Annotated in this window: 49 protein-coding genes, 1 tRNA gene and 1 rRNA gene (1 of these 51 running past the window's edge); 16 read left to right on the top strand and 35 right to left on the bottom strand. The window is 63.8% G+C overall.

Going from position 1 to position 57380, the window contains the following annotated elements; translation table 11 throughout:
• From LJ655_RS16345 to LJ655_RS16330, 4 genes are all read right to left on the bottom strand, one after another.
• Nucleotides 1-2916, bottom strand: the 5' portion of a protein-coding gene (locus LJ655_RS16345) for a ribonucleoside-diphosphate reductase subunit alpha (protein WP_230562292.1). The gene continues 87 nt to the left of window position 1, outside the view; 2916 of the gene's 3003 nt are visible here — the first part of the coding sequence; its start codon is at nucleotides 2914-2916; the stop codon falls past the left edge of the window.
• Nucleotides 2917-3441: 525 nt separating this feature from the next.
• Nucleotides 3442-4038: a 1,6-anhydro-N-acetylmuramyl-L-alanine amidase AmpD gene (gene ampD, locus LJ655_RS16340; protein ID WP_230562291.1), complete on the bottom strand. Its 597-nt coding sequence runs from the start codon at nucleotides 4036-4038 to the stop codon at nucleotides 3442-3444.
• Nucleotides 4035-4334, bottom strand: a complete 300-nt coding sequence (locus LJ655_RS16335; protein WP_230562290.1) for a PP0621 family protein — start codon at nucleotides 4332-4334, stop codon at nucleotides 4035-4037. The genes ampD and LJ655_RS16335 overlap by 4 nt, the downstream gene beginning before the upstream one ends.
• Nucleotides 4335-4344: 10 nt before the next feature.
• Complete coding sequence (locus LJ655_RS16330) at nucleotides 4345-5265, bottom strand: cytochrome C assembly family protein (protein WP_230562289.1); 921 nt, start codon at nucleotides 5263-5265, stop codon at nucleotides 4345-4347.
• 81 nt (nucleotides 5266-5346) lie between these two features.
• On the opposite strand from LJ655_RS16330, the gene ffh reads away from it, so the two are divergent.
• Together ffh and LJ655_RS16320 are read left to right on the top strand one after the other, a co-directional pair.
• Nucleotides 5347-6714: a signal recognition particle protein gene (gene ffh, locus LJ655_RS16325; protein ID WP_230562288.1), complete on the top strand. Its 1368-nt coding sequence runs from the start codon at nucleotides 5347-5349 to the stop codon at nucleotides 6712-6714.
• A 134-nt stretch (nucleotides 6715-6848) separates the two neighbouring features.
• Nucleotides 6849-7400 (top strand): hypoxanthine-guanine phosphoribosyltransferase, encoded by a 552-nt coding sequence (locus tag LJ655_RS16320; RefSeq protein ID WP_230562287.1) that lies wholly within the window; start codon nucleotides 6849-6851, stop codon nucleotides 7398-7400.
• 98 nt (nucleotides 7401-7498) lie between these two features.
• Here LJ655_RS16320 and LJ655_RS16315 read toward each other — a convergent pair whose 3' ends face one another.
• Together LJ655_RS16315 and LJ655_RS16310 are read right to left on the bottom strand one after the other, a co-directional pair.
• Nucleotides 7499-8098: a MarC family protein gene (locus tag LJ655_RS16315; protein ID WP_230562286.1), complete on the bottom strand. Its 600-nt coding sequence runs from the start codon at nucleotides 8096-8098 to the stop codon at nucleotides 7499-7501.
• Between the two features lie 12 nt (nucleotides 8099-8110).
• Nucleotides 8111-9847, bottom strand: coding sequence for a proline--tRNA ligase (locus tag LJ655_RS16310; protein WP_230562285.1), 1737 nt, complete (start codon nucleotides 9845-9847; stop codon nucleotides 8111-8113).
• A 302-nt stretch (nucleotides 9848-10149) separates the two neighbouring features.
• Here LJ655_RS16310 and LJ655_RS16305 point away from each other — a divergent pair, with 302 nt between their 5' ends.
• Together LJ655_RS16305 and LJ655_RS16300 are read left to right on the top strand one after the other, a co-directional pair.
• Nucleotides 10150-10908: an RNA pyrophosphohydrolase gene (locus LJ655_RS16305; RefSeq protein WP_230562284.1), complete on the top strand. Its 759-nt coding sequence runs from the start codon at nucleotides 10150-10152 to the stop codon at nucleotides 10906-10908.
• A 76-nt stretch (nucleotides 10909-10984) separates the two neighbouring features.
• Nucleotides 10985-11542, top strand: coding sequence for a CNP1-like family protein (locus LJ655_RS16300; protein ID WP_230562283.1), 558 nt, complete (start codon nucleotides 10985-10987; stop codon nucleotides 11540-11542).
• Nucleotides 11543-11673: 131 nt separating this feature from the next.
• Here the strand turns inward: LJ655_RS16300 and proB are convergent, their stop codons facing one another.
• The 4 genes from proB to rplU all read right to left on the bottom strand — a co-directional run bounded on the left by proB (nucleotide 11674) and on the right by rplU (nucleotide 14815).
• Complete coding sequence (proB, locus tag LJ655_RS16295) at nucleotides 11674-12792, bottom strand: glutamate 5-kinase (RefSeq protein ID WP_230562282.1); 1119 nt, start codon at nucleotides 12790-12792, stop codon at nucleotides 11674-11676.
• Between the two features lie 67 nt (nucleotides 12793-12859).
• On the bottom strand, nucleotides 12860-13981 hold the full coding sequence (gene cgtA, locus LJ655_RS16290; protein WP_230562281.1) for an Obg family GTPase CgtA: 1122 nt from the start codon (nucleotides 13979-13981) through the stop codon (nucleotides 12860-12862).
• A 236-nt stretch (nucleotides 13982-14217) separates the two neighbouring features.
• The gene (gene rpmA, locus LJ655_RS16285; RefSeq protein ID WP_008923994.1) at nucleotides 14218-14478 is read right to left on the bottom strand and encodes a 50S ribosomal protein L27; all 261 of its coding nucleotides are present in this window, start codon (nucleotides 14476-14478) and stop codon (nucleotides 14218-14220) included.
• A 25-nt stretch (nucleotides 14479-14503) separates the two neighbouring features.
• On the bottom strand, nucleotides 14504-14815 hold the full coding sequence (gene rplU, locus LJ655_RS16280) for a 50S ribosomal protein L21 (protein ID WP_007180329.1): 312 nt from the start codon (nucleotides 14813-14815) through the stop codon (nucleotides 14504-14506).
• A 287-nt stretch (nucleotides 14816-15102) separates the two neighbouring features.
• On the opposite strand from rplU, the gene LJ655_RS16275 reads away from it, so the two are divergent.
• From LJ655_RS16275 to yacG, 9 genes are all read left to right on the top strand, one after another.
• Nucleotides 15103-16095 carry a polyprenyl synthetase family protein gene (locus tag LJ655_RS16275; RefSeq protein WP_230562280.1) on the top strand — a complete coding sequence of 331 codons (993 nt, stop codon included), beginning with the start codon at nucleotides 15103-15105 and terminating at the stop codon, nucleotides 16093-16095.
• Between the two features lie 49 nt (nucleotides 16096-16144).
• Nucleotides 16145-16221: transfer RNA gene (locus tag LJ655_RS16270), tRNA-Pro, on the top strand.
• Between the two features lie 240 nt (nucleotides 16222-16461).
• The gene (locus tag LJ655_RS16265; protein WP_230562279.1) at nucleotides 16462-17760 is read left to right on the top strand and encodes an HlyC/CorC family transporter; all 1299 of its coding nucleotides are present in this window, start codon (nucleotides 16462-16464) and stop codon (nucleotides 17758-17760) included.
• 147 nt (nucleotides 17761-17907) lie between these two features.
• Nucleotides 17908-19164, top strand: coding sequence for a GspE/PulE family protein (locus LJ655_RS16260; protein WP_230562278.1), 1257 nt, complete (start codon nucleotides 17908-17910; stop codon nucleotides 19162-19164).
• The gene (locus tag LJ655_RS16255) at nucleotides 19161-20399 is read left to right on the top strand and encodes a type II secretion system F family protein (protein ID WP_230562277.1); all 1239 of its coding nucleotides are present in this window, start codon (nucleotides 19161-19163) and stop codon (nucleotides 20397-20399) included. The genes LJ655_RS16260 and LJ655_RS16255 overlap by 4 nt, the downstream gene beginning before the upstream one ends.
• 27 nt (nucleotides 20400-20426) lie before the next feature.
• A complete protein-coding gene (locus LJ655_RS16250) occupies nucleotides 20427-21368 on the top strand; it encodes a prepilin peptidase (RefSeq protein ID WP_230562276.1) in 942 nt (313 codons plus the stop codon).
• 3 nt (nucleotides 21369-21371) lie between these two features.
• Nucleotides 21372-21986 (top strand): dephospho-CoA kinase, encoded by a 615-nt coding sequence (gene coaE / locus LJ655_RS16245; RefSeq protein ID WP_230562275.1) that lies wholly within the window; start codon nucleotides 21372-21374, stop codon nucleotides 21984-21986.
• 149 nt (nucleotides 21987-22135) lie between these two features.
• Nucleotides 22136-22891 (top strand): cell division protein ZapD, encoded by a 756-nt coding sequence (gene zapD, locus LJ655_RS16240; protein ID WP_008921182.1) that lies wholly within the window; start codon nucleotides 22136-22138, stop codon nucleotides 22889-22891.
• Between the two features lie 123 nt (nucleotides 22892-23014).
• Nucleotides 23015-23218, top strand: coding sequence for a DNA gyrase inhibitor YacG (gene yacG / locus LJ655_RS16235; RefSeq protein ID WP_230562274.1), 204 nt, complete (start codon nucleotides 23015-23017; stop codon nucleotides 23216-23218).
• Between the two features lie 112 nt (nucleotides 23219-23330).
• On the opposite strand, the gene LJ655_RS16230 is transcribed toward yacG, so the two are convergent.
• The 4 genes from LJ655_RS16230 to secA form a co-directional block, all read right to left on the bottom strand.
• Nucleotides 23331-23777, bottom strand: coding sequence for an NUDIX domain-containing protein (locus tag LJ655_RS16230; protein ID WP_230562273.1), 447 nt, complete (start codon nucleotides 23775-23777; stop codon nucleotides 23331-23333).
• Complete coding sequence (locus LJ655_RS16225; protein WP_230562272.1) at nucleotides 23774-24643, bottom strand: ATP-binding protein; 870 nt, start codon at nucleotides 24641-24643, stop codon at nucleotides 23774-23776. The genes LJ655_RS16230 and LJ655_RS16225 overlap by 4 nt, the downstream gene beginning before the upstream one ends.
• Before the next feature lie 39 nt (nucleotides 24644-24682).
• Nucleotides 24683-25924: a bifunctional glutamate N-acetyltransferase/amino-acid acetyltransferase ArgJ gene (gene argJ / locus LJ655_RS16220; protein WP_230562271.1), complete on the bottom strand. Its 1242-nt coding sequence runs from the start codon at nucleotides 25922-25924 to the stop codon at nucleotides 24683-24685.
• Nucleotides 25925-26077: 153 nt separating this feature from the next.
• Nucleotides 26078-28900: a preprotein translocase subunit SecA gene (gene secA / locus LJ655_RS16215; RefSeq protein WP_230562270.1), complete on the bottom strand. Its 2823-nt coding sequence runs from the start codon at nucleotides 28898-28900 to the stop codon at nucleotides 26078-26080.
• A 285-nt stretch (nucleotides 28901-29185) separates the two neighbouring features.
• Here secA and LJ655_RS16210 point away from each other — a divergent pair, with 285 nt between their 5' ends.
• Complete coding sequence (locus tag LJ655_RS16210; protein ID WP_230562269.1) at nucleotides 29186-29668, top strand: DciA family protein; 483 nt, start codon at nucleotides 29186-29188, stop codon at nucleotides 29666-29668.
• A gap of 64 nt (nucleotides 29669-29732) precedes the next feature.
• On the opposite strand, the gene lpxC is transcribed toward LJ655_RS16210, so the two are convergent.
• The 18 genes from lpxC to coq7 all read right to left on the bottom strand — a co-directional run bounded on the left by lpxC (nucleotide 29733) and on the right by coq7 (nucleotide 50174).
• The gene (gene lpxC / locus LJ655_RS16205) at nucleotides 29733-30650 is read right to left on the bottom strand and encodes a UDP-3-O-acyl-N-acetylglucosamine deacetylase (protein ID WP_230562268.1); all 918 of its coding nucleotides are present in this window, start codon (nucleotides 30648-30650) and stop codon (nucleotides 29733-29735) included.
• A 287-nt stretch (nucleotides 30651-30937) separates the two neighbouring features.
• A complete protein-coding gene (locus LJ655_RS16200; protein ID WP_230562267.1) occupies nucleotides 30938-31441 on the bottom strand; it encodes a peroxiredoxin in 504 nt (167 codons plus the stop codon).
• A gap of 263 nt (nucleotides 31442-31704) precedes the next feature.
• A complete protein-coding gene (ftsZ, locus tag LJ655_RS16195; protein ID WP_008921173.1) occupies nucleotides 31705-32907 on the bottom strand; it encodes a cell division protein FtsZ in 1203 nt (400 codons plus the stop codon).
• A 116-nt stretch (nucleotides 32908-33023) separates the two neighbouring features.
• Nucleotides 33024-34256 (bottom strand): cell division protein FtsA, encoded by a 1233-nt coding sequence (gene ftsA, locus LJ655_RS16190; RefSeq protein WP_008921172.1) that lies wholly within the window; start codon nucleotides 34254-34256, stop codon nucleotides 33024-33026.
• 27 nt (nucleotides 34257-34283) lie between these two features.
• Nucleotides 34284-35036, bottom strand: coding sequence for a cell division protein FtsQ/DivIB (locus LJ655_RS16185; RefSeq protein WP_230562266.1), 753 nt, complete (start codon nucleotides 35034-35036; stop codon nucleotides 34284-34286).
• 22 nt (nucleotides 35037-35058) lie between these two features.
• The gene (locus LJ655_RS16180; RefSeq protein WP_230562265.1) at nucleotides 35059-36000 is read right to left on the bottom strand and encodes a D-alanine--D-alanine ligase; all 942 of its coding nucleotides are present in this window, start codon (nucleotides 35998-36000) and stop codon (nucleotides 35059-35061) included.
• A gap of 1 nt (nucleotide 36001) precedes the next feature.
• Nucleotides 36002-37405: a UDP-N-acetylmuramate--L-alanine ligase gene (gene murC, locus LJ655_RS16175; RefSeq protein WP_230562264.1), complete on the bottom strand. Its 1404-nt coding sequence runs from the start codon at nucleotides 37403-37405 to the stop codon at nucleotides 36002-36004.
• Nucleotides 37402-38526: an undecaprenyldiphospho-muramoylpentapeptide beta-N-acetylglucosaminyltransferase gene (gene murG / locus LJ655_RS16170; protein WP_230562263.1), complete on the bottom strand. Its 1125-nt coding sequence runs from the start codon at nucleotides 38524-38526 to the stop codon at nucleotides 37402-37404. Before murG ends, murC begins: the two co-directional genes overlap by 4 nt.
• On the bottom strand, nucleotides 38523-39788 hold the full coding sequence (gene ftsW, locus LJ655_RS16165) for a putative lipid II flippase FtsW (protein ID WP_230562262.1): 1266 nt from the start codon (nucleotides 39786-39788) through the stop codon (nucleotides 38523-38525). The genes murG and ftsW overlap by 4 nt, the downstream gene beginning before the upstream one ends.
• Nucleotides 39785-41296 carry a UDP-N-acetylmuramoyl-L-alanine--D-glutamate ligase gene (murD, locus tag LJ655_RS16160; protein WP_230562261.1) on the bottom strand — a complete coding sequence of 504 codons (1512 nt, stop codon included), beginning with the start codon at nucleotides 41294-41296 and terminating at the stop codon, nucleotides 39785-39787. Before murD ends, ftsW begins: the two co-directional genes overlap by 4 nt.
• 25 nt (nucleotides 41297-41321) lie before the next feature.
• Nucleotides 41322-42491, bottom strand: coding sequence for a phospho-N-acetylmuramoyl-pentapeptide-transferase (gene mraY / locus LJ655_RS16155; protein ID WP_230562260.1), 1170 nt, complete (start codon nucleotides 42489-42491; stop codon nucleotides 41322-41324).
• Nucleotides 42492-42508: 17 nt separating this feature from the next.
• Nucleotides 42509-43921 (bottom strand): UDP-N-acetylmuramoyl-tripeptide--D-alanyl-D-alanine ligase, encoded by a 1413-nt coding sequence (locus LJ655_RS16150; protein WP_230562259.1) that lies wholly within the window; start codon nucleotides 43919-43921, stop codon nucleotides 42509-42511.
• Nucleotides 43918-45480 carry a UDP-N-acetylmuramoyl-L-alanyl-D-glutamate--2,6-diaminopimelate ligase gene (locus LJ655_RS16145; RefSeq protein ID WP_230562258.1) on the bottom strand — a complete coding sequence of 521 codons (1563 nt, stop codon included), beginning with the start codon at nucleotides 45478-45480 and terminating at the stop codon, nucleotides 43918-43920. Before LJ655_RS16145 ends, LJ655_RS16150 begins: the two co-directional genes overlap by 4 nt.
• Nucleotides 45477-47342 (bottom strand): peptidoglycan D,D-transpeptidase FtsI family protein, encoded by a 1866-nt coding sequence (locus LJ655_RS16140; protein WP_230562257.1) that lies wholly within the window; start codon nucleotides 47340-47342, stop codon nucleotides 45477-45479. Before LJ655_RS16140 ends, LJ655_RS16145 begins: the two co-directional genes overlap by 4 nt.
• Nucleotides 47339-47689 (bottom strand): cell division protein FtsL, encoded by a 351-nt coding sequence (gene ftsL / locus LJ655_RS16135; RefSeq protein WP_230562256.1) that lies wholly within the window; start codon nucleotides 47687-47689, stop codon nucleotides 47339-47341. Before ftsL ends, LJ655_RS16140 begins: the two co-directional genes overlap by 4 nt.
• Nucleotides 47686-48639 (bottom strand): 16S rRNA (cytosine(1402)-N(4))-methyltransferase RsmH, encoded by a 954-nt coding sequence (rsmH, locus tag LJ655_RS16130; protein ID WP_062124834.1) that lies wholly within the window; start codon nucleotides 48637-48639, stop codon nucleotides 47686-47688. Before rsmH ends, ftsL begins: the two co-directional genes overlap by 4 nt.
• Before the next feature lie 15 nt (nucleotides 48640-48654).
• Complete coding sequence (gene mraZ / locus LJ655_RS16125; RefSeq protein ID WP_062124835.1) at nucleotides 48655-49083, bottom strand: division/cell wall cluster transcriptional repressor MraZ; 429 nt, start codon at nucleotides 49081-49083, stop codon at nucleotides 48655-48657.
• Nucleotides 49084-49535: 452 nt separating this feature from the next.
• Nucleotides 49536-50174 carry a 2-polyprenyl-3-methyl-6-methoxy-1,4-benzoquinone monooxygenase gene (gene coq7, locus LJ655_RS16120; RefSeq protein ID WP_230562255.1) on the bottom strand — a complete coding sequence of 213 codons (639 nt, stop codon included), beginning with the start codon at nucleotides 50172-50174 and terminating at the stop codon, nucleotides 49536-49538.
• A gap of 305 nt (nucleotides 50175-50479) precedes the next feature.
• Between coq7 and LJ655_RS16115 the strand changes: the two genes are divergently transcribed.
• Nucleotides 50480-51676 (top strand): porin, encoded by a 1197-nt coding sequence (locus LJ655_RS16115; protein ID WP_230562254.1) that lies wholly within the window; start codon nucleotides 50480-50482, stop codon nucleotides 51674-51676.
• Between the two features lie 122 nt (nucleotides 51677-51798).
• Here the strand turns inward: LJ655_RS16115 and LJ655_RS16110 are convergent, their stop codons facing one another.
• Together LJ655_RS16110 and LJ655_RS16105 are read right to left on the bottom strand one after the other, a co-directional pair.
• The gene (locus tag LJ655_RS16110; protein WP_230562253.1) at nucleotides 51799-53472 is read right to left on the bottom strand and encodes a long-chain fatty acid--CoA ligase; all 1674 of its coding nucleotides are present in this window, start codon (nucleotides 53470-53472) and stop codon (nucleotides 51799-51801) included.
• Between the two features lie 146 nt (nucleotides 53473-53618).
• Nucleotides 53619-55697: a molybdopterin-containing oxidoreductase family protein gene (locus LJ655_RS16105; protein ID WP_230562252.1), complete on the bottom strand. Its 2079-nt coding sequence runs from the start codon at nucleotides 55695-55697 to the stop codon at nucleotides 53619-53621.
• Nucleotides 55698-55884: 187 nt separating this feature from the next.
• On the opposite strand from LJ655_RS16105, the gene LJ655_RS16100 reads away from it, so the two are divergent.
• Nucleotides 55885-57081: a M20 aminoacylase family protein gene (locus tag LJ655_RS16100; protein ID WP_230562251.1), complete on the top strand. Its 1197-nt coding sequence runs from the start codon at nucleotides 55885-55887 to the stop codon at nucleotides 57079-57081.
• 185 nt (nucleotides 57082-57266) lie between these two features.
• Here the strand turns inward: LJ655_RS16100 and rrf are convergent.
• Nucleotides 57267-57380: ribosomal RNA gene (gene rrf, locus LJ655_RS16095) — 5S ribosomal RNA — on the bottom strand.

Genomic DNA, 57380 nt, shown 5'->3' with positions numbered 1-57380 from the left:
TGCGATCGCGGCAGTCGCCGTTGCCGCTGCCGCAGCCTGGAAGCCGCCGCCCACGCCACCAGCCGCACCGCCGCTCACGCCGAACCCGCCCGCCGCGCCGCCCGAGCCGTCATGACCCGAGCTCACAGCGTTCAGCGCGCCGTGCGCGACCGTCGACTTCTCGACGTGCGTCGCCGCCATCGTGCGCAGGTAGTAGGTGGTCTTCAGACCGCGCAGCCATGCGAGCTTGTAGATCTCGTCGAGCTTCTTGCCCGATGCGCCCGCCATGTAGATGTTCAGCGACTGCGCCTGGTCGATCCACTTCTGACGACGCGACGCCGCTTCGACGAGCCACGTCGGATCGACTTCGAACGCGGTCGCGTAGATCGCGCGCAGGTCGGCCGGGATGCGGTCGATGCGCGACAGCGTGCCGTCGAAGTACTTCAGGTCGGCGACCATCACCTCGTCCCACAGACCGCGCGCCTTCAGGTCGCGCACCAGGTAGTCGTTGACCACCGTGAATTCGCCCGACAGGTTCGACTTCACGTACAGGTTCTGATAGGTCGGCTCGATGCACGCCGACACGCCGATGATGTTCGAGATCGTCGCGGTCGGCGCGATCGCCACGCAGTTCGAGTTGCGCATGCCGTAGGTCGCGATGCGCGAGCGCAGCTCGGCCCAGTTCATCGACTCGCTCGAATCCACTTCGACGTAGCCGCCACGCGCTTCGGCGAGCAGCTTGACCGTGTCTTGCGGGAGGATGCCGCGATCCCACAGCGAGCCGCGGTAGCTCGAGTAGCGGCCGCGCTCTTCGGCAAGCTCGGTCGATGCGTAGTAGGCGTAGTAGCAAACCGCTTCCATCGAGCGATCGGCGAACTCGACCGCTTCCTGCGACGCATACGGCGTGCGCAGCACGTGCAGGCAGTCCTGGAAGCCCATGATGCCGAGGCCGACCGGACGGTGCTTGAGGTTCGAGTTGCGCGCCTTGGCGACCGCGTAGTAGTTGATGTCGATCACGTTGTCGAGCATGCGCATCGCGACGCTGATTGTGCGCTTCAACTTGTCGTGGTCGAGCGCGACCGTGCCGTCGGCCTGTTCCTTCAGGTGCGCGACGAGGTTCACCGAGCCGAGGTTACAAACGGCGATCTCGGCGTCGCTCGTGTTCAGTGTGATTTCCGTGCACAGGTTCGACGAGTGGACAACGCCGACGTGCTGCTGCGGCGAGCGCACGTTGCACGGATCCTTGAACGTGATCCACGGATGGCCGGTTTCGAACAGCATGCCGAGCATCTTGCGCCACAGCTGCGCCGCCGGAATCTTCTTGAACAGCTTGATCTCGCCGCGCGCGACCTTGTCTTCGTAAGCCGTGTAAGCCGCTTCGAACTCGGCGCCGAACTTGTCGTGCAGATCCGGGCAGGTGGACGGCGAGAACAGCGTCCAGTCGCCGCCTTCCATCACGCGCTTCATGAACAGGTCGGGAATCCAGTTCGCCGTGTTCATGTCGTGCGTGCGACGACGGTCGTCGCCGGTGTTCTTGCGCAGCTCGAGGAACTCCTCGATGTCGAGGTGCCACGACTCGAGATACGCGCACACGGCGCCCTTGCGCTTGCCGCCCTGGTTCACGGCGACCGCGGTGTCGTTGACGACCTTCAGGAAGGGCACGACGCCCTGCGACTTGCCGTTGGTGCCCTTGATGTGCGAGCCGAGCGCGCGCACGCGCGTCCAGTCGTTGCCGAGACCGCCGGCGAACTTCGACAGCAGCGCGTTTTCCTTCAGCGCTTCGTAGATGCCGTCGAGGTCGTCGTCGACCGTGGTCAGGTAGCACGACGACAGCTGCGAGCGATGCGTGCCCGAGTTGAACAGCGTCGGCGTCGAGCTCATGAAGTCGAAGCTCGACAGGATGTTGTAGAACTCGATTGCACGCGCTTCGCGGTCGATCTCGTTCAGCGACAGGCCCATCGCGACACGCATAAAGAATGCCTGAGGCATTTCGATGCGCACGCCGTCGTGGTGCAGGAAGTAGCGGTCGTACAGCGTCTGCAGACCGAGGTAGCCGAACTGCAGGTCGCGGTTCGCGTCGAGCGCGGCGCCGAGACGCTTCAGGTCGAACTGCTGGAGCTTGTCGTCGAGCAGGCCGGCGCCGATGCCGCGCTTGATGAACTGCGGGAAGTACTCGGCGTAGCGCTCGCCCATTTCGGCTTGCGTGACTTCTTCTTCGAGGATCTCGCGGCGAATCGTGTGCAGCAGGATGCGCGAGGTCACCTGGCTGTAGGCCGGGTCCTTTTCGATCATCGTGCGGGCAGCAAGGATGGCCGAGTCGTACACCTGACTCATCGGCACGCCGTCGTAAAGGTTCTTCACCGTTTCCGCGACGATCGGCTCGGCGCTCACCGCGTCGCCGAGATTCGCGCACGCGGATTCGATGACGCCGCGCAGCGCGGCCATATCCAGCGGACGCGTGACACCATTGTCGGTCACGTTCAGGCCCGGCGTGCTTGCGCTTTCCGCATGCTCATCATGCGCGCGCGCCTGGTTGCGCTTCTCGCGGTACAGCACGTAAGCACGCGCGACGTTGTGTTCGCCGCCGCGCATCAGCGCGAGCTCGACCTGATCCTGAATGTCTTCGATATGGAACGTGCCGCCGTTCGGGCGGCTGCGCACCAGCGCGCGCACCACGTTCTGCGTGAGTTGCTCGACCAGTTCGCGCACACGCGCCGACGCCGCGCCCTGACCACCGTTGACGGCGAGGAATGCCTTCGTCACGGCGATCGCGATTTTCGACGGCTCGAAGGACACCACGCTACCGTTGCGGCGGATCACCTTGTAGTCGGCGTAGTTCGCTTGCGGCGCGAGCACCTCTACGCCTTGAGTCTGGCCAAAAGCCTGGCCAGTCGGTGAGCCCTCGTACCGGGTCGTCACGTTGTCGGTGGTTTGCATATGCAAAGCTCCTGGTCTTTGGAAATGGCGGCGAGTGCCGCGGACTAAATCGAACGCCGCGCCGCCGCGTGCGCGAGCGATGAGGTGCAGGAAGGCCGGCTACGCCGGCTGGCGGGATGCAACTGCGAGGAAGCCTGGTTCGATTTGACGTCGGTCTTCATCGGGTCGGTCGCGATCACTGGCTGGTCCTTTCCTGAATGCTTCTGGATGCGGCCGGAGATCCCCCTACCGGCCCTGCTCCAGGAATTTTTTTCGCTGCCTGGAATGCTTGCGGCGCCGTGCTCGGGGAGCGGGGCGCCGCAAACTTATTCACTCGGTTATGCACATGGTTATTCACAGCTCGACACAACATATAGTGCATAACTCAGCTTTCGGCACCAAGTATAGTGGAGATTCGAGACAGGTCAAACGGTTTTATTTGCTGCGGAAGTCTTGACTTTTGGCTTTCGCGGCGCGCAGAAGCCTCCCGGAAAAGCAGGCTGCGCCTGGTTCTCTGCGAATCACGCAAGGTTGTGCGAAGGGGGATTACCGCGTTTCGGAAAACTTGAGATAGGGGAAATACCGACCATCGAGCGACGTATCGCGTTGCAGCCGCGGCCACTCGAAATGTGGACCCGGATCGGTCTTGCGACCGGGGGCGATGTCGGCGTGACCGGCGAGCGCGTCGATCGGATAGCGCGCCTTCAGTGCGCTCACGAGCGCGGCGAGCGTGCGGTATTGCGCATCTTCAAAGGCGATGGTGTCGCTGCCTTCGAGCTCGATGCCGATCGAGAAATCATTGCAGCGCTCGCGGCCGAAGAAATTCGACGGCCCTGCGTGCCACGCCCGCTCGTTGCACGACACGAACTGCTCGAGTGCGCCGTCGCGATGAATCACGAAGTGCGCGGACACGCGCACGCCGCGTAGATGCGTGTGGTAGTACGGGTGAGCGTCGCAGTCGAGCGTGTTCTGGAACAGCTCGGCAATCGCGGTGCCGCCGAACTCGTTCGGCGGCAGGCTGATGTTGTGAACGACGATCAGCGTCGGCACCGCGCCGTGCGGCCGCGCTTCGAAATTCGGCGAGGTGAGCTTACGCGCGGCGCCAACCCAACCGTCGGCGTCGACGGTGTACGCGCCGCTCATCGCGCGTCGCGGCCTGCCGGACGCGCACTGTGGCGCTGCGCGTGCGCGGCGCAGCAGAACGTCTGCCCCGCGACGCTCACGGACTCGCTCTTCGGCGCATGCACGCCGCACTCGACGCAACGGATCATCGGCTCGGCAAGCTGCGGCTGTTCATTCGAGGAGCGCGCGCCGCCATTCGCGGTGCCGGCACCCTTGGCACCATGGGCACCGGTGCGTTGCGCCTCGTGGCGACGCAGCGCCTTCACGAGCCATTGACCGACGATGAACAGCACGATCAGCAAAAAGATTTGTCGCATGGAGACACGCTCACACTACAGGCCGGTGCAACAGCACCTCGAAAACAAAACGGCTGCCGACGTACGCAAGCAATAGCGCGACGAACGAGGCCAGCACCCAGCGCAATGCCGCACGGCCGCGCCAGCCGGACACCTTGCGCGCGGTCAGCAGCGCGCCGAACATCACCCAGGAAAGAATCGCGAACACGGTCTTGTGATCGAGCAGCAGCGCGCGGTCGATCAGCTGCTCGCTGAACAGGATGCCCGATACGAGCGTCAGCGTGAGCAACACGAAGCCGGCTCCGATCAGGCGGAACAGCAGCTTTTCGAGCGTGAGCAGCGGCGGCAGCGTGTCGAGCCAGCTCGACCACCAGCCGTTGCCCGCGGCGGCCGCGTGCCGCTGCGCGAGTCCGCCGCGCATTGCATGCAGACGCCGCTCGACCGCCAGCATCAGCACCGCGTGCAGTGCCGCGATCGCGAACAGACCATACGCGATGTTCGCAATCAGGAAGTGCAGCTTGAACATCGGCGCGGCGGCATACGGCAGCACGCGCACGCCGCCGAACGCGAGCGGCAGCAGCGACGCGACGCACGCGAGCGGCAACACCAGCAACCGCAAACCGTCGAGCGGGAAAAAGAAGCTCTCGATCCAGTAAATACCGGCGCCGAGCCAGAACATCGCCGACAGCGCGAACGCGAAGCCGAACACCATCGCGTTCTGCGGGAAGATCGTGGTATGCAGCAGCACGCCGTGGGCGAGCAACGCGACAAATAGCAGCGCGCGCCCGGGCGCGCTCATGCCGGTGGCCACCGAAGCGCTCGCGGCATGATCGGGTAGCGGCGGCACGCTCTCGAGCAGCGGACGCACGACCGCGTGCCGATGCGAGCGCCAGCCGGCCACGGCGAGGCCGCCGTAGAGAAGCGCGGTGAGGGCATACAGTACAATATCCATGTTCGAAGTTTACACTAGGCCCCTCCTCCGCGACGTCTTGCGCGTCGTGCGCTGCGCGGGCCCCACCGTTCATCGCTCCCCATGCTCGACAATCTGACTCAACGGATGGCGCGCGTCGTCAAGACGCTGCGCGGCGAAGCCCGGCTCACCGAGGCGAACACCCAGGAAATGCTGCGCGAGGTGCGTCTCGCACTGCTCGAGGCCGACGTGGCGCTGCCCGTCGTGCGCGAGTTCATCGCCAAGGTCAAGGAGAAGGCGCTCGGCGAAGAGGTACTCGCCAGCCTGTCGCCGGGCCAAGCGCTCGTCGGCGTCGTGCAGCGCGAGCTGACCGCGGTGATCGGCGGCGATTACGAAGGCAAGGCCTCCGAGCTCAATCTCGCGGTCACGCCGCCCGCGATCATCCTGATGGCGGGTCTGCAAGGCGCCGGTAAGACGACCACGGTCGGCAAGCTCGCGAAATTGCTGCGCGAGAAGTACAAGAAGAAGGTGCTGACCGTTTCGTGCGACGTCTATCGTCCCGCCGCAATCGCGCAGTTGAAAACGGTGACGGAGCAGGTCGGCGCGGACTTCTTCCCGTCCGAACCGAACCAGAAACCGGTCGACATCGCGCGCGCCGCGCTCGACTGGGCCAAGCGTCATTACCATGACGTGTTGCTCGTCGACACGGCCGGCCGCCTCGGTATCGACGAAGCGATGATGCAGGAAATCACGGCGCTGCACGCCGAGCTGAAGCCCGCGGAAACGCTGTTCGTCGTCGACGCGATGCTGGGCCAGGACGCGGTCAACACCGCGAAGGCGTTCAGCGACGCGCTGCCGCTCACCGGCGTCGTGCTCACCAAGCTCGACGGTGATTCCCGCGGTGGCGCGGCGCTGTCGGTGCGTCACGTGACCGGCAAGCCGGTCAAGTTCGTTGGTGTCGCCGAAAAGCTCGACGGCCTCGAAGTGTTCCACCCGGACCGCATGGCGAGCCGGATTCTCGGCATGGGCGACATTCTCGCGCTCGTCGAGGAAGCGCAGCGCGGCGTCGACGTGCAGGCCGCGCAAAAGCTCGCCGACAAGGTCAAGAAAGGCGGCGACTTCGACCTCAACGATTTCCGCGCGCAGCTCACGCAGATGAAGGGCATGGGCGGCCTGTCGTCGCTGATGGACAAGCTGCCCGCGCAGTTCCAGCAGGCCGCGGCCGGCGCCGACATGGGCCAGGCCGAGAAGCAGATGCGCCGCATGGAGGGCATCATCAACTCGATGACGCCGGCCGAGCGCGCCAAGCCCGAACTGATCAAGGCGACCCGCAAGCGCCGCATCGCCGCTGGCGCGGGCGTGCAGGTGCAGGAGGTCAACCGCATGCTGAACCAGTACGAACAGATGCGCACGATGATGAAGAAGCTCAAGGGCGGCAACCTGCAGAAGATGATGCGCGGCATGAAGGGCATGATGCCCGGCATGCGCTAAGCTTGATGAGAACGGCGCGCGACTGACTTCGGCGGCGTGCGGGTTTATTCTGTAGCGCATCGCGTCGTCCCTCGCGGGAACGCCCCTCGGGATGTTCCCACCTATATGTATACAGTTATCGTCCGTCAGACGTCATGAACCGCGAAGAAGCCCTCCATATTTTTCAACACTCCGAAGAGATCGTTTCGGCCTCGGACGTCAAGGCGTCGATCGTCCGCATGGCGGCCGCCATCCGCGACGAGATGAGCGAGGACTTCCCGCTTGTGCTGTCGGTGATGGGCGGCGCAGCGGTGTTTACGGGCATGCTGCTGCCGCACCTCGATTTTCCGCTCGAGTTCGACTACATCCATCTGACGCGCTACCGCAATACAACCAAGGGCAGCAACGAGATGCAATGGCGCGTCGCCCCTGCCGAGTCGGTGAAGGATCGCGTGGTGCTCGTGCTCGACGACATCCTCGACGAGGGAGAGACGATGGCCGCGATCCGCGACCGCATCCTCGCGATGGGCGCGAAGCGCTTCTTGTCCGCGGTGCTCTGCGAAAAGATCATTCCGAAGGCAAAGCCGCTGCACCCCGATTACTGCGGGTTCGAGGTGCCGGACCGCTATGTGTTCGGCTGCGGGATGGACGCGAAGGGGTATTGGCGCAACCTGCCGACCATTCGGGCGTTGACCGAGGGGGCGTGAACGGGGCATCCGCATACGGACGAAAAAAAAGCAGCCTGAATGGCTGCTTTTTTATGGCTGCGACGGCGGCTACTCGCACGCGGACTCCCGCTCCCGCTTCACAGCTTGTGCACGAATGAGCGAATGCCGCCGAGGATCATCTCGACCGAAATCGCGACGAGTACGAGCCCCATCAACCGCTCGAACGCCGTCATCACCCGTTCGCCGAGCCACCCCTGAATACGCTCGGCGAGCATCAGCACGATCGCGCAGATGATCATCGTGACGGTCAGCGCGCCGACCCACTCGTACATTTTGGCCGGCGCCTGCGACGTCAGCAGCATGACCGTCGCCAACGCCGACGGACCCGCCAGCGCCGGAATCGCGAGCGGCACGATCAACGGCTCGCCGCCGCTCGCATCGCCACCGAACGGGCCATCCGGATGCGGAAACACCATGCGCAGCGCGATCAGGAACAGCACGATGCCACCGCCGATCCGCAACGACTGGTCGCTCAGGCTCATCATGCGCAGAAAGCCCTGCCCGAGCACCATGAACACCAGCAGGATCGCAAATGCGATCGCGACCTCGCGCAGGATCACGACCGTGCGACGCTCTGCCGCCACACCCCGCAGACAGCTGATGAAGATCGGGATGTTGCCGAGCGGATCGGTGATCAGGATCAGCAGCACGGTCGCGGACAGGAAGGTGTACTCCACTGCCCGCTCCGCTTAGCTCGCGAGTGCCGCGCGCACTTTGTCGATTACGGTTTGCGCTGCATCTTCGACCGGCAGCAGCGTCGCCTCGGTGTCGCGACGACCCTGATACTCGATCTTGCCGTCCTTGAGACCGCGCTCGCCGATCACCAGTCGATGCGGCACGCCGATCAGCTCCCAGTCGGCAAACATCACGCCCGGACGCTCGCCGCGATCGTCGAGGATCACGTCGATGCCGGCCGCGACGAGTGCCGCATACAGCTTGTCGGCCTGCTCACGCACGGCGTCGCTGCGGTCGTAGCCCATCGGACACAGCACGACTTCGAACGGAGCGATCGACTCCGGCCAGATGATGCCCTTGCCGTCGAAATTCTGTTCGATCGCGGCGCCGAGAATACGCGTGACCCCGATACCGTAGCAGCCCATTTCCATCGGCCGCGGCTTGCCGGTTTCGTCGAGGCAGGTCGCGTTCATCGCTTCGGAGTACTTCGTGCCGAGCTGGAACACGTGGCCCACTTCGATCCCGCGGCAGATGTCGAGCACGCCCTTGCCGTCCGGCGACGGATCTCCCTTCTTCACGTTGCGGATGTCGGCAACGACCGGCTCGGGCAGGTCGCGGCCCCAGTTCACACCAGTGATGTGATAGTCGACCTCGTTCGCGCCGACCACGAAGTCGCTCATGTTCGCGACCGTGCTGTCCGCGATCACCTTGACCGGCTTCTTCGTGTTGATCGGACCGAGATAGCCCGGCGGCGTGCCGAAAGTCTCGATGATCTCGGCTTCGGTCGCCATGCGGAAGTCGGCGAGACCCGGCAGCTTGCCGACCTTGATCTCGTTCAGATCGTGGTCGCCGCGCAGCATCAGCAGCCAGATGGTCGGTTCGGCACCTTCGTTTTCGGTGGCGAGAACGACCGACTTGATCGTGCGCTCGAGCGGAATGTTAAGCAACTCGGCGACGGCCTCGCACTTCGCCTTGCCCGGCGTCGCGGTCTTCTTCATGTCCTCGGCGGCCGCGGCGCGTTGCGCGATCAGCGGCAAGGCGTCGGCGGCCTCGACGTTCGCGGCGAAATCGGAAGTCGGGCAATAGGCGATCGCGTCTTCGCCCGTGTCGGCGATCACGTGGAATTCATGCGAGCCGCTGCCGCCAATCGAACCGTTGTCCGCCGCCACCGCGCGAAACTCGAGGCCGAGGCGCGTGAAAATGCGCACGTACGCGTCGTACATCTTGCGATACGACTCGCGCAGACCTTCCACGTCCTTGTCGAACGAGTACGCGTCTTTCATGATGAATTCGCGGCCGCGCATCACGCCGAAACGCGGACGGATCTCGTCGCGGAACTTCGTCTGGATCTGATAGAAGTTGACCGGCAGCTGGCGATAGCTCTTGATCTGGTTGCGCGCGATGTCGGTGACGACTTCCTCGTGCGTCGGGCCCATCACGAAGTCGGCCTGCTTGCGGTCCTTGAAGCGCAGCAGCTCCGGACCATATTTCTCCCAGCGGCCCGATTCCTGCCATAGCTCGGCCGGCTGCACGGCCGGCATCAGCAGTTCGATCCCGCCTGCCCGGTTCATTTCCTCGCGCACGATCGCTTCCACCTTGCGGATCGAACGTAGGCCGATCGGCAGATAGTTATAGATACCGCCCGCGACGCGACGGATCATGCCCGCGCGCACCATGAGCTTGTGGCTGATGATTTCGGCGTCGGCGGGCGCTTCTTTGAGGGTGCCGATAAAGAAACGGGAGGCTTTCATTCAAGGTGTCCAAAAGCGGCGGCTTCCGGTGGGACCGCCAGAAAAGGTGAAAACATTGGGAAAATCGACACGGATCCGCGGCTAAGCCGACACGGTTCACCCGATTGGCGGCACGCAGCCCCTGCCCGGCGCCGAAACCGCCGCGCGAAGCCTCTCTCGAAGGAATAGGGCACGGAAAACCGACAGGCTACCGCAAACACCGGCCTGTTGCGGCGAATCGCTCCATTCTTATGCGATTCGGTGCGTAGGGTCCGTTATCTGTTTATAATCAAAGCAATTTTAAAGGATTCGAAGGTGGTTGTATGCTGGATCGTGAAGGCTTTCGCCCGAACGTCGGCATCATCCTCTTGAACGCGCACAACGAGGTGTTTTGGGGCAAACGGCTCCGTGAACATTCCTGGCAGTTTCCGCAAGGGGGCATCAAATATGGTGAAACCCCCGTGCAAGCGATGTATCGGGAGTTACACGAAGAGACCGGACTGCTTCCTGAGCACGTCAAGGTTATCGGTCGCACGCGCGACTGGTTGCGTTACGAGGTGCCTGACAAGTTCATCAAGCGCGAAGTACGCGGTCACTACCGCGGCCAGAAACAAATCTGGTTTTTGCTCCGGATGGTGGGACGCGACTGCGACATCTGTTTGCGCGCCACCGACCACCCTGAGTTCGATGCGTGGCGTTGGAACGAGTACTGGGTGCCGCTCGACTGTGTGATCGAGTTCAAGCGGGATGTGTATCAGTTGGCGCTGACGGAGTTGTCCCGTTTCATGCGTCGGCCTGCGCCGCGTGCGGATAGACCTGGCGGGCATCATGGGTCGCGTTATCCCCGGATAGCGTCGTCGATGCAAAGCCCGCCGGATTCCACGGTAAGCACGGTGGTTACGACCGTTACTACTGTTACTACCGTGAGTTCGGTCAGCGTCGAGACATCGGCGCACGTCCTGGTCGCGCCGGATTGCGGTCCCGGCTCATTGGATGCAACCATGCGACCGGGGCATGAGCGCGAAACAGCCGAAGCCGACGAGACCGTCGCCCCGTTAGTCCGGCGAGACATGGGCGATTAACCATTCAAGGCGGTGGCTCACGCCGTCTCTCTCTGGCGCGGCCTTCGGGCCGCGTCCGTCTTTCGAAGGAATCATATTGAAAGCATTTGCACTCGCCGTGGCATGTGTCGCCACCGGCGCCCTGCTGGCAGGCTGTTCGAGCGCCGGCAAACCGACCAACAAGGACGACAGCGCGTTCGTGTATCTGCTGGATCGCAAGAGCAACTGGGTTGAGAACAAGGTCGACACGCTGCCGCCGCTGCCCACCGATGCGAACCTGCTGCCGTTCGAGGTCTCCGGCAACACGCCGCTGCATTTCGCGATCGACCCCAAGTCAGTCAGCGTTGGCGACGACGGCGTCGTACGTTACACGGTAGTCGTCACGAGCCCGAGCGGCGCGCGCAACGTCAACTACGAGGGCATTCGCTGCGACACGTATGAGTGGCGTCAGTACGCGGCTCTGAACGCCGATCACGACGGATGGGACACGACGGTCGCCACCCAATTTTCGCGCATCGAAGACGGCGCGCTGAACGCGTACCAGGCCGCGCTGTATCAGGACTATATGTGTACAAGCAAGATCCCTACCGGCAGCGCGCAGCGCATCGTCGAGAACATCCGCTACAAGCGCACTCAGACGTCGCAGATTCACTGAAGCCGTTCGCGCAGTAGCGCGCCTGGTTCAGGCATGCTGCTCGTTCATGACGATAAGAAGCCGTTCCAGCCACCGCTGGAACGGCTTTTTATCGACCTGTTATGAGCGCAATGCGCGCGCCACCTGGTAGATCAAAGCAGCACGAGATTGTCGCGATGAATCAACTCGGGCTCGAGCATGTAGCCGAGCACCGACTCGATCTCGCCGCTGGGACGTCGCTGGATCAGCTTGGCTTCCGCGCTGCTGTAGTTCGTCAAACCACGCGCGACCTCACGCCCCGACGTGCTTAGGCAAGCGATCACCTCGCCGCGAGCAAACGCACCCTGCACGCCGACGATGCCAATTGGGAGCAGGCTCTTGCCGCCGGCGGTCAGCTTTTCGACCGCGCCGTCGTCGATCACGACGTGGCCACGCACCTGCAGGTGATCGGCCATCCATTGCTTGCGCGCCGCCATGCGCGCGGTGCGCGCGATCAGTTGCGTGCCAATCGCCTCGCCTGCCGCGAGCCGCAGGAGCACGTCCGCCTCGCGTCCGCTCGCGATCACTGTATCGGCGCCGCTATGAGCCGCGCGCTTCGCGGCGAGGATCTTTGTCAGCATGCCGCCGCGGCCGAGGCTCGAGCCCGCGCCACCGGCCATCGCCTCGAGTTCCGCCGCGCCGGCGTCGGCCTGCTGAACGAGCGTCGCGTTCCTGTCCTTGCGCGGATCGGCGGTAAAGAGGCCTTGCTGGTCGGTCAGAATGATCAGGGCGTCGCCCTCGATCAGATTCGCGACGAGCGCACCGAGCGTGTCGTTGTCGCCGAACTTGATTTCGTCGGTGACCACCGTGTCGTTCTCGTTGATGATCGGCACGACACCGAGCCGCAGCAGCGTGAGCATCGTGGAGCGCGCATTCAGATAGCGCTCACGGTCGGCGAGGTCGGCGTGCGTGAGCAGGATCTGAGCGGTCTGAATCGAATGCTCGGCGAAACGGCTTTCGTACACCTGCGCGAGGCCCATCTGACCAACCGCCGCGGCCGCCTGCAATTCATCGATTTCGCGCGGGCGCTTCGTCCAGCCGAGCCGCTGCATGCCCTCGGCGATCGCGCCCGAGCTCACCAGGACCACTTCCTTGCCGTGCGCGCGCAGCGCGGCAATCTGCGCGGCCCAGCGGCCGATCGCCGCATGATCGAGGCCGCGCCCGTCGTTCGTGACGAGGCTCGAACCGACTTTGACGACCAATCGCCGTGAATCTGCGATGACGGAACGCATTGTGCGCTGACTCCCAAGATGACGCGTGATGCATGCCGGCACGCCGCTGGCGCCGGTGCTCGAGTTGTTATTCCTGCGGATCGGTGCTGGCTCCGCCGGTCGCGGCCGATACCTGCGTACCCTCGCGAAAACGCACGTCGGAGGCAAGATCTTCGGCTTCGGCCGCACGCTGCGCGTCGGAATGCTCGGCGAGGTAGTCGAACACCGCGTAGCAAAGATTTTCACAACCCTGGCCGGTCAGCGCCGAGATCTCGAACACCGGACCGTCCCAGCCGAAACTTTCGAGGAACGCCGCCACGCGCGCTTCGCGATCGTCCTCGGGGACCATGTCCAATTTGTTCAGCACAAGCCAGCGCGGCTTCTGATAAAGCTGTTCGTCGTACTTGCGCAACTCGTTGACGATGGCCTTCGCTTCCGCAACCGGATCGATCGATTCGTCGAACGGTGCGATGTCGACGATGTGCAGCAGCAGGCCGGTGCGCTGCAGGTGACGAAGGAACTGATGGCCGAGGCCGGCGCCTTCCGCCGCGCCTTCGATCAGCCCCGGAATGTCAGCGATTACGAAGCTGCGGCTCGGCCCGACGCGCACCACGCCAAGATTCGGCGCGAGCGTCGTGAACGGGTAATCGGCGATTTTCGGCTTCGCGTTCGACACCGACGAGATAAACGTCGACTTGCCCGCATTCGGCATGCCGAGCAAACCCACGTCGGCCAGCACTTTCAGCTCGAGGCGCACCATGCGGCGCTCGCCTGGCTTGCCGTCGGTCTTCTGACGCGGCGCGCGGTTCGTGCTGGACTTGAAATGCAGGTTGCCAAGACCGCCGGCGCCGCCTTGGGCGATTTGCACGCTCTGGTTGTGCTCGGTCAGATCGGCGATCAGCTCGCCGGTTTCCATGTCCGTGATCGTGGTGCCGACTGGCATGCGCAGCGTAATGTCGTCGCCGCCTTTGCCGTAGCAGTCCGAGCCGCGGCCGTTTTCGCCGTTGCGCGCCTGATGTTTTTTCGCGTAGCGGTAGTCGATCAGCGTGTTGATATTGCGATCTGCGATTGCAATCACGCTGCCGCCCCGGCCGCCGTCGCCGCCATCCGGGCCGCCGAACGGAACGAATTTCTCGCGGCGCATCGACGCGCTGCCATCCCCTCCGTCGCCGGCGATGACTTCAATCCTCGCTTCGTCAATGAACTTCATGCGTTACTCCGTCCCGTGGTGCACTGCCCGATTCGATGCAGGGGTTGATACTGATTGGATTCTGCTATTTTGCCGCGCGCGCCGCGCGTTGATCAATCGACCGAACGGCATATTCGCCGATGAGGAGCGGTCGGCTGCGCGGCTTAGGCGCGATGCTAGAGATGCGCCGCAATAAAAAAGGCCCCGCGAACTTCGCGGGGCCTTTTTCCGGTCCTGAAGCCCGTGCCTGACTAAACTCAGGCCGCCGGGACGACGGAAACGGTGTGCTTCTTCGCCGCGCCCTTCGTCGAGAACTGGACGTGGCCGTCCTTCAGCGCGAACAGGGTGTGATCCTTACCCATGCCGACGTTCTCGCCTGCGTGCATGCGCGTACCGCGCTGACGCACGATGATGCCACCAGCGTTGATAGCCTGGCCGCCGTAAACCTTAACGCCGAGGCGCTTCGATTCGGAGTCGCGGCCGTTCCGGGACGATCCGCCTGCCTTTTTGTGTGCCATTTGATTTGCTCCTTAACCGGTGCGCTTACGCGTTGATCGCGTCGATGCGCAGTTCGGTATAGTTCTGGCGGTGGCCGCCATGCTTCTGGTAGTGCTTCCGGCGACGCATCTTGAAGATGGTCACTTTGGCGTGACGACCTTGCGACACGACGGTAGCCTTGACGGAAGCCCCACTGACCAGCGGCGTACCGAACTTAATCGATTCACCTTCGCCCACTGCGAGAACCTGGTCGAGCGTGATTTCAGCGTCAATGTCTGCCGGTATCTGTTCTACTTTAAGTTTTTCGCCGACGGCAACCTTGTACTGCTTGCCACCGGTTTTTATGACCGCGTACATTGAGAACCTCACTCTGTATTCATTTTTCCCACGCACCGCGCGCGGAAACTCTCGATTATACATAGAGTTAGCTGCTCGGTCAAAACTTGGGGCTGGCAAATCACTACCGCCCAGACTTCCCCTTCCTTTCACGGTCCCTCGCGGGCGGTAGTTAGCGCTCGGAGGCGGCGCGCGCACGGCCTTGGCCCGCAGCCCTAACACAATACGGAACGCATCCCTGCCGCTACCGACGACCCTGAAGCGCCTCGATCGCCTTATAATTCGCGGCACTACCCAATTCAGCCATCATGTCGTCGACCGCCACCACTTCCCCCAACGTCGCCAGCCTGCTTGCTCCGATCGCCGAAGACATGCAGCAGGTCAATCGCGTCATCCGGCAACGTCTCGCGTCGGACGTGATGCTGATCAACCAGATCTCCGAGTACATCATCAGTGCTGGCGGCAAGCGACTGCGACCCGCGCTGCTTTTGCTCGTAGCTGGCGCGCTGGGCGATACGACAGGGCATCGGCACGAGTTGGCCGCGGTCGTCGAATTCATCCACACTGCCACGCTGCTGCATGACGACGTGGTCGACGAGTCCGACCTGCGACGTGGCCGCCAGACCGCCAATGCCCTGTTCGGCAACGCCGCGAGCGTGCTGGTCGGCGATTTCCTTTACTCGCGCTCGTTTCAGATGATGGTCGGCGTGGGAAAAATGCGCGTGATGGAGATTCTTTCGGAAGCGACCAACATCATCTCCGAAGGTGAAGTGCTGCAGTTGCTGAACATGCACGATGCGGACGTCGACGAAGCCCGGTACATGCAAGTGATCCGCTACAAGACCGCCAAGCTGTTCGAGGCAGCCGCCCAGCTCGGCGCAGTGCTGGCTGGCGCAGACGCGAAAACGGAAGCCGCCGCCGCCGAATACGGCCGCCGCATCGGCACCGCGTTTCAGATCATGGACGACTGGCTCGACTACACCGGTACGGCCGAGTCGATGGGCAAGAACGCCGGTGACGATCTGCGCGAAGGCAAGCCGACGCTGCCGCTCATCTATCTGATCGAACGCGGCACGCCCCAGCAGTCCGCGCTGGCGCGCGAAGCGATCGAACAAGGCGGCACCGACCGTTTCGATACGATTTTCGAGGCGATCACGCGCTCCGGTGCACTCGATCACACGCTCGAGTGTGCGAAACAGGAGGCTCAGGCAGCCGCGGCAGCAATTTCTTCGTTTCCCCATTCCATTTTCAAAGAGAGCCTGCTAGAATTATGTTCTTACTCGACGGCGAGACAGTCTTGAACGAGACTGAAACGACCAATTAGTCTGAGTCGAGTCAGCAGTACCCAATCGGGGTGTAGCTTAGCCTGGTAGAGCGCTACGTTCGGGACGTAGAGGCCGGAGGTTCGAATCCTCTCACCCCGACCAGATTTCCCTTGTTAGATCAAGGTTCAAGAACCGCCGCAGCTTGCTCGGCGGTTTTTTGTTTTGCGCGGTGATTTTACGCTGCCCTCGAGCTTCGCTGCTCTTTTCCCGTCCCGGTCGTCCGGCAAGCGCGTAGGTTGCCGCGTTGTCGTCGTCGTTCTCGCGGCCGCCACCGTCCAGGGCGGAACGCGCAGCCCCCTCTGCTATATTCTCTCCATCCCTTTCCCCTTTTTTTCACGACGCGTGGAACAACTTCCCTTATGGGCGCAGATAGGCGCGGTCTTTCTGCTGCTCGTCTGCTCCGCTTTTTTTTCCATTTCCGAGACAGCGATGATGGCGCTCAACCGTCATCGCCTCAAACATCTCGCCAGCAAGAACACGCTCGGAGCGAAAACGACCCAGGGCCTGCTTGCGAAGACAGATCAGTTGCTGAGCGTGATCCTGATCGGCAATAACCTGTTCAACACGATCATTCCGGTAATGACCACGTCCGTCGCGTTGCATACGTTCGGCCGCAATAGCCTCGCGCTGTCGATTGCAACTGGAATCGTCGCGTTCCTGATCATCGTGTTCGCGGAAATCACGCCAAAGATCGTCGGCGCGACGTTTCCAGAAAAAATAGCGCTACCCGCGAGCCTCCTGATCGCACCGCTGATGCGCGTCGCGAGGCCGCTGATCTGGTTCGTCAACCTGTTCGCAACCGGCATCCTGCGCGTGCTGCACATCAATACGAAGGGCGCGCGCGAGCAACGGCTGTCCACCGAAGAATTGCGCACCATCGTGCTCGAGTCGGGAAGCTTCATGCCGACCAAGCACCGCAGCATCCTGCTGAACCTGTTCGACCTCGAAAACATCTCGGTCGACGACGTGATGATCCCGCGCCGCCGCATCGAGGCGCTCGACTTCGACGCACCGTTCGAGCAGATCCTGCATCAGCTGGAGACCTGCTATCACAACAAGCTTGTCGTCTACCAGGGCGACATCGATCGCGTACTCGGTGTGCTGCACGTGCGCAAGACGCTGTCGGCGCTGCACAATCAGGAACTCGAGCGCGATACCTTGCGCGATCTGCTCGCCGAGCCGTACTTCGTTCCGAGCGGCACGCCGGTATTCCAGCAGCTGCAGTACTTTCAGGAAAGCCGGCAGCGCATCGCGCTCGTCGTCGACGAATACGGCGAACTGCAGGGCCTCCTGACGCCCGAAGACATCATCGAGGAGCTGATCGGCGAATTCACCACATCGATTCCGCGTGGCGCCAGTTCGCGCGGCGGCTGGAACGAGGCGGGCGAATGCATCGTTGCGGGCAGCATGCCGTTGCGCGAGCTGAACCGTTGGCTGCAACTCGAGCTGCCGACCGACGGTCCCAAAACGCTCAACGGCCTGATTCTCGAAATCCTCGAAGATATCCCCGACGGCGACGTTTGCGTGCGCATCGGCGACATCAAGGTCGAGGTGATGCGCAGCGACGATCAGGCGATCCGCACCGTCAAGCTGTTCAAGCCGCCGTCACGCACGAAGGCCGGTAGAACGCGGTCCGGCTGAACTCTGCACCGTTGCTCGCCGGTTCAAGGTCAGCATCGCACAGGCGCGCAATGCGCGCCATTAGCCGAATGGCCGAGTGGCATTCGGACGCCCACAACCGGAAGATGAAGCCGTCATGTTCTACAGGCGGCTCATCACCGGTCTCTCATGCAAACTCCTTTTGCCCCCGCAGCGGCGTTGCCGCGTCCACTCGCAGCCGACGGCGAAACCAGCGCAACGAGTCTGAACGATCCCGACAACGCCCCGGCCGTGCGTCTGTTGACCGACACGTTGCACGAAGCGACGCGGCGCAATGCGTCGGACATTCACATCGAGCCGGCCGAGCATGGCTGGCGTGTGCGTCTGCGCATCGACGGCGTGCTGCATGAAACGCCGCAGCCGCCCGCGCATCTGCGCGACGCGTTCGTCACGCGCATCAAGGTGCTCGCGCGCATGGACATCGCCGAGCGACGTGTGCCGCAGGACGGCCGCCTACGCCTCGCAACATCGCCGGGACGGATCGAAGACTACCGCGTCAATTCGCTGCCGACGCTGTTCGGCGAAAAGCTCGTGCTACGCCGCCTCGATGCGCTGCCCGCGGATCTCTCGCTCGATTCGCTCGGCCTCGATCCGGCACAGCGCGAAACCGTCGACGCCGCGATCCGCGCACCTCATGGCCTGATGCTCGTCACCGGACCGACGGGTAGCGGCAAAACGCTGTCGCTGTACTGCTTCCTGAATCTGCTGAATGGCGAGTCGCGCAACCTCTGCTCGGTGGAAGACCCGGCGGAGATCCAGCTGGCCGGCATCAACCAGGTCAGCGTGCGCGAAAAGGCCGGGCTGACATTCGCGGTCGCGCTGCGGGCGTTCCTGCGTCAGGATCCGGACGTCATCATGGTCGGCGAAATCCGCGATAACGAAACCGCCGACGTCGCCGTAAAGGCCGCGCAAACCGGTCACCTCGTACTGTCCACGCTGCATACGAACGACGCGCCCGCGGCCATCGCGCGACTCATCGATATCGGTGTCGAGCCGTACAACCTGGCGGCCGCGCTGCGCATCGTGACCGCGCAGCGGCTCGTGCGGCGACTGTGCCTCGCATGCCGCGCGCCCGCGCCGCATTCGACGGCGGCGCTCGCGGCCGCAGGCTTCGGCGAGCATGAACTCGACGGCTGGCAACCGTATGCGGCGACCGGCTGTGCGGTTTGTCACGGCATCGGCTATCGGGGGCGCGTCGGCATCCATCAGGTGATGCCCGTCTCCGACGCGATGCGCGAGCTGATCGTCGCAGGCGCGGGCGTGCACGAGTTGGCCCGCCTCGCCCAGACCGAACGGGTTGCGACATTACGCGACGCAGCGCTGGCGCGTGTGCGCGATGGCACCACGAGCCTCGCCGAAGCGCTCGCCGCCACGGAGGTCGCATGAGGACCGCCACGCTGTCACCGCCGTTACCCGGCGCAGCCGACCTGCGCTTCAAATGGCGCGGCGTCGACGCGGACGGCACACGCCAGAGCGGGACGCTGATCGCACCCGACGCGAGCGCCGCGCGCACGCTGCTCAAGCGCGACAACCTCTTTGTCGTCGAACTCTCGACGCAAGGTCCGGCGCCACGCCCGAAGACTAGCGCGGCCGATGTCACGCTGTTCACGCGGCAACTGTCCAGTCTGCTGCGTGCAGGTTTGCCGCTCGCACCCGCGCTCGAATTACTCGCGCAGCCGCCGACGTCCGGCCAGCGGCAAGGTATGCCGCGTATCGTCGGCACTCTCGCGCGCGACATCACCGCGGGCCTGCGTTTTTCGGCGGCCTTGCAGCGGCACCCGGCGCAGTTCAATGCGCTGTACTGCCAGCTCGTCGAGGTTGGCGAAGCGGCGGGCGCGCTCGTCACCGTGCTCGCCCGCATCGCCGACGATCGCGAACGCGCCGCCGCGCAGCGCGCGAAAGTGCGGGCGGCGCTGACCTATCCGGTCGCGATCCTGCTGCTCGCCATCGCGATCACCGCAGCATTGCTGGTGTGGGTGGTGCCGACGTTCAAACAGATCTTCGATGGCTTCGGCGCGAAGCTGCCCGCACCGACTCAGTTCGTCCTGGCGCTCTCGGCGGGCGCCGCGCGCTGGAGCGTACCGCTGTTCGTGGTAATGGCCGCACTGAGCTCCGCGATCGCGTATGTCCTGCGCCGCTCGGCAAGCGCACGCATCCGCTTCGCGCGCGTATCGCTGAACCTGCCCGTGGCCGGCCCGTTGCTGCGTACGTTGTGCGCGGCGCGCTGGAGCCGCGCACTTGGCACGTTGCTGTCGGCCGGCACACCGCTCGCCGACGCGTTTGAGTCGCTCACGCAGGCGACCGGCAATGCCTTCTTCGATCGCGCGACGGCAGGCATCGCCGTGAGGCTGCGGCGCGGCGAGCGGCTCGCCGCGGCGATGCGCGCGGCGCACTGCTTTCCTCCCGAAGTCGTGCAGCCGGTTGCGGTCGCCGAGGAGTCCGGCGCGCTCGACAGCATGCTGCTCGATGTCGCGTCGCTTGCGGATCGCCAGGTCGACGACAGGATCGGCGCGCTATCGAGTCTGTGCGAACCGCTCGTCATTGTCGTGCTCGGCACGCTGGTCGGCGGCCTAGTGATCGCGATGTATCTCCCCATTATTCAACTCGGCAACGTGGTGTAGCATCGCAGCCGAATCCACTCCTTCACCATGCAGGCACCTCTTCCACTCGTGTCACAAACTTCCTCCAACCTGCTCGCGGGCTTACTGCCAGGCCGCTTTGCAAGCGATATCGGTCTCGGGTTCGCCAGCCTGCCCGCCGGTGTGCAGATCGCGTTCGCCATCGTGCTCGGCCTCGTGATCGGGAGCTTCCTCAACGTCGTCGTGCATCGGCTGCCGATCATGCTCGAGCGCGCGTGGCGCGTCGAAATCAGCGAGGCCACCGACGAGCCGCAACCGGACGACGGACTGCCGGGGCGCTACAACCTGTTGGTCCCGCGTAGCGCGTGCCCACATTGCGGCCACGTACTGAGCGCGTGGGAAAACCTGCCGGTTCTGAGCTACGTTCTATTGCGCGGCCGTTGTTCCGCTTGCGGCACGCCCATCAGCCCGCGTTACCCGCTGCTCGAAATTGCGAGCGCCGCTTTCGCGGCAGGCGCATTGATGGCGTTCGGCCCGAGCCTGATGGCATTCGCCGCGTTTGGCCTGTGTGCGACGCTGCTCGCGACGAGCGCGATCGACATCGACACGCATCTGCTGCCCGATTCCTTGACGCTACCGCTGTTGTGGGCCGGCCTGATCGTCAATTTCAACGGCATGTTCACGAACCTGCATGATGCGGTGCTCGGCGCTATCTTCGGATATCTGGTGTTGTGGGCTGTGCATTGGATATTCAAGCTCGTACGGGGCATCGAAGGCATGGGATATGGCGACTTCAAGCTGCTCGCCGCGCTCGGCGCGTGGCTCGGCTGGCCCGCGCTGCCGCAGATCGTGCTGATCGCCGCGGTAACCGGTGCCGTGATCGGCCTCGTGGCGACGTGGCGCGGCCGCATGCGCTTCGAGGAGCCGCTGCCCTTCGGGCCGTTTCTCGCCGCGGGCGGTGCGCTCACGCTGTTTGTCGGCACGCCGCTTTATCTGGCTCTGGGAGGTTGAAGCATGTTCGTTGTGGGACTCACCGGCGGCATCGGTAGCGGTAAATCGACGGTGGCCGATCTGTTCGCCGCGCGCGGTGTGCCGCTCGTCGACACGGACGTGATCGCGCATCGCATCACCGCGCCGCATGGCCTCGCCATGCCGCACATCGCCGCCGAATTTGGCACAGAGTTCGTCGCTGCCGATGGCTCGCTCGATCGCGCGCGCATGCGCACGCTCGTGTTCAGCGACGAGACCGCGCGCAAGCGTCTCGAAGGCATCACGCATCCGTTGATTCGCGCGGAAACCGAACGCGAAGCGCGCGAAGCGCAAGGGCCGTATGTGATCGTCGTGGTGCCCTTGCTGGTCGAGTCAGGAACATGGAAGAGTCGCGTGAATCGCGTGCTCACCGTCGATTGCAGCGTCGACACGCAGATCGCGCGCGTGATGAGCCGCAACGGCTTCAGCCGGCAGCAGGTGCTTGCGATCATCGCGCGCCAGGCCACGCGCGAAGCGCGCCTCGCCGCCGCCGACGACGTGATCGTCAACAACAATGTGCGGCTCGATGAACTCGAGGCGCAGGTGGACGCTCACCATCGCGTGTATCTGTCGCTTGCGCAAGGGCACGCCGAGTACTAGCACGCGCAGGAACCGAAGCGCCCAGAACATCGGGAACTCGCGAAAAAAGTTGCGAAAGCGCGGGGAAAAAGTGCGTGATTGCTTGGGTAGTCTCACGGCATTAGAATGTTTTGCATTCCTGTCACCGACCACGCCCGAGGCGAGCCCGCTTGATTCTTTACGAGTACCCCTTCAATGAGCGAATCCGGACGCTGTTGCGGCTCGAAGATCTGTTCGAGCGCTTCACGTTCTTTCTGACTCAGGAAGACGCGAGGGAACATCACGTCGCACTGACAACGCTGTTCGAAATCTCTGAAGTGGCGGGTCGCGCGGATCTGAAGTCGGATCTGATGAAAGAGCTCGAGCGGCAACGGCAAACGCTCGCGCCATTTCGCGGCAATCCCGGCATCGAGCAGAACGCGCTCGAAGCGGTGCTTGGCGAAATCGAACAGACCCTCGCGGGGCTCACGCAGATGCAAGGCAAGACCGGCCAGCATCTTGCAGACAACGAGTGGCTTGCGAGCATTCGCAGCCGCGCAATCATCCCCGGGGGTACCTGCAAATTCGATCTGCCCTCGTATTACGCGTGGCAACAGTTACATCCCGATCAGCGTCGCCAGGACATCGCCAAGTGGGTCACACCGCTTTTGCCGCTACGCGATGCGGCGACGATCGTGCTGCGACTCGCGCGCGAGTCGGGCCAGGCGTCGAAGGTCATGGCGATGCAAGGCAGCTATCAGCAAATGCTGTCGGGCCGCTCGTATCAATTGATGCAGGTTCGCGTGGCTCCCGAATTGCGCGTGATTCCCGAAGCGAGTGCCAACAAGTACATGCTGTGGGTGCGCTTCACGGTGCAGGACGGCGATCTGCGACCGCGCGCGGTCGACGTCGACGTGCCGTTTCAGCTTACGCTCTGCAGCCTGTAACAGCCCGCAGACCACCACCGTATCGAGCAGGCAAAACCGGATTTGAGCGAGCGCGCCTTTGAAGCGGCGCGAAATAGCCCTATATTCGTTACTTGTTCCGTTTGCGATTGACCGTCCGACCGTATGCCTACCGTCGTCAAATGTCCTACCTGCGGTAAAGATGTCCGCTGGGCTCCTGAGAGCCGCTTCCGTCCCTTCTGTTCCGACCGCTGCAAGCAGATCGACCTCGGCGCATGGGCCGCCGAAAAATACAAGATTGGCGGCAATGAACAGGAAGGGTCTTCGTCTGAAGAGGAAACGCCGCGCGGCGACTATAACCCGCACTGAGCCCGCACTGAGCGCACCAGTAGCGCACAACAAGTAATAGAGCCTCGCTGGCGGGCGCTGCCGAGACAGCGCCCGCTATCGCGTGCCCTGTTCAGTCACAGCCTTCAATCAATCACTTCTTCTCAGCCGCGAGCCACTCCAGCACCGGAATCGTCGCCGGCAGCAACGGCGAGACATCCGCAGGCAAGCTTTGCCACACGAAAGCCTGACCTTCACGCCCGTGTGGCTCGCCCGACCACTGCATCACCTTGCAGAAAAAGAGGCGCACATACGCGTGCGGATAATCGTGTTCGAGCGTGTGCCACAGATGGCTCGCCTGGACCTCGATTCCCAGCTCCTCGTGCAGCTCGCGCGCCAGCGCGGCCTCGACCGATTCGCCCGCTTCGAGCTTGCCACCCGGAAACTCCCAGTAGCCCTCGTACGGCTTGCCGGCCGGACGCTGTGCGAGCAGATAGCGCCCATCCGGCTGTACTAGCACGCCGACCGCGACTTCCGTGACCGGACGGCTCGCGCCGATTTCGCCTGCTTCTTTGCGGGCGTTCTCGCTTGCTTTGTTCATGCCGACGTCTTACGGCCAGACCAGTCACGCGCGAACTGCCACGCCACCCGCCCCGAGCGCGAGCCGCGCTCGAGCGCCCACACCAGCGCATCGCCGCGCGCCGTTTCGATCTCCGCGTCGTCGCAACCGAAGTGGCGCAGCCAGTGCGCGATGATCGTCAGGTAATCGTCCTGCTTGAACGGATAGAAGCTGACCCACAGCCCGAAACGCTCGGACAGAGAAATCTTCTCTTCGACCAGTTCGCCCGGATGAATCTCGCCGTCCGGCGTGTGCTTGTACGTCTCGTTGTCGCTCATGTACTCGGGCAGCAGATGGCGGCGGTTCGACGTCGCGTAGATCAGCACGTTGTCCGACTGCGCCGCGACCGAGCCGTCGAGCGCGACCTTCAGCGCCTTGTAGCCCGACTCGCCCTCTTCGAACGACAGGTCGTCGCAGAACACGACGAAGCGCTCGGGGCGCTTCGCGATCAGATCGACGATGTCCCCGAGGTCATGCAGATCGTCCTTGTCCACTTCGATCAGGCGCAAGCCGTCTTTCGCGTACGCGTTCAGACACGCCTTAATCAGCGACGATTTGCCGGTGCCGCGCGCGCCAGTCAGCAGCACGTTGTTGGCCGGCTGCTTGCGCACGAACTGGCGCGTGTTCTGTTCGATCAGCCCTTTCTGGCGATCGATGTTCTGCAGGTCGTCGAGCGTGATCGACGAAACGGCGGGCACCGGTTGTAGATAGCCGCGTCCCTGGCGCTTGCGCCAGCGGAACGCGACTGCGGCTGACCAGTCGATCTCCGGCGGGGCGGGCGGAAGCATCGCTTCCAGGCGGCCGAGCACGGCTTCGGCCCGGGTCAGAAACTGTTCGAGTTTGTCCATGGTGTGTGGGCACGGCATAAGGCCGCGCATTGAACCTGATTACGAGCGGTAGTCGGCGTTGATGCTCACGTAGTCGTGCGACAGATCGCAGGTCCAGATCGTGGATTGCGCATCCCCGCGTCCGAGCACGACGCGAATGCCGATCTCGCTCTTCTTCATTACGCGCTGGCCATCTTCTTCGCGGTAGGCCGGGTTGCGGCCGCCGGCAGTCGCGACCAGCACGTCGTCCAGATACAGATCGATCTTGCCGACGTCGAGATCGTCCACGCCGGCATAGCCGATGGCCGCGAGAATGCGGCCGAGGTTCGGGTCCGATGCATAGAAGGCCGTCTTCACGAGTGGCGAGTGGCCGATTGCATAGGCGATCTGACGGCATTCGCCGACGCTCGAGCCGCCTTCGACATGCACGGTCATGAATTTGGTCGCGCCTTCTCCGTCGCGCACGATCAGTTGCGCGAGTGTCCGTGCGACGTCGGTCACCGCGTCGCGCAACGCCGTATAAGCGGGTGAATCGGTGGACGTGATCGCGGGCAGGCTCGATTTGCCCGACGCGATGAGAATGAACGAATCGTTGGTCGACGTATCGCCATCGATTGTGATGCAGTTGAACGAGCGATCCGCGACGTGTTTCACGAGCTCGTCGAGCACCGGCTGCGCGACGGCCGCGTCGAATGCGAGGAAGCCGAGCATGGTTGCCATGTTCGGCTTGATCATGCCGGCGCCCTTGCTGATGCCGGTCAACGTGACCGTGTGACCGTCGATCGTGACTTGGCGCGAAGCCGCTTTCGGCAGCGTGTCGGTCGTCATGATCGACTGCGCCGCGTCGTACCAGTTCGCCTCCTTGCGGTTCGCGAGCGCGGCCGGCAAGCCGGCCTTCAGCCGATCGATCGGCAACGGCTCGAGAATCACGCCCGTCGAGAACGGCAGCACCTGCTCGGGCGTGATGTCGGCGAGACGCGCGAGTTCCGCGCAAGTTTCGCGCGCCGCCGCGAGGCCCGGCTCACCGGTGCCCGCGTTCGCGTTGCCGGTGTTGATCACCAGCGCGCGAATTGGTTTGCCGCCCGCGCGCACGCGCTCCAGGTTTTCCCGACAGACCGTAACAGGCGCCGCGCAAAAGCGGTTCTGCGTGAACACGCCGCCTACCGTCGCGCCCTCGTCGACGGAAATGACGAGCACGTCCTTGCGGTTCGGCTTGCGGATATTCGCTTCGGCCCAGCCGAGCGTGACGCCGGTGACTGGGTGGAGTTGAGCGGGATCGATCGAGGGAAAGTTGACAGCCATGGTCGCGACCTGTCGAAGAAAATGCCGGCAAACGCCGGCATCGGGGAAACGGAACTGATGACCCGGGCGCGTTGCCGGGTCATCCGCGAAATCAAAACGGCCAAGCCGCGCTTAAAAACGACGCGGCGCGCCTGGAAGCGCGCCGCATCGGCATCAGGCGATCTTGCCGTGGCACTGCTTGTACTTTTTACCGCTGCCGCACGGGCATGGATCGTTGCGGCCAACCTTCGGCACATTGTCGGTATTCAGGTTCACGGTCGCCTGCGCCGTCGCGCCGTGGCCATGGCCGCGGCTCATCGCGTCGCCGATCATTGCGGCGGTAGCCGCTTCGGCTGCGACAGGCGCGGCGGCACCGGCTTCCGCGAATTCGGCATGACGGAACTCGACGTTCTCCAGATGACCGCCCTGCTCGTCCATCTGCTCCGCGGCCGCTTCGAGCTGCTCCGGCGACTGGATCTGCACGTTCATCACGATGCGCGTGACTTCGAGCTTCACGGCGTCGAGCATCGCGGCGAACAGTTCGAAGGCCTCGCGCTTGTATTCCTGCTTCGGGTTCTTCTGCGCATAGCCGCGCAGATGGATGCCCTGCCGCAGATGGTCGAGCGCGGCCAAATGCTCGCGCCATGCGCGGTCGAGCGTCTGCAACATGATCGAGCGCTCGAACGCGCTGAACGATTCGCGGCCGACCAGCTGAACCTTCGCCTCGTACGCCTCGTCCGCGGCGGCCTCGACCGCTTCAAGAATCTCGTCCGGGCTGATCGAGTTCGACTCGTTGATCATTTCCTGGATCGCGAGGTCGAGCTGCCATTCGTTGCGCAGCACTTCCTCGAGCTCGGGCACGTCCCACTGCTCTTCGATGCTGCCCACCGGCACGAACTGATGCACGATGTCGCCGATCACGCCATGACGCATTGCGGTGATGGTCTCGGTGATGTCGTTCGCTTCGAGCAGTTCGTTACGCTGCTGGTAAATCACCTTGCGCTGGTCGTTGGACACGTCGTCGTATTCGAGCAACTGCTTACGAATATCGAAGTTACGTGCCTCGACCTTGCGTTGCGCCGATTCGATCGAGCGCGACACGATGCCCGCTTCGATCGCCTCGCCTTCCGGCATCTTCAGGCGATCCATGATCGCGCGCACGCGGTCGCCCGCGAAAATGCGCAGCAGCGGATCTTCCAGCGAAAGGTAGAAGCGCGACGAACCGGGATCGCCCTGACGGCCCGCACGTCCGCGCAACTGGTTGTCGATCCGGCGCGACTCGTGACGCTCGGTGCCGATGATGTGCAGACCGCCCGCGGCCTTCACCTGATCGTGCAGCGCCTGCCATTCGTCGTACAGCTTCTTGATGCGGCGCTGCTTTTCGTCGTCGGCGAGCGTTTCGTCCTGCTCGATGAAGGAAGCCTGCTTCTCCGCGTTGCCGCCGAGCACGATGTCCGTACCACGGCCGGCCATGTTGGTCGCGATCGTGATGCGTTGCGGACGGCCCGCTTCCGCGACGATCGCCGCTTCGCGCGCGTGCTGCTTCGCGTTGAGCACTTCGTGCGGCAAGCCGGCCTGCTTCAGCAGATGCGACAGCAACTCCGAATTCTCGATCGACGTCGTGCCGACCAGCACCGGCTGACCGCGCTCGTAGCAATCGCGGATGTCGCGGATCACCGCGTTGTAGCGTTCCTTCGCGGTCTTGTAAATCTGGTCCTGCCGGTCGATCCGCTTGGGCGGTCGGTTGGTCGGGATCACGACCGTTTCGAGACCGTAGATCTCGTTGAATTCGTACGCCTCGGTGTCGGCCGTGCCGGTCATGCCGGCGAGCTTCGCGTACATGCGGAAGTAGTTCTGGAACGTGATCGATGCGAGCGTCTGGTTCTCGCTCTGGATCTTCACGTGCTCCTTTGCCTCGACCGCCTGGTGCAGACCGTCCGACCAGCGGCGGCCCGCCATCAGGCGGCCGGTGAATTCGTCGACGATGATCACTTCGCCGTTTTGCACGACGTAGTGCTGGTCCTTGAAGAACAGCGTGTGCGCGCGCAGCGCCGCGTACACGTGGTGCATCAGCGTGATGTTCTGCGGCGCGTACAGGCTTTCGCCTTCGCCGATCAGGCCCCACTCGGAGAGCAGACGCTCGGCCTTTTCGTGACCCGACTCGGTCAGGAACACCTGACGGCCCTTTTCGTCCAGTGTGTAGTCGCCCGGCTTCTCGACGCCGGTGCCGTCCGCCTTCTCTTCGCCGATCTGGCGCTCGAGCAGTGGCGGCAGCGCGTTCATGCGCACGTAGAGTTCAGTGTGATCTTCGGCCTGGCCGGAGATGATCAGCGGCGTGCGCGCCTCGTCGATCAGGATCGAGTCGACCTCGTCGACGACCGCGAAGTTCAGGCCACGTTGCACGCGCGCGTCGGTCTCGTAGACCATGTTGTCGCGCAGGTAGTCGAAGCCGAACTCGTTGTTGGTGCCGTAGGTAATGTCCGCGGCGTAGGCTTGCTGCTTCGCCGTGTGCTCCATCTGCGACAGGTTGATACCGACCGACAGACCGAGGAAGTTGTAAAGGCGCGCCATCCATTCGGCGTCGCGCTGCGCGAGGTAGTCGTTGACCGTGACAACGTGGACGCCGCGGCCCGACAGCGCGTTCAGGTAGACCGGCAGAGTCGCGACGAGCGTCTTGCCTTCGCCGGTGCGCATTTCGCTGATCTTGCCGTAGTGCAGCGCCATCCCGCCGATCAACTGGACGTCGAAGTGGCGCATCTTCAGCACCCGCTTGCTGGCCTCGCGGCAGACCGCGAACGCCTCGGGCAGGATTTTGTCGAGCGATTCGCCGCTCGCGACGCGCTGGCGGAATTCACCCGTTTTGGCGCGCAGTTGGTCATCCGTCAATTGCTCGATCTGCGGTTCGAGCGCATTGATCGCCGCGACGGTCTTTTGATATTGCTTGACTAGCCGCTGATTACGGCTGCCAAAAATCTTCTGAAGAAAACCGGTGGTCATCGGATCGGTGTCTGCGTCGCGGCTTCGGCTGGCTCGCGGTGTGCGCATTGCGCATACCGCGACTGGGTCGGAAAGTCCTCGGCGGCTTAGTCCAAGAGTGAATTCGAATCGGGCATTTTAGCACGCGCCTCCGGCTGCGCTCGTGTCGAGGGCGTGTCAACGCCGGACCCTGCCAGCCCCGCCCGGCAACCTCCAGCGCGCCGCCGACCGGCTTCGCAAGCTGCCCGCGCGGTACAATCGCGGCGTGAGCGCGCATGGGGCGCCCTCGCGTCGTCAATCCGGAACATGAGCCGTTTTTCGTCCTTTTCAAGGCCGCCGAAGCAGTTCGATCTGCGCCGCCCGCAACCGCTTGCCGAGGTACTCGGCCGCACGGATGCATTCGCAGCGTTGCGAGCCGGTGTCGAACAGATCGCCGCGCTCGAGAAAGATCTGCGCGAATTGCTGCCCGATTATCTGGCGACGAGCGTCGAGCCTGGCTTCATCAAGGAAGGGGTCCTTGCCCTGTTTGCCGCACATAACGCGCTCGCGGCGCGTCTGCGGCATCTGGAGCCGCGGCTGTTGGCAGATTTGCAGCAGCGCGGCTGGCCGGTGCATACATTGAAGATTCGCGTGCGGCCGCAGCCACTGAAGGAACCGCCGCCCGTCAAGCAGGCGCGCATGACGCCGGCCGGCGCCGACGCGCTCCAGGCGTTGAGCGAAGCGCTCGCGCCGTCGCCGCTACAGGAAGCGCTCGCGCGCATGGCCGCGCGGCATCGGCGAAATCGCTGAGCGCCGAACGAAAAAACGGCCCGAATGGGCCGCTTTTTTTGTCTGCTCGCCTGAAGCGCCGACGTTATGCGAACGCTGTCTGCGTTTCGTAAGCGAAGCCGCGAGGAGCCTTCTGCGTATCGTCGAAGGTGACGATTTCGTACGAGTCTTCGTTCGCGAGCAGCTCGCGCAGCAGCGCGTTGTTCAGCCCGTGTCCCGACTTGTACGCGGTGTACGAAGCGAGCAGCGGATGACCGACCACGTACAGGTCGCCGATCGCGTCTAGCATCTTGTGCTTGACGAACTCGTCCTCGTAACGCAGACCGTCGTTGTTCAGGATGCGGTATTCGTCGAGCACGATGGCGTTGTCCATGCTGCCGCCGCGCGCGAGGCCGAGCTCGCGCATCATTTCCACTTCATGTGCGAAGCCAAACGTGCGGGCGCGCGCGATCTCGCGCACGTACGACGTGTTCGCGAAGTCCACTTCCAACGCCTGGCCGGTTTTGTCCACAGCCGGGTGACGGAAGTCGATAGTGAATTTGAGCTTGAATCCGAAGTACGGATCGAGGCGCGCGAATTTGTCGCCATCGCGGATTTCGACCGGCTTCGTGACCTTGACGAATTTCTTCGGCGCGTTTTGCTCTTCGATTCCCGCCGACTGGATCAGGAACACGAACGAACCCGCGCTACCGTCCATGATCGGGATTTCCTCGGCGGTGACATCGACATAAAGGTTGTCGATGCCAAGACCGGCGCAGGCGGACATCAGATGCTCGACGGTCGACACGCGCACGCCGTCTTTCTGCAACACGGAAGCCAGACGCGTATCGCCAATCGCCATCGCCGACGCGGGAATGTCCACCGGCGTGGGCAAATCCACGCGTGAAAACACGATGCCAGTGCCGGGCGCCGCCGGCCGGAGCGTCAGATTGACTTTGCGGCCGGAGTGCAACCCGATGCCGACAGTCTTGACGATCGATTTGATTGTGCGCTGCTTCAACATGGTGGTCTTCTATTCGATTGAAAATCCTAATCAGGACTTTTTATTTCATAGCGCGAATTATACTCCAATCCCCAGACGGGCGTCCCCACAGGGAACGTATCAATCTGTTTCGCTGCACTACCCGCGGGGCGCAGCGACGGAAATCGTAACGGGCCGATGCCCCGGAACGGAGGCGTTTCCGGTCATCGGCCCGCGTAACGGCCTGTCACAAAAGCGTCGCAATCACCGTTGCCAAAGCGCCACGCGGCATGAGCGCGCATTCCCCGGTGAAGGTGCGACACCGGCGATTAGCGCAACGTGGCGAGAATACTCGCTGCATCGCTGACTTCGAACTTGCCGGCAGCTTCGACGTTCAGCGTCTTGACCACGCCGTCGTCGATCACCATCGCGTAGCGCTGGGAACGGATTCCCATGCCGCGCGCCGACAGATCCTGCTCCAGACCAAGCGCCCGTGTGAAAGCCGCACTACCGTCCGCCATCATGCGCACCTTGCCCGAGGTGTGCTGATCGCGTCCCCACGCGCCCATGACGAACGCGTCGTTGACGGACACGCACCAGATTTCGTCGATGCCGGCAGCGCGCAACTCTTCTGCCTGCTCGACATAGCCCGGTACATGCTTGGCCGAACAGGTCGGCGTGAACGCGCCGGGCAATCCGAAGATCACCACGCGTTTGCCCGCCGTCTGCTCGCGCACGTCGAAACTGTTCGGTCCGATCGTGCAACCCGCCCGCTCGTCTTCGACATACTCGAAGAGCGTCGCGTCGGGCAGCTTGTCACCTTCCTTGATCATGCTCAGTCCTTTGCATCGATGCGAAGCACGCTCGCACGTCCTCGCGTCACGGTGAAGTCCAAGGTGAGCCCAACTATCGGCTCCACCCTCAGGCGGCAGTCACCGCCGTCCGCTTCGCGAATCAGCAGAGGGCAGTTGCCCCTGCCGCGAATCAGACGATACGCGACCTCTTTGCCGTTCACCCGCCACGCCCGTGCATTCGTCCGCCAGCGCTGCACCTGCGACACAACCTTACAGCGCGGCAACGAAACCTGCCCGTGCGCTCAGTCCGCCTGCTTGCGCAGGAATGCCGGAATGTCGTACGTATCGACGCCCTTTTCCTGCAGCGCCTGCACGTGCGAAGCCGCCGTGTCGCGCGACGTGCGCCACACCGCCGGCGTATCGAGCGCGCCGTAGTCGGCCGTGCTGGCGTGGCCTGCTGCCGGTGCGTACGCCGCATGCGCCATCGCGCCGATCGGCTGGTTATCGGTGCCGGTGCGCAGCAGCGTCATCGGTGCCGACTGCTGCTTCTTCGCCGCACGGCCCAGACCCGTCGCCACGACCGTCACGCGCAGTGCGTCGCCCATCGCATCGTCGTACACCGCGCCGAAGATCACCGTGGCATCTTCCGCCGCATAGCTCTTGATCGTGTTCATCACTTCGCGCGTTTCCGACAGACGCAGCGAACGGCTCGACGTGATGTTGACCAGCACGCCACGCGCGCCCGACAGATCGACGCCTTCCAGCAGCGGGCTCGCGACGGCCTGCTCGGCAGCCAGGCGCGCGCGATCGACACCGGCAACCGTCGCCGTGCCCATCATCGCCTTGCCCTGCTCGCCCATCACGGTCTTCACGTCTTCGAAGTCGACGTTGACGAGACCGTCGACGTTGATGATTTCCGCAATACCCGCGACTGCGTTGTTCAGAACGTCGTCGGCGCACTGGAAGCACTTGTCCATCTCGGCGTCGTCGCCCATCACCTCGAACAGCTTGTCGTTCAGTACGACGATCAGCGAGTCGACGTGATCCTCCAGTTGCTGCGAACCGGCTTCCGCCACGCGCATACGCTTGCCGCCTTCGAATTCGAACGGCTTGCTGACGACGCCGACGGTCAGAATACCCATTTCCTTTGCGATCTGCGCGACGACCGGGGCCGCGCCCGTGCCCGTGCCGCCACCCATGCCGGCGGTGATAAACACCATGTGCGCGCCGCGCAGTGCGTCGGCGATACGCTCGCGTGCTTCCTCAGCGGCGGCGCGCCCCATTTCCGGCTTGGCGCCAGCGCCCAGACCCGTGTTGCCGAGCTGGATCACCGCGGTGGCGCGCGAACGCGACAGCGCCTGCGCGTCCGTGTTCATCACGATGAAGTCGACGCCCTGCACGCCTTTGTTGATCATGTGCTGAACGGCATTGCCGCCAGCGCCACCTACTCCGACCACCTTGATGATGGTGCCGTTCGTTTCGGTTTCCAGCATCTGGAATTCCATGTTGCCTCCGTCAAGATAAAAAGTTACCGCCACTCGGCGTTATCCGGCAGGAGATCGGGCAACCCCCTGTCGCGCACCGGCCGCCGGCACCAGCGCGAATTACTTGAAACCTGTCATCAGAAGTTGCCGAGGAACCAGTCCTTCATGCGCGAGAACACCTGTCCCATCGACCCCGACTGCACCGCAACCTTGCGCCCGCGCATGCGTTGCGAGCGCCCTTCGACCAGCAGGCCCATCGCCGTCGAGTAGCGCGGATTACGCACCACGTCGGCGAGACCGCCCGCGTACTCCGGCACGCCGATGCGTACCGGCTTCAAGAAAATGTCCTCGCCGAGCTCGACCATGCCGATCATCATCGACGCGCCGCCCGTCAGCACGACGCCCGAGCTCAGCAACTCCTCGTAACCCGACTCGCGCACCACCTGCTGCACGAGCGAAAACAGTTCCTCGACGCGCGGCTCGATCACGGCCGCCAGCGCCTGGCGCGACAGCGTGCGCGGACCGCGCTCGCCGAGCCCCGGCACTTCGATCATCTCGTCCGGATCGGCGAGCGCCTGCTTGGCGATGCCGTAATCCACCTTGATGTCCTCGGCATCCGGCGTCGGGGTGCGCAGCGCCATCGCGATGTCGCTCGTGATCTGGTCGCCCGCGATCGGAATCACGGCCGTGTGACGAATCGCGCCTTCGCTGAAGATCGCGATGTCCGTCGTGCCGCCGCCGATATCGACCAGCACGACGCCCAGTTCCTTTTCGTCTTCGGTCAGCACCGCGAGTGACGACGCGAGCGGCTGCAGGATCAGGTCGTTCACTTCGAGGCCGCAGCGGCGCACGCACTTGACGATGTTCTGCGCCGCGCTGACCGCGCCGGTCACGATGTGCACCTTCACTTCGAGGCGGATGCCGCTCATGCCGATCGGCTCGCGCACATCTTCTTGGCCGTCGATGATGAATTCCTGCGTGAGGATATGCAGCACCTGCTGATCGGTCGGAATGTTGATCGCCTTCGCCGTTTCGATCACGCGCGCGACGTCGGCCTGCGTGACTTCCTTCTCCTTGATCGCCACCATGCCGCTCGAATTGAAGCTGCGGATATGGCTGCCGGCGATGCCGGTGAACACATTGGTGATCTTGCAATCGGCCATCAGCTCGGCTTCCTCGAGCGCGCGCTGAATCGACTGCACGGTGGCTTCGATATTCACCACCACGCCCTTCTTGAGCCCCTTCGATTCGCTCTGGCCGAGACCGATCACCTCGTAGTGACCCTCGCCCTTCAACTCGGCGACGATGGCCACCACCTTCGACGTCCCGATGTCGAGGGCGACCAGCAGATCCTTATAGTCTTTACTCATAGCGTGCTCAGTGCGTGTGATGTCCGTTTACTTCTTGCCCTTGTCGGGTTCGCTGATGAAGCGCATGCCAGCGGCACGAATCGCGAAACCGTTCGGATAGCGCAAGTCCGCATACTCGATATCCTTCCCCCAACGTTGCGTCACCGCGCTCCATGCCGCGGTCAGGCGTTTGCTGCGATCGGCCAGCGTGTCCTGAGTGCGTTCGCGGCCCAACTCCACCTGCGTGCCGTTCGACAGCTTCACCGTCCACGCGTAGCGCGGCGACAGCGTCACTTCTTCAGGCGTCGCATTGATCGCCGCGAACCACTTCCGGAAGTCCCGATAACGCGCCACGACTTCCTTCGCCGTACCGTCCGGGCCGTCGAACGCAGGCAGTTCTTCGTCGAGCTCGCCCTGGTTCGCGGTGAACAGCTCGCCGTCGACACTCACGAGCTGATCGCTGCCCCACGTCCCAAGCGGCTTGTACTCCTCGAGCGTGACGGCCAGTGCATTCGGCCACACACGCCGCACGCTCGCGTGACGCACCCACGGCATCTGCTCGAACGCCTGCCGCGCGAGATCGAGATCGACCGTGAAGAAATTGCCCTTCAGCCGCCCCACGACACTGGCGCGCACCGTCGGCGAATTGATGTGCTCGGTGTCGCCGTCGATCTGGATCTCGCGCAGCGCGAAATTCGGGCGCTGGATCAGCCAGTAACCGCCCGCCGCCAGCAGCACGAGCACCAGCAACGCGTGCAGCGCGTTGCTGGCGAGGTTGAGCTGGCGAACGTTGTTCCACATGGGTTGCTTGTGCTTGCCTTGGTTAAGCCTGCAGCGTCAGCGCCAACACGCCGACGACCAGTTCCTGATAGCTGATACCGACCGCGCGCGCCGCTTTCGGCGGCAGCGAGTGATCGGTCATGCCTGGCGCCGTGTTCACTTCGAGAAAGTACGGCTTGCCTTCGCCATCGAGCATGAAGTCCGCGCGGCCCCAGTCGGTGCAGCCGAGCACGTCGAACGCGCGGCGCGCGAGCACCTTCAGGCGCGCCTCTTCCTCGGCGCCGAGACCGCACGGAATCAGATACTGCGTGTCGTCGGCGATGTACTTCGCGTGGTAGTCGTAGAACTCACCCGCCGGCACGATACGGATCACCGGCAGGTCCAGATTGCCGGCGATGCATGCGGTGTACTCGCCGCCGCCTTCGATGCTCTTTTCGACCACGACGATGCGGTCGTACTTCACAGCTTCGATCAACGCGGCCGGCAACGCGTCCGCGCTCTTCACCTTGATCACGGCGACGCTCGAACCCTCGCTCGCCGGCTTCACGAACAGCGGCAGACCGAGCTTCGCGACGATCTCTTTCGCGCGCGCTTCGTAATCGTCGCCGCGTAACACCGCTTCGAACGGCGGCGTCGGAATGCCGAGCTGCTGCCACACGAGCTTGGTGCGGAACTTGTCGAGACCGAGCGCCGATCCGAGCACGCCGCTACCGGTATAGCGGATGCCATAAAAATCCAGCGCGCCCTGGATCTGGCCGTTCTCACCGTAGCCGCCATGCAGCGCGTTGAACGCGCGAACGAAACCTTCGTCTTTCAACGCGGACAGCGGACGCTCGGCCGGATCGAACGGGTGCGCGCCGACGCCCGCATCGCGCAGGCCCTGCAACACCAGGCGCCCGGAATTGAGCGACACCTCGCGCTCGGCGGAATTGCCGCCGAGGAGCACCGCCACCTTGCCGAATTGTTTCGGGTCGATACTGCTCATCTCACACCTTCTGTTCCTGAGCGAGGCGACCCGGCACACCGCCGATCGAACCCGCGCCCATCGTAATCACCACATCACCGTCGCGCACCACCGTAGACAGCGCGTCCGGCACTTCATCGACCGTATCGACAAACACGGGCTCGACCTTGCCCGCGACGCGCAGCGCACGCGCCAATGCGCGGCCGTCGGCGGCGACGATCGGCGCTTCGCCGGCCGCATAGACGTCGGTCAGCACGAGCGCGTCGACGGTCGAGAGCACCTTCACGAAATCCTCGAAGCAATCACGCGTGCGCGTGAAGCGGTGCGGCTGGAACGCCAGCACCAGACGGCGGCCCGGAAACGCGCCGCGCGCCGCCGCCACGGTGGCGGCCATTTCGACCGGGTGGTGACCGTAGTCGTCCACCAACGTGTAGGAGCCCGCGGCCTGGCCGTCGCTTGTGACCGGCACTTCGCCATAACGCTGGAAGCGTCGGCCGACGCCGTTGAAATCCGCGAGCGCTCGCTGGATATCGGCATCTTTCACCTCAAGTTCAGTCGCAATTGCAATTGCGGCCAATGCGTTCTGCACGTTGTGCTCGCCCGGCAGGTTCAACATGATGTCGAGCGGCGCTGCGTCTTCGCGCATCACGGTGAAATGCATGCGGCCTTCACGCGCTTCGACGTTGACCGCGCGCACCTGCGCTTCGGCCGCGAAACCGTAGCGGATGATCGGCTTCGACACGAACGGCAGGATCTCTTTCACGTTCGGATCGTCGACGCACAGCACCGCTATGCCATAGAACGGCAGACGATGCGTGAATTCGATGAACGCCTGCTTCAGACGCGCAAAGTCATGGCCATAGGTATCCATATGATCGGCGTCGATGTTCGTAATGACTTCGATCACCGGGAACAGGTTCAGGAACGACGCATCCGATTCGTCCGCCTCCGCGACGATGAAGTCGCCGGTGCCCAGACGCGCGTTCGCGCCCGCGCTGATCAGCCGCCCGCCGATCACGAAGGTCGGGTCGAGCCCGCCCGCGGCGAGGACGCTGGCCACGAGCGACGTGGTCGTGGTCTTGCCGTGCGTGCCCGCGATCGCGATGCCCTGCTTCAGGCGCATCAGTTCCGCGAGCATCACCGCGCGCGGCACGATCGGAATGCGGCGATGACGCGCGGCCAGCACCTCCGGGTTGTCGCTGCGCACCGCGGTCGACACGACCACCGCGTTCGCGCCTTCGATGTTCTCCGCCGCGTGGCCGATCGAAATGCGCGCGCCAAGCGCGGCGAGGCGCTCGGTGACCGCGTTGCCCGACAGGTCCGAGCCGCTCACGTGATAGCCGAGATTGACGAGCACCTCGGCGATGCCGCTCATGCCGACGCCGCCGATACCGACGAAATGAATGTGTTTGACGATGTGTTTCATTGCTTTCCTTCTGGGCTCACGCCCGCCATCGAACCCGCACCCGCCACCGTCGCGCAGATTTGCGCGACCTGTTCGGTGGCATCCGGTTTCGCGAGCGAGCGCGAACGCTCCGCCATTTGCGCGAGACTTTCCCGCGTCTGGCTGCGCAACCAGTCGGCGAGCTTTTCCGCCGAGAGGTCGCGCTGTTGCACGACCAGCGCCGCGCCGTTGTCGGCGAGGAACGCTGCATTAGTGGTCTGGTGATCGTCGACCGCGTACGGGAACGGCACGAACAGCGCCGCGACGCCGACCGCCGAAATCTCCGACACCGTCATCGCACCCGAGCGGCAGATCACGAGATCGGCCTGCGCGTAGGCACTCGTCATGTCGTCGATGAACGGCACGAGCGAGACGTCAGCCCCTGCCTGCAGACCCGCCGCCGCGTAGTTCTCGCGCAGCGCGTCGATATGTTTGGCGCCCGCCTGATGCACGATGCGCGGCCGCTCGGTGGGGCCAAGCAGCGCGAGCGCGCGCGGCACGACTTCGTTCAACGCCGCGGCGCCGAGGCTGCCGCCCACGACGAGCACGTTCAGCGGACCATTACGCTGCGCGTAGCGTGCTTTGGGTGCATTCGCGCGCGCAAGTTCCTCGCGAATCGGATTGCCGGTCCATTCGCCGTGCGGCAACGCATTTGGGAATGCGACCAGCACGCGCTTCGCGAGCTTTGCGAGCACCTTGTTCGCGAGACCCGCGATCGAATTCTGTTCGTGCAGCACGAGCGGCCGGCCGCTCAGCGCGGTCATCAGACCGGCCGGGAACGTGATGTAGCCGCCCATGCCGAGCACCACGTCGGGCTTCACGCGACGCAGCACGCTCAAGCTCTGTGTGCACGCGCGCAGCAGGTTCACCGGCAGCATCAGCTTGGTCTTCAGACCCTTGCCGCGCACGCCGCCGAAGCGCACGTACTCCATCGCAATGCCGTGCTTCGGGACGAGCGTCGCTTCCATGCCCGCGGGGTTGCCGAGCCATACGACATTCCAGCCCCACGTCTGCATCACATGCGCGACCGCGAGCCCCGGGAACACGTGTCCCCCGGTGCCGCCGGCCATCACCATCAGCGTGCGTCGTGGCAGAGACGTCATACTTTGCCCCCGCGCATCAGCACACGATTCTCATAGTCCACCCGCATCAGCACCGCGATCGCCACGCAGTTCAGCAAAATGCCCGAACCGCCATAGCTGACGAGCGGTAGCGTCAAGCCCTTGGTCGGCAGAAGACCGAGGTTCACACCCATGTTGATGAAGGTCTGCGCGCCGAACCAGATGCCGACGCCCTTAGCGACCAGACCCGCGAACGTGCGATCGAGTGCGAGCGCCTGACGGCCGATCTCGAACGAGCGGCGCACGATCCAGTAGAACATCAGGATCACGACCAGCACGCCGACGAAACCGAGTTCCTCGCCGATCACCGCGAGAATGAAGTCGGTATGCGCCTCCGGCAAATAGTTGAGCTTCTCGACGCTGCCGCCGAGACCCACGCCGAACCACTCGCCGCGGCCGAACGCGATCAGCGAGTGCGTGAGCTGATACGCCTTGCCCTGTGCGTAGCGGTCGTCCCACGGATCGAGGTAGGCGAAGATCCGCTCACGACGCCACGGCGACGCCCACACCAGCAACGTGAACGTGCCCACCGCCGTCGCGACGAGGCCGCCGAACAGCTTGCCGTTCACGCCGCCGAGGAACAGCACGCCCATCGCGATCGCCGCGATCACCATGAACGCGCCCATGTCCGGCTCGAGCAGCAGCAGCATGCCGACGAGACCCACCGCGACCGCCATCGGCAGGAAGCCCTTCGCGAAGCTATGCATGTATTCCTGCTTGCGCACCGTGTAATTCGCCGCGTAGATCGTCACCGCGAGCTTCATGATTTCCGACGGCTGCATGTTCGTGATGCCGAGCGGAATCCAGCGGCGCGCACCGTTCACGCCTTTGCCGACGTGCGGAATCAGCACGATCACGAGCGCGACGAGCGAGATCAGGAACAGCTTCGGTGCGTACTTGTCCCAGGTCGAAATCGGAATGCGAAACGACGCGACGCCGATCACCGAGCCCATCACGACGAAGATGATCTGGCGCACGAGGAACGCCCAATCGCGGTACGACGAGTACTTCGGCGAATCGGGCATGGCGATCGACGCCGAGTACACCATCACGATGCCGAGCCCGAGCAGCGCGACGACGACCCACAGCAGCGAGTGATCGTAGTCGAGCATGCGCGAGCGCAGCGGCCGCACGCCGTTGACTGCGCTCGCGAGACCGCTGCCGTCCGTGCGATTGGACGTGCGCGCCGCGGCGCCGTTGCGGCCGGCTGGTTCGCGCGCACCGAAACGTTCCGACCAGCTCATATGATCGTCCCCCGTTCGGCCGCGATATCTTCGACCGTGCTGCGGAATACCGCCGCCCGGTGGGCGTAACCCTTGAACATGTCGAAGCTCGCGCACGCAGGCGACAGCAGCACCGCGTCGCCGGGCTGCGCGAGCGCGGTGGCCGCGCGCGTCGCGTCTTCCAGCGTCGCGTGATCGCTCATCGCGACGCCGCTGTGTTCGAGCGCCGCGCGAATCTGCGGCGCGTCGCGGCCGATCAGCATGACCGCGCGACACCAGCGCATCACCGGCGCGGCGAGCGGCTCGAATGCCTGCCCCTTGCCGTCGCCACCCGCGATCAGCACGACGCGTTGCGCGAGACCGTCGAGCGCGGCGACCGTCGCGCCGACATTGGTGCCCTTGCTGTCGTCCACGTAGTCGATGCCGTCGATCGACGCGATCAGTTCCACGCGATGCGGCTCGCCGCGATATTCGCGCAGGCCGTGCAGGAGCGGCGCGCCGGGCAGACCGATCGCGCGTGCGAGCGCATACGCGGCCAACGCGTTCGCGGCGTTGTGCAGACCGCGAATGCGCAGCGCGTCGGCGGGCATCAGGCGCTTCAGCGTGATGTCGGGCGTTGCGGCTGCTTCGTTCTTGCGGCGGCGCTTCGTGGCCGGCTCGTCATTCGCGTCGCGATCTTGCGCCTCGACGAGCCACACCATGCCGTTCTCGCGCAGCAGGCCGTAGTCGCCGTCGTTCTTCGGCTCGGTCACGCCGAACGTAACGATCTCCGCGTCGCCGCCGGCATGCGCGAGCGCCATCACGCGCGCATCGTCGCGATTCAGCACGCGCACCGTCCGTGTACCGAAGATGCGGCCCTTCGCGGCCGCGTACGCGTCGAGTCCGCCGTGCCAGTCCAGGTGATCCTGCGTGATGTTCAGCACGACCGCCGCGTCCGGCGTAAACGTATGCGAGGTCTCCAGCTGGAAGCTCGACAGTTCCAGCACCCACACATCGGGCAGCGCGGTCTGGTCGATCGCTTCGGACAGCTTGTCGAGCAGCGACGGGCTGATGTTGCCCGCCACCGCGACCTTCTTGCCCGCGCGTTCGCACAGCAAGCCGGTCAGGCTCGTCGTCGTGGTCTTGCCGTTCGTGCCGGTGATCGCGATCACCTTCGGCGCGTAGCCGGACTCGCCGAGCGTGCGCAGTGCCTGCGAGAACAGTTCGAGTTCGCCCCACACCGGGATGCCCTGCTCGCGCGCCGCCGTAACGAGCGGCAGAAGATCGGCGGCAAGCGGCGACAGCCCCGGGCTGATCGCGACCAGCTCGACGCCTTCGAGCAGCACCGGCGAAAACGGACCGCCGACGAAATCGGCATCGACACCATGCGCTTCGAGCGCGGACAGGTTCGGCGGCACTTCGCGCGTGTCGGCCACGCGCAGCCGACAGCCGTGCCTGGCGCACCAGCGCGCCATCGCGAGACCGGATTCACCCAGTCCCAGCACGAGCACCATCGGCTTTTGCCGATCCCGAAACTTCTCGCCGAACATCGCCTGCTTCCTTAAATACTGCTGCTTAACGCAATTTGAGAGTGGACAAACCGAATAGGCACAACATCAACGTGATGATCCAGAAACGCACGACCACCTGCGTTTCCTTCCAGCCCGACAATTCGAAATGGTGATGCAGCGGCGCCATCTTGAAGAACCGGCGCCCCTCGCCGAACCTGCGCTTGGTGTATTTGAACCACGCGACCTGCAACATGACCGACAGCGTTTCCGCGACGAAAATGCCGCCCATGATGAACAGCACGATTTCCTGACGCACGATCACCGCAACCGTGCCGAGCGCGCCGCCGAGCGCGAGCGCGCCGACGTCGCCCATGAACATCTCGGCCGGGTGCGTGTTGAACCACAAGAACGCGAGGCCCGCGCCGCCCATCGCCGAACAGAAGATCAGCAATTCGCCGGCGCCGGGAATGTGCGGAAACAGCAGGTACTTCGAGTAGACCGAACTGCCCATCACGTACGCGAACACGCCGAGCGACCCGCCGACCAGCACGACCGGCATGATCACGAGGCCGTCGAGGCCGTCGGTCAGGTTCACCGCGTTACTCGCGCCGACGATCACCAGATACGTGAGCACGATGAAGCCCCATACGCCGAGCGGATAGGTGACCGACTTGAAGAACGGCACCAGCAGGTCGGCGCGTGCGGGCAGGCCCATCGACAGGCCGCTGCGCACCCACGCCATGAACAGGTCGTAGACGCGCACGTTGCTCGCCTCGGAGACGCTGAACGCGAGATAAACCGCCGCGAACAGACCGATCACCGACTGCCAGAAATACTTCTCGCGCGACGACATGCCGCGCGGGTCCTTGTAGACGACCTTGCGGTAATCGTCGACCCAGCCGATCACGCCGAAGCCGAACGTGACGAGTATCACGATCCAGATGAAGCGGTTGGTCAGATCGGCCCACAGCAGCGTGGCCACGCCGATGCCGAGCAGGATCAGAACGCCGCCCATCGTCGGCGTGCCGGATTTGGCGAGGTGAGTTTGCGGGCCATCTTTGCGGACGGCCTGGCCGACCTTCATCGCGGTCAGCTTGCGAATGACCGCCGGGCCGCAGACGAGCCCGATCGACAACGCGGTGATGGTCGCCATCACCGCGCGAAACGTCAGATAACTGAACACGCGCAAGAAACCTGCGTCATTCTGCAGCCATTGCGCCAGCGCCAGTAGCATGCCTGGATCCTTCTATTTCAATGTGCAGCGGGCGTCGTGCCCGCGCCGTTGGGTTGTGGACTCGTAACGGCGTCCACCACGCGCTCCATCTGCATGAAGCGCGAGCCTTTCACGAGAAACGTTGCGGCAGCGCCGAAGCCGGCCTGCTGCAGTTGTGCAACCAGCGCGCCGACATCGGCGACGTGGTGCGCACCCGCGCCGTACGCGGTGCAGGCGTCGCGCGAGGCGTCGCCCATCGCATACAGCGCGTCGATACCGCGCTCTTTCGCATACGCGCCGATTTCGCGGTGAAACGCCGGGCCGTTGTCGCCGACTTCGCCCATGTCGCCCATCACGAGCACGCGCGGCGAGGCGCGCGACGCGAGCACATCGATCGCGGCGCGCATCGAGTCGGGATTGGCGTTGTAGGTGTCGTCGATCACGGTCGCACCCGCGAGCGCGCCAAGCGCGGCCTGCTTGACCTGCAGGCGGCCCTTCACCGCGCCGAACGATTCGAGGCCGCGCTGGATCGCGTCGAGCGACACACCCGCAGCGAGCGCCGCCGAGGTCGCGGCGAGCGCGTTGTGCGCGTTGTGATCGCCGAGCACCTGCAGCGTGACGTCGACGTGGCCCTGCGGCGTGTCGATTGACAGGCGCTTGCCGTCGAACTTGCCCGTCACCGCGGCTTCGGTCGTGCGCTCAGCGCTGTTCAACGCGAAATCGATGATGCGATTGCCGGTGGCAGCGACGCGCCAGATGCTCGCGTACGCGTCGTCGGCGGGAAACACGGCCGTGCCTTGCGGCGACAGCGCGTGAATCACGCTCGCGTGTTCGAGCGCGACCGCCTCGACGGTCGCCATGAATTCCTGGTGCTCGCGCTGCGCGTTGTTGACGACGGCAACCGTCGGCTCGGCGAGCTTCGCCAGCAGTTCTGTCTCGCCCGGATGGTTCATGCCGAGCTCGACCACCGCGAGCCGATGCGCCGCATGCAGACGGCACAGCGTAAGCGGCAGGCCGATGTCGTTGTTGAAATTGCCGGCGGTCGCGAGACGCGCATCGGCGCCGACCGCGGCCGCGAAGATCGACGCGATCATTTCCTTGACGGTGGTCTTGCCGTTGCTACCCGTGACCGCAACGAGCGGCATCTCGAACTGACGACGCCAGCCGCGCGCGAGCGCGCCGAGCGCCTGGCGCGTATCGGCGACGCGGATCGCGGGCACGCTCCAGTTCTCCGGCGTACGCGCGACGAGCACGGCAGCGACGTTGCGCTCAGCGACTTGCGGCAGGAAGTCGTGCGCATCGAAACGATCGCCCTTGATCGCGATGAACAGATCGCCGGGGCCGGCGCTGCGGCTGTCGGTCGACACGCGCTCGAAGCGCACGCTGCCGTCGCCGGTGACGGTCGCGCCGGGGATCTGCGCGGCGGCGGCATGTAGCGAGAACATGGTCATTCGCCACCTCCACGTGTTTGGGTCGCCCGCGCGGCGAGCGCGAGGCGGGCGTGGTCCTGATCGGAGAAAGCGCGTTTCTTGCCCATGATTTCCTGTGTCGCTTCGTGCCCTTTGCCGGCCAGCACGATCACGTCTTCGCGCGCGGCGCCGCGGATCGCCTGCAGGATCGCGCTGGCGCGGTCCTCGATGCGGCGCGCCTTCGCGGCGTCCTGCATGCCCGCGGCGATCTGCTCGATGATGGCGAGCGGATCTTCACTGCGCGGGTTGTCGCTCGTCACGACGACGTGGTCCGCGAGCCGCTCGGCGATCGCGCCCATCAGCGGACGCTTGGTGGCATCACGGTCGCCGCCGCAGCCGAACATGCAGACGAGTTCGCCGCCGCGCGCAGTCGCGATAGGACGCAGTGCTTCGAGCGTTTTTTCGAGCGCGTCGGGCGTGTGCGCGTAGTCGATCACGACGAGCGGTTCGTCGTTCTGCAAGCGGCCGCCCAAGCGCTGCATGCGGCCGTTCACCGATTCGAGCTTCGCGAGCTCGGCGAGCGCCGCGCCGAACGGCACGTCGGCAACAAGCAGCACGCCGAGCACCGCGAGCAGATTGCTGACGTTGAAGAGGCCGAGCGTTTGCACTTCGACTTCGGCGTTGCCCCAGTCCGACGTGTTCAGACGAAACGCGGTGCCGGTTGCGGTGGCACGCACGTTCGACGCGGTGAGCCACGCGTCGGCTTGCGGTGTGTCTTTCGCGTGAGCGTTGCCTTGCCCTGCCTCGATGCCGTAAGCGATCGTGCGCGCGTGAGCCCGCGTGCTCGCGAGCAAACGCCGGCCCGCGGCATCGTCGCGATTGATCACGGCCGCGCGCAACCCGGGCCATGCAAACAGACGCGTCTTGGCGGTTTCATAAGCTTCGAACGTGCCGTGATAGTCGAGATGGTCCTGCGTCAGGTTCGTGAACACCGCGACGTCGAACGCAGTGCCGTTCACGCGCCCTTGGTGCAGCGCATGCGACGACACTTCCATCGCCACCGCCTGCGCGCCTGCGTCGCGCAACCGCGCGAGGCTGCGTTGCAATTGCGGTGCGTCGGGCGTCGTGAAGCCGGTGTGCACGAGCTGGCCAACGAAGCCGGTGCCGAGCGTGCCGACGATCGCGCAGCGCGTGCCGAGCGCGGACAGCGCCGCGGCGACCCACTGGCTGCACGAAGTCTTGCCGTTCGTGCCGGTGATGCCGACGGCGAACATCGCGTCGCTCGGATCGCCATACCACGCGCTCGCGATCGTGCCGGCGAGTTCGCTCAACGCCGGCACCGGGTGGGCAACGGACGCATCGAGCGCGCCGCCGAAGCCTTCGGGCTGCACGAGGACGGCGGCCGCACCGCGCTCGATTGCGGCGTCGATGAACGGGCGGTTGTCCGCGCCCTCGACCGCGTACGCGAGGTACGCGTCGCCGGCCGCGAGCGTGCGCGTATCGGCGTGCAGATGCGCGCCCGGCTGCACATGCGCGTGCAGCCAGGAGAGGGCGTCGGCGATCTGCCGGTGCGCAGGATGTTGCTCGCGCAGCGTGCTCATCGCTCGACTCCTGGATGATTTTTCGGGTTGGCGGAAATGGTCATTTTCTTCACGCCGGGACTCGCCGACGGCCTGTTCGCGTCGGACGGCGCGGCCGGCGCGCCGGGCGCGGACGGCGCCGGATCTTCGGACACGACCATCTGCTTGACGGGCATGTCAGGCGGCACGTTCAGCGCGCGCAGCGTATCGCCGACGATGCCCGAGAACACCGGGCCCGACACCTGGCCGCCGAAGTGGCTGCCGGCGGTCGGTTCGTCGACCGACACCGCGACGACGATGCGCGGATTCGGCATCGGCGCCATGCCGACGAACGACGCGCGATATTTGGAGTGGTCGTAGCCGTGCGGCCCGTGCTTGTACGCGGTACCGCTCTTGCCGCCGACGCGATAGCCGGGCACCGCCGCGTCCGGCGACGTGCCTTGCGGCGACACGACGGTTTCGAGCATCGCGCGAACTTCACGCGCGGTAGTCGGCGAAAAGATTTGCGGACCGGTGGCCGGCTGGCTGCCCGGCGTATGGAAAATCGTCACCGGCATGATTTCGCCGTCGTGCGCGATCGCCGTGTACGCGCGGCCGAGCTGGAACAGCGACACCGACAGGCCGTAGCCGTAGGACATCGTCGCCTGCTCGATGCGGCGCCAGCTCTTCCACGGACGCAGACGGCCCGCCGCCGCGCCCGGAAAACCGATCTTCGGCGCCTGGCCGAGACCGATGCTGGTGTACATGTTCCACATCTCTTCGGGCCGCAGCTGCATCGCGATTTTGGTCGCGCCGATGTTGCTCGACTTCTGGATCACGCCGCCGACCGTCAGCACGCCAAAGCCGCTGTCGTCGGTGATGGGCGCACCGTCGAGTACGAAGTGGCCGTTGCCCGTATCCACCAGTGTAGTCGGGCTCACGCGGTGCAGATCGAGTGCGAGCGACACCGTGAACGGCTTCATGATCGAGCCCGGTTCGAACGTGTCGGTCAGGATGCGGTTGCGCAGCTGGTCGCCGGTCAGGTGCGAGCGGTCGTTCGGGTTGTAGGTCGGGTAATTGACGAGCGCGAGCACTTCGCCGGTGCGCACGTCGATCACCATCGCCGCGCCGGCCTTCGCCTTGAATTTCTCGACGGCCGCTTTGAGGTTCGTATAGGCGATGTACTGGATCTTGCTGTCGATCGACAGATCGACATCCTGCCCGTTGTGCGGCACGACCTGCTCGTCGACGTCTTCGATGATGTGGCCGATGCGGTCCTTGATCACGCGACGGCTGCCCGACGTGCCCGCGAGCAGCTTCTGGTCGCCAAGCTCGACGCCTTCCTGGCCCTCGTCCTCGACGTTGGTGAAGCCGATCAGGTGAGCGGTGATCTCGCCTTCCGGATAGAAGCGCTTGTATTCGTCGCGCGAGTAAATGCCGGGGATGTCGAGCGCGGCGACCTTGTCGGCGACGTCCACCGGCACCTGGCGCTTCACGTAGACGAAGGTCTTGTCCTCCGACAGCTTCGCACGCAACTCCTTGGTGGTCATGCCGAGCAGGTTGCCGAGCGCGTCGAGCTTGTCGGCGCCGAGGTCGTCCGGCACCGATTCGGGAATCGCCCAGATCGCGCGCACCGGCAGACTCGTGGCGAGCACGAGGCCGTTGCGGTCGAGAATCTTGCCGCGCGTGGCCGGCATGTCGATGCGGCGCTGATAGCGGATTTCACCCTGCTTCAGGTAGAACGCGTTGCCCGGACCCTGAATCCAGAACGCGCGCCCGGCGAGCGCGACGAACGCCATGAACAGCAAAAACACCACGAGCTTCGAGCGCCACATCGGCAGGCGCACCGACAGGATCGGGTTGGCCGAAAACGCGACGCTCTTGTGCGCCGACGATTTTTTCATCGCGTGCCTCCGCGACGGGTCGCGGCCGGCGCCGAGGCCGGAGCGGAAGTCGGGATGGGGGCGTCGATCGCCGTCGTGGCGCCCGGGTCGAGCGTCAGGTACTGGGTGCGGCCCGTGGTGGCCGATTGCATCTTCAGCGAGGCGGTGGCGGACTGCTCGATGCGCGACGTTTTGGACAGCGCGCTCTGCTGATACTGAAGCTGCGAGTAGTCCTGCTGCAACTGGCGCTCCTGCGACTGCGCGCGCTGCAGCTGGATGAAGATCTGACGCTGCTGATTGGTCGCGTTGACGACGGACAAGGCGCAGCCCATCACGATGATCAGCAGGAAAATATTGAGGCGGTTCATGGCGCGATCCGCTCCGCCACGCGCATCACGGCAGAACGGGCGCGCGGGTTGTCGGCGACTTCGGCGTCGCTTGCGAATACGCGGCCGATGATCTTGAGCGGCGGGCTCGGCAGGTCGACCGCGCGGATCGGCAGGCGGCGGTCGACCGCCGGCGTGCTCGCGTGCGCCTGCATGAATCGCTTGACGATACGGTCCTCGAGCGAATGAAAGCTGATGACCACCAGCCGCCCCCCTTGCTCCAACAACGACAACGCTGCTTCTAGAACGACTTGCAGCTCCGCAAGCTCTTGATTGACGTGAATCCGTATAGCCTGAAAGGTGCGGGTTGCCGGATCCTTGCCCTTCTCACGGGTTTTGACGACGTTAGCCACGATTTGGGCAAGCTCGCCCGTGCTGACGAGAGGCCCAAGACGGTCGGACTCTGCCCGGCGAGCAACAAGCGCCTTTGCAATCTGAAAAGCAAACCGTTCTTCCCCATAATCTCGTATCACCTCCGTCAATTCCTGCACCGTGGCCCGCGCGAGCCAGTCAGCAGCGGACTCGCCGCGCGTCGGGTCCATCCGCATGTCGAGCGGGCCGTCGGCGCGAAAGCTGAAGCCCCGCTCCGGATCGTCGACTTGCGGCGACGACACGCCCAGATCCAGCAACACGCCCGACACGCGCCCTACCCCGCGCTCCGCCATCGCGGCGCGCAGTGAAGCAAAACTCTCGTGGACGATGGCAAAGCGCGGATCGGCGATCTTTTGCGCCGTCGCGATCGCGAGCGGGTCTTTATCGAACGCGATCAGCCGCCCCGCCTCACCGAGCCGCTCCAGCACGAGGCGGCTATGGCCGCCACGGCCGAACGTGCCGTCCACATACGTGCCGTCGGCGCGCGTGACCAGCGCATCGACCGCTTCGTTCAGCAGCACCGTGCGATGCTGCAATTCGTTTCCCATCGCAGGTGCCATATCAATTAGCCGCGATCAGAACGTGAAGTCCTTCAACGCGTCGGGCATGCCCTCGGCGATCGCCGCCTGCTCCTTCGCGGCGTAGATCTGTGCATCCCACAACTCGAAGTGACGCCCCATGCCCAGCAAGGTCACTTCTTTCTCCAGCGAGCCAGCCGCGCGCAACTCCGGCGACACGAGCACGCGTCCTGCGCCGTCCATATCCACATCCATTGCGTTGCCGAGAAAGATGCGCTTCCACCAGGCCGCATTCATAGGGAGCTTGTCCACCTTGTCCCGGAAGACTTCCCATTCGGGGCGCGGAAACAGCAACAGGCAGCCGTCCGGGTGCTTGGTGATCGTCACCCGGCCCTCTGCCTGTGTTTGCAGCGCATCCCGATAACGAGAGGGAATCGACATCCGCCCTTTCGCATCGAGCGTCAGCGCCGACGCCCCTTGGAACACTTTGCTCTCCCTGTTGCGACGCCGTTTGGCGCCACTCGCCCGGTTCGTGAAAATCTACCCGAAAGTGATCTCGATAACACACAAAAATACACTTTCTCACACTGTCTCCCACTTTAGAGGAACGCTAAACACGGGTCAAGGGAGCGGCTCGCTTTTCGAGCGGATTTTGTTTGCTAGAACAAGGACTTAGCGCGACTCCTTCACGTCCCGTATAAAACGGAAAACCGTTATAAATTAATGGGCTAGTGCAACTTGTGAAGGTAATACGTGAAAAGTGCGAGGAAACAGCGCGAATTGAAAGAGATCGTTAAGGCGGCTGGAAGGGAAAATCCTGTACTGGGCAGACGTATGACGAGCGGCGCGGGGGCGCCGTCCTGGCTGCGGAAAATGCGTTCAGCGAGCGTTGCGGCGATACCTGAAGTACTCCGTCCTGCGTGAATCGCCTGACGGACTCAAATGTAATAAGCGGTGCGCGTCATCACTTTCGACATAGCGCGCATCAACGCACGCGCTGGAAACGGCAACTCGATGCCGCCCGCGTCCATCGCGGCCTTGCCGTGCTGCGCTTCGTCGATGCGCATCTGCTCGACGATCGCGCGCGATTCATGGTCGGCGGCCGGCAACTGCTCGAGATGACTGTCGAGATGCTGTTCGACCTGGCGCTCCGTTTCGGCCATGAAGCCGAGACTCACGCGATCGCCCAGACTTCCCGCGGCCAGACCGATCGTGAGCGCGCCGGTGTACCACAGCGGATTGAGCAGACTCGGACGGGAGTCGAGCGCTTCGAGGCGTTTGGAGGTCCACGCGAGATGATCCTCCTCTTCCGACGCAGCGTGATCGAACATGGCGCGCAACGAGGGCGAGCGGGTGGCGAGTTTCTGCGCCTGATAAAGCGCCTGAGCGCATACCTCACCGACGTGGTTCACACGCATCAAACCAGCCGCGTGCGCGCGCTCCGCCGGGGAGAGTTCGGGTGCCTCGGCCGTCGCCGCGGAGGCCTGCGGAAGCGGCAGCGGACGGCTCATTCGCGACACCCCTGTCAGTGAGCGTAAACCCCGATCGAACTCGCCAATCAACTCATCCAGCAACATAAAACGCTCCCTGATTCGAGAACCACCGCATGGATCCGGAAGGCCCCTGCGACAGGGCTTCGGATTGCAGATTCAGCTGCCCGGCAAGTCCGAATCCGCATGAAATTGGCGGTTAATTCGAGATTCTAGACCATGTTGCGTAAACGAAACAGCGCCCTTCTGGAGGGTCTCCTTTTGCTTTGTCCCATGTATGCCTTTTGTTACATTACGTGGCGACTTCTCGCGAAGTTGAATAAAGCAAGACCATCGGCACCAACAAAATATTTCGGCTTGCAAAAAGATTCGTAATCCTTGGAGATCATTCGATGAAAAAGTCGCTTCTGGCTCTCGCGGCATTGGGCGCCTTCGCAGGCGTCGCACATGCGCAGAGCAGCGTGACCCTGTATGGCATTGTCGACGTTGGTATCAATATGAACACCAACGCGGGCGGCAGTCATCTGTACAACATGTCCAGCGGCGTCCTGCAAGGCTCGCGGTTTGGCCTGCGTGGCACGGAAGATCTGGGCGGCGGTCTGAAGGCGCTGTTCGTTCTGGAAAACGGCTTTGACGTGACCAACGGCAAGCTCGGTCAAGGCGGCCTGATGTTCGGCCGTCAGGCGTACGTCGGTCTGCAGAGCAACTTCGGCACGGTCACGCTGGGTCGTCAGTACGACTCGGTCGTCGACTACGTGGGTCCGTTGGCAGCGGGTGATCAGTGGGGCGGTTACATCGGCGCTCACCCGGGCGATATCGACAACTTCAACAACACATATCGCACCAACAACACGATCAAGTACACGAGCACCAACTACAACGGTCTGACGTTCGGCGGCACGTATAGCTTCGGCGGCCAGGCAGGCAATTTCACCGCCAACCAGATCTGGTCGTTGGGTGCTGGCTACGCCAACGGTCCGCTGCAATTGGGTGTTGGTTACCTGAACGCGCGTACTCCGGCAGCATCGGGCGGTATCTTCAACAACGGCGGCACGATCGCGACGAACACGCTGGCCACCCCGACCGCTGCAGCCAGCTTCGCCGTGACGAGCCCGGTGTACGTCGGCTTCTCGTCGGCTAACACGTACCAGGTCGTCGGCGCGGGCGGTGCGTACACGTTCGGCGCGGCAACCATCGGCCTGACGTATTCGAACATCCAGTTCGGCAACCTCGGCAAGACGTTCCCGTCGCCGTTCGCCGGCCAGAAGGCCACGTTCAACAACGGCGAAATCAACTTCAAGTATCAGTTGACCCCGGCACTGCTGGTTGGCGCAGCGTATGACTACACGCGCGGCGAGCAGATCGAAGGCAACTCGCGTGCTCAGTACCACCAGGGCGCGCTGGGCGTGGACTACTTCCTGTCCAAGCGTACCGACGTGTACCTGATCGGCGTGTACCAGCACGCGCTGGGCGACACGGTCAACGCAGCGGGCCGGGTGGTCGCAGCAAACGCAGCCATCAACGGCCTGACCGGTTCGTCGACCAACAATCAGTTCGCGGCTCGCGTCGGTATCCGCCACAAGTTCTAATAAGTCGTAAAAACGCAGTATGTCTCAAAGGCGCCTTCGGGCGCCTTTTTTTGCGCGCGTGTTTTGCGCGCGCAAAAAAAGCCCGGCGCACTCTCGTGCGCCGGGCTTTTCTACTTGCTCGCTTAAGCCCTGCCTTCGCGCAACTCACGACGAAGGATCTTGCCGACATTGCTCTTCGGCAGCTCCGTGCGGAATTCAACGACCTTCGGCCGCTTGTAGCCAGTCAATTGCGTCTTGCAATACGCGAAGATCTGTTCGTCGGTCAGCGACGGATCCTTCTTCACGACGAACAGCTTCACCGCCTCCCCCGAATGCTGATCGTGCACGCCGACCGCCGCGACTTCAAACACGCCCGGTAGCTTGGCGACGACATCTTCGACTTCGTTCGGATATACATTGAAGCCGGACACCAGAATCATGTCCTTCTTGCGATCGACGATCTTCACGAAACCGTCCGCACTCATGACGCCGACGTCGCCCGATTTGAAGAAGCCGTCCGCCGTCATCACCTTGGCGGTTTCGTCGGGCCGATTCCAATACCCCGCCATCACCTGCGGACCACGAATGCAAATCTCGCCGGGCTGGCCGGGCGGAACCTCGTTGCCTTCGTCGTCGCGGATCGAGACTTCGGTCGACGGCAGCGGCAGGCCGATCGTGCCGTTGTACTCAGTGGCGGTGACGGGATTGCAGGTCACGCACGGCGAAGTCTCCGACAGCCCGTAGCCTTCGACGATCGGCGTGCCCGTCAGCTCGAACCAGCGCTTCGCGACCACTTCCTGCACCGCCATGCCACCGCCGTTGGCGGTCAGCAACTTCGAGAAGTCCAGTTTGTGGAACTCGGGGCTGTTCAACATCGCGTTGTAGAGCGTATTCACGGCGGGAATCGTCGTGATTGCATAACCTTCGAGCGACTTGATCATGCCGGGGATATCGCGCGGATTCGGGATCAGCACACCGAGTCCACCGGTGCGAATCGTCAGCAGCCCGCACACGGTCAGCGCGAATACGTGATACAGCGGCAGCGCGACGACAGTAATGAACTGATCGATATCCGTGCGGTTCGCGCGCACCGGATTGAGCCAGACCTCCGACTGCAGCACGTTCGCGATCAGGTTCCGATGCAGCAGCGTCGCCCCCTTGGCCACGCCGGTAGTGCCGCCTGTGTATTGCAGGAACGCGACATCGTCAGGCCCCTGCTGGACCGGCTCGAACGTCAGGCGCGCGCCCTCCGCGAGCGCGTCGTTGAACTTGACGTGGCCAGGCAGGCTCCACACCGGCACCATCTTCTTCACCTTGCGCACGACGAAGTTCACGAGCGGACCTTTGATGCCCAGCAGATCACCCATCGCCGCGACGATCACATGCTTGACCGCCGTATTGCGCACGATTGCCTGCAAGGTCCCCGCGAAATTCTCGAGCAGGACGATCGCCTCGGCGCCGCTGTCCTTGAGTTGATGTTCGAGTTCGCGCGGCGTGTACAGCGGATTCACGTTCACCACCACATAGCCCGCGCGCAGGATCGCCGCGATCGCAACCGGATATTGCAGCACGTTCGGCATCATGATCGCGATGCGCGCGCCACGGGCGAGCCCCTTCGATTGCAGCCACGCCGCGAGCTTGCGCGAAGCCTCGTCGAGCTCACCGTAGCTGATTTGCTTGCCCATACAAACGAACGCCGGTTTTGCGCGGTGTTCGCGAAAGGCCTCCTCGAGTAACTCGGCCACCGACGCATAGCGCGTCGGGTCGATCTCTGCGGGAACGCCGGGCGGATAAGATTTCAGCCAGATTTTCTCCATGCAGCGTCTCCTCAATTATTTTCGAATGGTCGTGCTAAAACGCATCGTAGCATGTGCATAATGCTGCCAATGGTGAAGGCGCCGGGGTTAGACGGCAGCCTCGAACTTGCAAGGCCGCGCGCCCGCATCAATGAGAAGGGCGATTTTCAGGCTCGCTCGACTTCGACGAGGCAGTCATAAAACGTCGCGGACCCGCCGAGATCGGTGAGCGCCTGGCTCGTCAGCTGATTGGCGTTGCGGCCGTCGGGCGCGAGCTTCTTCCACCAGATCGACAATCCGACGACCAATCCTTCGCGCGCCCGGTCGGTCACGCGGGCCCGCGCCTGCATCGAGCCGCGGTCATTGAAGATGCGCACCTGATCGCCGTCGCTTATGTTGCGCGCGTGCGCGTCGGCCGGGTGGATGTCCAGATGCGGCTCACCTTCCGTGGCGCGCAGACTCTCGATGTTCACGAAAGTGCTGTTCAGGAAGTTGCGCGCCGGGGGCGAAATCATCGCGAGCGGATAGCGGGCGGCCAGTTCGGGCGCGCCGTCGGCCGATTCGTGGGGCGGCAGGTAGTTTGGCAACGGGTCGAGGCCCTGTTGGGCGAGACGCTCGCTGTAGAACTCGCACTTGCCGGATGGCGTGCGGAAGCCGCCGTCGGCAAACGGCGCGTCGGGCAGATTGAGCCGGGCCCAGCCGGCTTGCTTCAGGGTCGGCCAGTCAATGCCTTCCAGCGTCTTGTCGTCCCAGCGAAATGCTGCTTGCGCGACGGCTTCGTCGCTGTCGAAGAGTGCCGGTTCCGTCAGTCCCATGCGGCGCGCGAGGCCGCGGAAGATCTCGGTATTCGGGCGCGCGTCGCCGAGCGGCGCGATGGCGGGCAGGTTGACCATCACGTGCGTGTGCCCGTATGACTTGTGCACGTCGAGATGCTCGAGTTGCGTCGTGGCGGGCAGCAGCAGGTCGGCATAATCCGCCGTGTCGGTCTGGAAATGCTCGAGCACGATCGTGAACAGGTCCTCGCGCGCAAAGCCGGCCGCGACGCGTTCGGAGTCGGGCGCGACCGCGACCGGATTCGAGTTGTAGACGACGATCGCCTCGATCTTCGGGCCGAACGCGGGGGCGCCCGGATGGAGCAACGCTTCGCCGATCGCGTTCATATTGATCACACGGCTTGGTTTCGACGGCCAGCCGGGCATCAGGTCAGGACGTTGCAACGCATGCGAGTCGACTGGCGCCCAGCCGCTCGACGACAACAGCGCCCCACCGGCGCGCTCGCGCCACGCACCCGTCAGCGACGGCAGACACGCGATGGCGCGCACCGCATTGCCCCCGCCCCGCACTCTCTGCAGACCGTAGTTCAGGCGGATCGCGGTTTTCCTGGTGGCGCCGTAAAGTCGTGCAAGATCGGCGATCTCCTGCTCGGCAACCCCGCAAATTTCACTAACACGCGACAGCGGATAGGTGAGCGCGCGCGCCTTCAAGTCGGCGAAGCCCAGCGTATGCGCGGCGATGTATTCGTGGTCGAGCAGATCCTCGGTGATCAGCACGTTCATGATGCCAAGCGCGAGAGCCGCGTCTGTGCCCGGCTTCAGCGCGATGTGCTGATGGCATTTCTCCGCGGTCAGCGAGCGATATGGATCGATTGCGATCAGCCGCGCGCCGCGACGCTTGGCTTCCTGCGCGCGCGTCCAGAAATGCAGATTCGATGCGATCGGGTTGGCACCCCAGATCAGGATCATTTCGCTCTCGGCGAAAAACTCGGTGTGCATACCGATGCCAGCGCCGTACGTGTATTTGAGGCCCGCGGCGCCGGCTGCCGAGCAAATCGTGCGATCCAGTTGCGATGCGCCAAGCTTGTGGAAAAATCGTTGCGCGATGCTGTCGCCCTGCACGAGGCCCATCGTGCCCGCGTAGCTGTAGGGCAGAATCGCTTCCGGCGCGCGACGCGCAATTTCGCCGAGGCGGATTGCGGCGAGGTCGAACGCTTCGTCCCAGCTGATCGGCTCGAAGCGGCCCTCGCCCTTGCGGCCGACGCGCTTCATGGGCGTCGTCAGCCGGTTCGGATGGTACACACGCTCCGCGTAGCGGCTGACCTTCGTGCACAGCACGCCTTGTGTCGGCGGATGGTCTGGATCGCCGACGACCTTGATCGCCCGTCCGTTGTCGACGGTGACGCGCATCGCGCAGGTGTCGGGACAATCGTGCGGGCACACGGCGCGCGCGAATTCGGTCGGGGCGTTCATGGGCGATCTGTCCTGGCTGGCGGTGAGCGGTCGGGCAAAGTGGAATTTTATTACGTCAATAGGCCGCGAAGCTTGGTGGTGCCGCGAAAAATGCCTTCGGCGTAGAATGAATTATTCGAAGTGCCTGGGCCGACGTGGTCCGTAGCGATCCCATGCTAGTCACGCACAAACGCATCCTCATTCCATCATGAAACTCATCCCCGAAATTCAAGCCGCTCGCGGCGAAATGCAGACTCTTCGACGAACCATCCATGCCCACCCGGAGCTGCGCTACGAAGAGACGGCGACTGCCGATCTCGTCGCGCGTTCGCTCGAGTCCTGGGGCATCGAGACTCACCGTGGTCTCGGCAAGACCGGTGTGGTCGGCGTATTGAAGCGCGGCAACGGCTCGCGCGCCATTGGTCTGCGCGCCGACATGGATGCACTGCCGATCCAGGAGCTCAACAGCTTCGATCATCGCTCGACAAACGACGGCAAGATGCACGCATGCGGGCATGACGGACATACGGCGATGCTGCTCGGCGCCGCGCACTATCTGGCCAAACACGGTGATTTCGACGGCACGATCGTCTTCATTTTCCAGCCGGCCGAAGAAGGAGGTGCGGGCGCGAAGGCGATGATCGACGACGGATTGTTCACCAACTTCCCCGTGGACGCGGTGTTTGGCATTCACAACTGGCCAGGCATGCCGGCGGGCCACTTCGGCGTGACCGAAGGCCCGATCATGGCTTCGAGCAACGAATTTCGCATTGAAATCAAAGGCGTCGGCTCGCATGCGGCGCTGCCGCACAATGGCCGCGATCCGGTCTTTACAGCGGTGCAAATCGCTAGCGGGCTGCAAAGCATCATCACGCGCAACAAAAAGCCGCTCGATACAGCCGTGTTGTCGATTACGCAGATCCATGCAGGCGATGCGGTCAATGTCGTTCCGAACGACGCGTGGATCGCGGGGACCGTGCGGACCTTCACCACGGAAACGCTGGACCTGATCGAGTCTCGCATGCGCAAGATCGCGCAGAGCACAGCCGAGGCATACGATTGCTCCGTCCAGGTCCACTTCCATCGGAACTATCCGCCGACGATCAACAGCAGCGAGGAAGCGCATTTCGCGGCGTCGGTCATGAAGGAGATCGTGGGCGCGGAAAATGTCGATGACGCAGTGGAACCGACGATGGGCGCCGAGGATTTTTCGTTCATGCTGCTGGAGAAACCGGGTTGCTATGCGTTCCTAGGGAACGGCGATGGCGGCCACCGCGAAGCCGGTCACGGTGCGGGCCCTTGCATGCTGCATAACGCGAGTTATGACTTCAACGACGAGCTATTGCCAGTGGGGTCGACGTATTGGGTCCGACTGGCACAGAAGTTTCTAGCGCAGAAGAAGTAGGGAGTTCCTGAAGCATTGAGGCGGGCGGATGTGTTGCTCGCTTCAATGAGGTTTGTGTGGCGCACCCGGACGGCAGGGCCACGCTTTTGGTTCGTGTTCAGCTGAACACGTCATCTTTTTCGATGACGGGCGCGTAAACGCAGAAACCCCACCGCGCTGGGTGGGGTTTCTGGTCCGGGTAAGGAGCCTGACGATTACCTACTTTCACACGGGCAATCCGCACTATCATCGGCGTGGAGTCGTTTCACGGTCCTGTTCGGGATGGGAAGGGGTGGGACCGACTCGCTATGGTCATCAGG

It is taken from the genome of Paraburkholderia translucens (assembly GCF_020881035.1).
GTDB lineage: Bacteria > Pseudomonadota > Gammaproteobacteria > Burkholderiales > Burkholderiaceae > Paraburkholderia > Paraburkholderia translucens.
This window is presented reverse-complemented; position numbering and strand designations above follow the sequence as displayed.

What these genes read in the sequence shown, in the direction of transcription:
- ampD (WP_230562291.1), bottom strand. Translation starts at nt 4,038, where the DNA reads ATGAGCGGCGCGTACACCGTCGACGCCGACGGTTGGGTTGGCGCCGCG.
- LJ655_RS16335 (WP_230562290.1), bottom strand. Translation starts at nt 4,334, where the DNA reads ATGCGACAAATCTTTTTGCTGATCGTGCTGTTCATCGTCGGTCAATGG.
- LJ655_RS16330 (WP_230562289.1), bottom strand. Translation starts at nt 5,265, where the DNA reads ATGGATATTGTACTGTATGCCCTCACCGCGCTTCTCTACGGCGGCCTC.
- ffh (WP_230562288.1), top strand. Translation starts at nt 5,347, where the DNA reads ATGCTCGACAATCTGACTCAACGGATGGCGCGCGTCGTCAAGACGCTG.
- LJ655_RS16320 (WP_230562287.1), top strand. Translation starts at nt 6,849, where the DNA reads ATGAACCGCGAAGAAGCCCTCCATATTTTTCAACACTCCGAAGAGATC.
- LJ655_RS16310 (WP_230562285.1), bottom strand. Translation starts at nt 9,847, where the DNA reads ATGAAAGCCTCCCGTTTCTTTATCGGCACCCTCAAAGAAGCGCCCGCC.
- LJ655_RS16305 (WP_230562284.1), top strand. Translation starts at nt 10,150, where the DNA reads ATGCTGGATCGTGAAGGCTTTCGCCCGAACGTCGGCATCATCCTCTTG.
- proB (WP_230562282.1), bottom strand. Translation starts at nt 12,792, where the DNA reads ATGCGTTCCGTCATCGCAGATTCACGGCGATTGGTCGTCAAAGTCGGT.
- cgtA (WP_230562281.1), bottom strand. Translation starts at nt 13,981, where the DNA reads ATGAAGTTCATTGACGAAGCGAGGATTGAAGTCATCGCCGGCGACGGA.
- rpmA (WP_008923994.1), bottom strand. Translation starts at nt 14,478, where the DNA reads ATGGCACACAAAAAGGCAGGCGGATCGTCCCGGAACGGCCGCGACTCC.
- rplU (WP_007180329.1), bottom strand. Translation starts at nt 14,815, where the DNA reads ATGTACGCGGTCATAAAAACCGGTGGCAAGCAGTACAAGGTTGCCGTC.
- LJ655_RS16275 (WP_230562280.1), top strand. Translation starts at nt 15,103, where the DNA reads ATGTCGTCGACCGCCACCACTTCCCCCAACGTCGCCAGCCTGCTTGCT.
- LJ655_RS16260 (WP_230562278.1), top strand. Translation starts at nt 17,908, where the DNA reads ATGCAAACTCCTTTTGCCCCCGCAGCGGCGTTGCCGCGTCCACTCGCA.
- LJ655_RS16255 (WP_230562277.1), top strand. Translation starts at nt 19,161, where the DNA reads ATGAGGACCGCCACGCTGTCACCGCCGTTACCCGGCGCAGCCGACCTG.
- LJ655_RS16250 (WP_230562276.1), top strand. Translation starts at nt 20,427, where the DNA reads ATGCAGGCACCTCTTCCACTCGTGTCACAAACTTCCTCCAACCTGCTC.
- coaE (WP_230562275.1), top strand. Translation starts at nt 21,372, where the DNA reads ATGTTCGTTGTGGGACTCACCGGCGGCATCGGTAGCGGTAAATCGACG.
- yacG (WP_230562274.1), top strand. Translation starts at nt 23,015, where the DNA reads ATGCCTACCGTCGTCAAATGTCCTACCTGCGGTAAAGATGTCCGCTGG.
- LJ655_RS16230 (WP_230562273.1), bottom strand. Translation starts at nt 23,777, where the DNA reads ATGAACAAAGCAAGCGAGAACGCCCGCAAAGAAGCAGGCGAAATCGGC.
- LJ655_RS16225 (WP_230562272.1), bottom strand. Translation starts at nt 24,643, where the DNA reads ATGGACAAACTCGAACAGTTTCTGACCCGGGCCGAAGCCGTGCTCGGC.
- argJ (WP_230562271.1), bottom strand. Translation starts at nt 25,924, where the DNA reads ATGGCTGTCAACTTTCCCTCGATCGATCCCGCTCAACTCCACCCAGTC.
- secA (WP_230562270.1), bottom strand. Translation starts at nt 28,900, where the DNA reads ATGACCACCGGTTTTCTTCAGAAGATTTTTGGCAGCCGTAATCAGCGG.
- LJ655_RS16210 (WP_230562269.1), top strand. Translation starts at nt 29,186, where the DNA reads ATGAGCCGTTTTTCGTCCTTTTCAAGGCCGCCGAAGCAGTTCGATCTG.
- lpxC (WP_230562268.1), bottom strand. Translation starts at nt 30,650, where the DNA reads ATGTTGAAGCAGCGCACAATCAAATCGATCGTCAAGACTGTCGGCATC.
- LJ655_RS16200 (WP_230562267.1), bottom strand. Translation starts at nt 31,441, where the DNA reads ATGATCAAGGAAGGTGACAAGCTGCCCGACGCGACGCTCTTCGAGTAT.
- ftsZ (WP_008921173.1), bottom strand. Translation starts at nt 32,907, where the DNA reads ATGGAATTCCAGATGCTGGAAACCGAAACGAACGGCACCATCATCAAG.
- ftsA (WP_008921172.1), bottom strand. Translation starts at nt 34,256, where the DNA reads ATGAGTAAAGACTATAAGGATCTGCTGGTCGCCCTCGACATCGGGACG.
- LJ655_RS16185 (WP_230562266.1), bottom strand. Translation starts at nt 35,036, where the DNA reads ATGTGGAACAACGTTCGCCAGCTCAACCTCGCCAGCAACGCGCTGCAC.
- LJ655_RS16180 (WP_230562265.1), bottom strand. Translation starts at nt 36,000, where the DNA reads ATGAGCAGTATCGACCCGAAACAATTCGGCAAGGTGGCGGTGCTCCTC.
- murC (WP_230562264.1), bottom strand. Translation starts at nt 37,405, where the DNA reads ATGAAACACATCGTCAAACACATTCATTTCGTCGGTATCGGCGGCGTC.
- murG (WP_230562263.1), bottom strand. Translation starts at nt 38,526, where the DNA reads ATGACGTCTCTGCCACGACGCACGCTGATGGTGATGGCCGGCGGCACC.
- ftsW (WP_230562262.1), bottom strand. Translation starts at nt 39,788, where the DNA reads ATGAGCTGGTCGGAACGTTTCGGTGCGCGCGAACCAGCCGGCCGCAAC.
- murD (WP_230562261.1), bottom strand. Translation starts at nt 41,296, where the DNA reads ATGTTCGGCGAGAAGTTTCGGGATCGGCAAAAGCCGATGGTGCTCGTG.
- mraY (WP_230562260.1), bottom strand. Translation starts at nt 42,491, where the DNA reads ATGCTACTGGCGCTGGCGCAATGGCTGCAGAATGACGCAGGTTTCTTG.
- LJ655_RS16150 (WP_230562259.1), bottom strand. Translation starts at nt 43,921, where the DNA reads ATGACCATGTTCTCGCTACATGCCGCCGCCGCGCAGATCCCCGGCGCG.
- LJ655_RS16145 (WP_230562258.1), bottom strand. Translation starts at nt 45,480, where the DNA reads ATGAGCACGCTGCGCGAGCAACATCCTGCGCACCGGCAGATCGCCGAC.
- LJ655_RS16140 (WP_230562257.1), bottom strand. Translation starts at nt 47,342, where the DNA reads ATGAAAAAATCGTCGGCGCACAAGAGCGTCGCGTTTTCGGCCAACCCG.
- ftsL (WP_230562256.1), bottom strand. Translation starts at nt 47,689, where the DNA reads ATGAACCGCCTCAATATTTTCCTGCTGATCATCGTGATGGGCTGCGCC.
- rsmH (WP_062124834.1), bottom strand. Translation starts at nt 48,639, where the DNA reads ATGGCACCTGCGATGGGAAACGAATTGCAGCATCGCACGGTGCTGCTG.
- coq7 (WP_230562255.1), bottom strand. Translation starts at nt 50,174, where the DNA reads ATGTTGCTGGATGAGTTGATTGGCGAGTTCGATCGGGGTTTACGCTCA.
- LJ655_RS16115 (WP_230562254.1), top strand. Translation starts at nt 50,480, where the DNA reads ATGAAAAAGTCGCTTCTGGCTCTCGCGGCATTGGGCGCCTTCGCAGGC.
- LJ655_RS16110 (WP_230562253.1), bottom strand. Translation starts at nt 53,472, where the DNA reads ATGGAGAAAATCTGGCTGAAATCTTATCCGCCCGGCGTTCCCGCAGAG.
- LJ655_RS16105 (WP_230562252.1), bottom strand. Translation starts at nt 55,697, where the DNA reads ATGAACGCCCCGACCGAATTCGCGCGCGCCGTGTGCCCGCACGATTGT.
- LJ655_RS16100 (WP_230562251.1), top strand. Translation starts at nt 55,885, where the DNA reads ATGAAACTCATCCCCGAAATTCAAGCCGCTCGCGGCGAAATGCAGACT.